Below are 57,671 nucleotides of genomic sequence, written 5' to 3' on the forward strand. Positions count from 1 at the left end.
AGATCATTAATGCGAGTGATGTCGAAATGATGAGCGAGTACTCGACGTTGGACGAGTATTGGCAGAACGTGAACTTTATGGAGATCGGTTCCAATCTGGTGCCCTATCTTGACCCGGAGACTTTCGAGAAGACGGTGACGGAGGCGGTGAAAACCGGGGAGCACGGGGAACATATCGCTTTCCGTAACAAGTTTCAATTCTCCGGTAAATACGGGGCGAACCTGATGGAGGAGGTAGCCCGCTACGCCATGGTGGCTGGGACGATAGCGGCGCAACAGGATTTTGATATTATACACGCCCACGACTGGCTGACGTATGCCGCCGGGATCGTGGCGAAGAAAGTTTCCGGCAAACCGTTGGTGATCCATGTACACGCCACGGAGTTCGACCGGAGCGGGGAACACGTGAACCAGCAAGTGTATGATATAGAGCGGCGAGGTATGGAAGCAGCCGATCGGGTGATTACCGTGAGTAATCTGACACGGAATATCGTGATTAATCGTTACGGTATTGATCCCGATAAGGTGGTGACCGTCCACAATGCCGTGGATTTTCAGACACGTGAGGATGTCGAAGTAGAACGGGGCGTGAAGGAGAAAGTAGTTACTTTTCTGGGGCGAATTACTTTCCAGAAAGGTCCCGAGTATTTTATCGAGGCAGCGAATAAAGTCTTGAAACGTTATCCTAACGTCCGCTTCGTGATGGCGGGAAGCGGCGATTTGTTCAACCGGTCGATCCGGCGGGTGGCTCAGTTGAAAATAGCGACGAAGTTTCATTTTACCGGTTTCTTGCGTGGTGACGATGTGCAGAAGATGTTCTCGTACAGCGACGTGTATGTGATGCCTTCTGTTTCCGAGCCGTTCGGGATATCCCCGTTGGAGGCGATGAGGGCGGGAGTGCCCACGATCATCTCCAAGCAATCCGGGGTGGCAGAAGTCTTGAAGCATTCTATCAAGGTGGACTACTGGGATGTAGACGCTTTGGCGGATGCCATATACGCCTTGTTGTCTTACCCCGCATTGGGTAAAATGGCAGGTGAACAGGGACTGGAAGAAGTCAACCAACTGAAGTGGGAGAATGCCGCTTTAAAGGTTGCGGAGGTTTACAAAAGTGCGTTAGAAATGATAAGGTCACGGGTGTCCTCCGGACAAGGCTTATAATAGTTGACAATAAAAAATAAATAAATTATTGGAAAGGGAGAAAGGGAAAGTCATTTTCAATTTTCAATTTTCAATTCTCAATTAAAAAATGTATGGTTATGAGAAAGACATTGTGTTTCTATTTTCAGATACATCAACCGGTGAGACTGAGGAGGTATCGTTTCTTCGATATAGGCAAGCGCCACGATTATTTTGACGAGTACGTGAACCGTTCAACGATCCGGCGGGTAGCGGAGAAATGTTATTTGCCGATGAACCGGCTGGTAATGGATATGATAAAACGTTACGGGGAGAACTTCAAGGTTAGTTTTTCCATTTCCGGGTCGGCATTGGAGCAGTTTGCCCTGCATACGCCGGAAGTGATCGAGAGTTTTCAGGAACTTGCCAAAACCGGGTGCGTGGAGTTCTTGGCGGAAACGTATCCCCATTCGCTGGCATCCCTCTCGTCGACGAACGAGTTTGAAATGCAGGTAAAACGCCACGTAGAGAGAATGCAGGAATTATTCGGGCAGAAACCGGTGACGTTGCGCAACTCGTCGTTGATTTATTCCGACCAGATCGGGGAACGGGTGGCGGCAATGGGATTTGAAGCCATGTTGACGGATGGAGCGAAACACGTGTTAGGTTGGAAGAGTCCGAATTTCCTGTACACGAATGCGGCGAACCCGAAACTGAAATTGTTGTTGAAGAATTCCCGGTTGAGCGATGACCTCTCGATGCGTTTTGGCGAACGGGAGTGGGGCGAGTGGCCGATTACTGCGGATAAGTATGTCCGCTGGCTGAATGATAGTGCAAAAGACAGCGAGATCGTGAACCTCTTTATGAACTACGAGACGTTCGGTGAAAACCAACCGGCGGAAACGGGTATCTTTGAATTCATGAGGTCGTTGCCCGAATATATATTCTCGATGACGGATTTTGAATTCCTGACCCCGAACGAGGCGGTGAAGAAACACCAGCCCGTGGCGCCGTTGCACGTGCCGTATCCGATCTCGTGGTCGGACGAGGAGAAAGATATTACCAGCTGGATGGGTAACGAGTTGCAGACGGAGGCTTTCGAGGAGTTGTTCAAGATACAGTCCCGCGTGAGGGCTTTGAATGATCCGGTTTTGGATAAAGATTACGCGCGGTTGCAGTCGAGTGACCATTTCTATTATATGAGGACAAAATTGTTCTCGGACAACGATTTCCATCGTTACATTTCTCCTTATGAAACCCCTTACGAGGCATTCATAAATTACATGAATGTGTTAAGTGATGTTATCTTGCGGGTGGAAGATATGGAAAAAAAGCGTATACTTGTAGATGAAAAGGACACCGATAACGAGGAAAACCCCGTGAAACCTAAGAAAACGACTCGGGCTCCTCGTGTGAAAAGTGCTGAAAGTGCCGCGAAGACATCAAAAAAGGTGGACGCTAAGGAGAAAAAAGTTAAGTCAAAACATTAAAAAGTATGAACAATTTGGAATTGAAAAATCCCGCCTATTTGTTCGAGGTAAGCTGGGAAGTGTGTAATAAGGTTGGAGGTATACACACGGTGATCTCAACGAAGGTGTTGAGTATGGCCGGGGAATTCAAGAACAACCATATACTGATCGGACCCGACGTGTGGCGGTATGACGTGCCGAACCCCGAGTTCACGGAAGACCCCCATCTGTTTAAATCATGGAGGTTGAAGGCTGCTCAGGAGGGACTGCGTATAAAAGTGGGACGTTGGAATATAGCGGGCAATCCCGTGGTGATCCTCGTGGATTTTACCTCGTTTATCCCACAGAAAGACCAGATACTGACTTCTTTTTGGGAGAAGTTTCAGATAGATTCAATCACGGGTCAATGGGATTACATAGAACCCGTGCTGTTCGGTTTCACGGCAGGCAAGGTGATCGAGAGTTTCGTGCGTTATCACGTGTCGGCTCGCCAGCAGGTGATCGCCCAGTTCCACGAGTGGATGACCGGAAGCGGTTTGCTCTACTTGCGGGACGTGATGCCGCAGATCGGCTGCGTGTTTACCACGCACGCCACGGTGTTGGGGCGTAGTATCGCCGGCAACGGATTGCCGCTGTATGATCCGATGAAGGAGTACGACCCGATGGAAACGGCTCGCCGTTTCGGAGTGGTAGCAAAACAGTCGCTGGAAAGTAAGTCGGCGCAATGGGCGGATGCCTTCACGACGGTGAGCGACATCACAGCATTGGAGTGCGACCATTTCCTTGGAAAGAAAGTGGATATAGTTACCCCGAACGGCTTCGAGAATAGTTTTGTCCCGGATGAGGCAAACTATCCGAAGAAACGCCAAGAAGGACGGGATCGGTTGTTGAAAGTAGCCCAAGCACAATTGGGCAAGGCGATGGCTGAAGATGCCTTGATCGTGGGTATCAGTGGGCGATACGAGTTTAAAAACAAGGGAATCGATGTGTTTATAGAGGCTCTCGGGCGTTTGAACCGGAACGGGGAGAACAAACGGAATGTGCTCGCTTTCATCCTGGTACCGGCGGGATACAAGGGGGTGAACCGGGAACTGGTGAACAATTTGGAACGTCCCTATCAAGCGGTGGAAACTGTGTTGCCATACGTGACGCATGAGCTGTCTGACCCGCAGAATGATCCCGTGTTACAGAAACTGGGCGAGGAACAGCTGTTGAACCGGACGGAAGACAAAGTGAAGGTATTTTTCTCCCCGAGTTACCTGAACGGGAACGACGGGGTATTCAATATGCCGTACTACGACCTGCTCGTGGGTATGGATTTGACGGTATTCCCCTCGTATTATGAGCCGTGGGGCTACACGCCGTTGGAAAGTCTGGCGTTCAAGGTGCCGACCATTACGACCACGTTGGCGGGGTTCGGCTTGTGGGTGGAATCCTATTACAAGAAGGCGCACCCGGGAATCGAGGTTATCTATCGGGACGACCGGAACAACGAGGAGGTGGTGCAGAAGATTGCCGACAAGATCAAAGAGGTGGCTGCCATGAATAAACGGGATTTTCAAGCGATCTGCAAGAATGCGAAGGAGGTTTCCAAGATTGCCTTGTGGGAGAATCTGGTTTCTTATTACAGGGATGCCTACCGTATGGCGACAAACAAGGTGAACGAGCGTATTGCCGAACTCCGGATCGTGGAGGAGGAGCAATGGTCGTTTATCGAGAAGAAGACAGTCTCGACCACGCCGAACTGGATATCGGTGATTATTCACCGTTCCATCCCGGAACGTCTGAGGGCGTTGGAAGAGCTGGCAAACAATCTTTGGTGGTGCTGGAACGAGGAAGCTGTCGAGTTGTTCAAAAGCATCGATTCGTTGCAGTGGATGCTAACCCGCCATAACCCGATAGCCTTGTTGGATAAGATTTCCTTGAACCGTTATAAAGAGTTGGAGAATGATGAGGAATTCGTGGCACGTCTGACATCTGTATATGCGAAGTTCTCGGAGTATATGGAGGAGAAGAAGCAGATGAGTGAACCTTCTATCGCTTATTTCAGCATGGAATACGGGTTACATTCATCGTTGAAGATATATTCCGGTGGTTTAGGAGTTCTTGCCGGGGATTACCTGAAAGAGGCAAGTGACAAGAAAACGAAGATCACGGGTGTCGGTTTGTTGTATCGTTACGGTTACTTTACGCAGAAGTTTTCGTCTGCCGGGAATCAGGAGGCGGAGTACGAGGCTCAGGATTTCACGAAAATACCGGTTACTCCGGCTCGCGATGCCAATGGCAATTGGTTGACGATCAGTCTTACTTTCCCGGGACGGGAGGTGTATGCCCGAATCTGGAAGGTGAACGTGGGACGGGTAGAGCTTTACCTGTTGGATACCGATTACGAGGACAATCAGGAGGCTGACCGCAGTATCACGCATTTCCTGTACGGGGGCGACTGGGAAAATCGGTTGAAACAGGAGATATTATTGGGTATCGGTGGTATCCGGGCTTTGCGCCGATTAGGTATTGATGCGGACGTTTATCATTGCAACGAGGGACACGCTGCGTTTATCGGTTTGGAGCGTTTGCGGGAATACGTTTCTGAAGGGCAACTTTCGTTTGCGGAGGCGATGGAGGTGGTTCGTGCTTCTTCGTTGTTCACGACCCATACGCCGGTGCCTGCCGGGCATGATTCATTCTCGGAAGGAATGTTGAAGACTTATTTTTGGTTCGTGCCCGATCGGTTGAAGATCACGTGGGAGCAGTTGTTGGCATTGGGACGGGTGAATGCGAACGACCCGAACGAGAAGTTTTCCATGAGTTTCCTTGCGGCAAACCTGTCGCAGGAAGTGAATGGCGTGAGCTGGTTGCACGGCAAGGTAAGCCGGGATATATTCAAGGGGCTATACCCCGGGTATATGCCGGAGGAATTGCACATCAGTTACGTGACAAACGGGGTGCATTACCCGACTTGGGCGGCTCCCGAGTGGAAAAAGATACAGATGAGCGTGTTCGGTGAGAAGTTTAAGACTCACCATTACGACAAGGCTTGCTTCGAGGGCATTTATCAAGTGCCCGATTCGATGATTAGCGAGGTGCGGAGCGTGTTGCGCCGTCGATTGATTCGTCATATCAAACATCGTTTGGCTGACGAACAAGTCACGGCATATTTTACCCCGAAGCAGATTGTTGATATACAGGACACCCTGCGGGATGATATTCTGACTATCGGTTTTGCCCGTCGTTTTGCGACATACAAGCGGGCGCACCTGTTGTTCCGTAATCTCGATCGTCTGAATGAGATAGTGAATGACCCGGATCGTCCCGTGCAGTTTATCTTCGCTGGGAAAGCGCATCCTGCCGACCAAGCGGGACAGGATCTGATTAAACGGATCGTGGAAGTATCGAAATATCCGCAGTTCTTGGGTAAGATACTATTCCTGCCGAATTACGATATGGATTTGGCACGCTTGATGGTGCAAGGGGTGGATGTGTGGATGAACACGCCTACCCGCCCGCAGGAGGCTTCCGGTACCAGTGGCGAGAAAGCCGCTATGAACGGGGTAATGCATTTCAGTGTACTCGACGGTTGGTGGGTAGAAGGTTACCAAAAGGATGCCGGTTGGGCATTGCCGATGGAAAGAGCCTACGAGAATCAAGAGTTCCAAAATGAACTGGATTCGGAGATGATATACAATATCATTGAATCGGAGATCGCTCCTGCTTTCTATGACCGGGCTGCCGACGGTATCTCCGCTTCGTGGTCGGGATACATCAAGAACACAATCGCTAAGGTGGCGGCTAACTTCACGTCCAACCGGATGTTGACGGACTACGAGGAGAAGTTCTACCTTCCCATGTCCCGCCGCTATCACCGTTTGCGCGAGAACAACTATGCCGTGGCGAACCAAATCGCGGAGTGGAAGAAGAAGGTCAGCCGTGAATGGGACTCCGTGCAAGTGGACGGTTTGATATTGCCGGATAAATCTAAACAGATCATTTCTCTCGGTAAATCCTATCAGGCGAAAGTCACCCTCGATTTGGGCGAGTTGTCTATTGATGATGTTGGTATCGAGTTGGTTGCTATGATGAAGAAAGACGAGAATCTTGAAGTTTGCTTTACGCAGGAGTTCGTTCCCGTGTCTTTCGAGAATGGCAAGGCGCTCTACTCAATAGAGGTAACTCCGGATGATCCCGGGCAGTTCATGCTAGGCTTACGGATATTCCCGAAGAATATATTGTTACCACACAGGCAGGACTTTGCCTTGGTGAAGTGGGTATAGAGGGAGTTGGTGGTGAGGCGGTTTTTTATTAGATTTGACGTGTTGGAAATCTTATATGTCTGTCCGGTAGAAAAAGGAGGGTGTGCCGAAACACACCTCTCCTTCAAGTTATTAAAGAAAAGTTTTAAAAGGTTTATCGTTTGCGGTTGTAGAACATGATGTCAAAGTCTTCTTCTCCCGGGTTGCGGTGTTTGAATTCGTTGATCTTGCTGCCGTAAGCATTCACTTTTACTTGGTAACGTTTTACTAGACCGAACAAGATGCTTTTCATTCTTGAATTGTAGCGCGGGCTTAGCACGACATCAGTAGTCTTTTCCCTCCAGCGCCTTGTATAAGGCTGCCGAACGAACTTTCAAGGTCCTTCCTTTAAACACGGAAGCGGCACCTTCTTGTGATGTTTCCGTGTACTTTTTGTCTCCCCATACCCTAAACGATAAGAAGTACCAGGCTTGTGCTTCGCCTGAAATTTTTTGAACGTTGTTCAAATCTAGAGACGCACCGATCGGGTTGATAAAACGTCTGTGTTCGTGTTTTTCGCCACGTTGGTTGTTTTACTAAGCGTGGAACAACTGCTCATGAAAAGAGCGAGACCAGCAATCAATAATAAAGTCAAGTTTTTTATACTGTATGTGTATTTATTTGTGAATTAATACGCGAATGTATGACAAAGGTGATGTATCGATCAAGTTCATAATGGTTCACGAGGATAAAAAATAGTATTATGGATAAAATTATTGAATTTTTATTATTATTTATTGGAATATTAAAAATAATGATGTATATTTGCAGTGTAAAATTAAAGATATAGTGATCACGAGTTATTGATTTTACTGTTGAGAGAATGGGTTCGTGCGGGAGATTAATTTTTTTTAGATAAAATTTTTACAAGCGTTTTGCACGGGAAGGGCACCTTTAAATTTTTGCTTGGTTGTTATTAAATTTGGAAATAGAATAAAATTTGTAGATGGTGCGGGGGCTCGACATGCGAGAAGAGGTTGAAGGATTGAGGGGGGTAATAATAATTTTGTCAAAATAATTTTAATATGGCAAAGATTTATCCTGACCTCGCTGGAGGTTACAAGGGGGCTGTTGGTGGAACCACGTATTATTTCTGGAAGGGTGATAATATCGCCCGTAAAAAAGGTGTTCCCGGTAAAAAATCAAAATCGGGAGAGGCTGTTGAACAGCGTATGAAGTTTGCTGAATTAGGTATTTTTTCTCGCAAACGGGGATGGAAGTGGACTCGAATTGTTACCCGGATGATCGGGTGTATGGTGTCCTGCTTGAAAAGGAGCAGAAATTGTGTCGCTTGGTTGCGCTTCGCGAGAGTGGCGAGAGTGGCTCCACGTCGGTGACGATCCCGGGGGCGTGGAAGGCGGAGAGTATTGAAGCGTACGCTTTTGCGGTGAGGGCGGACGGCAAGATGGCGTCCGATACTTTGCACGTGAATATCGAGAGCGGGAATTAAGAGGTGTGTTTTAACACACCTCTCTTTTTAATTTTTTACTTTATGAGAATAGAAGATTTTATAAATGACGTCTTGCGTGGCAAGAAGGGAAATTTGATTATTTACAAGAGAGGCGAAACGTGGTGTTTGCGGCGGGCGGACGGAACAGCGTTCTCGGGATGCAGGTATTATCGTTTCATGTAGCGATCCATTTCTCGTTTGGCATCTTTCTGCTTGAGGGTTTCACGTTTGTCGTACTCTTTTTTGCCTCGGGCAAGGGCTATGCGCAGTTTGGCGAATCCTTTCTCGTTGAGGAAGAGGCGGACGGGCACGATGGTGAGTCCGCTTTCCTTCGTCTTGCGTTCGAGTTTGACAAGTTCTTTGTGTTGCAACAAGAGCTTGCGGTCGCGGCGTTCAATATGGTTGTAGTAGGTGCCCAGTTTGTACTCGGCAACGTACATCCCTTTTACCCACAGTTCCCCGTTGTGGAAATAGCAGTAGGCGTCGACGAGGCTGGCTTTCCCGGCACGGATGGATTTGATTTCCGTCCCCGTTAATACGATGCCTGCGGTGTATTCCTCAAGAAACTCGTAGTCGAAGGAGGCTCTTTTGTTCTTTATGTTGATGTCGTTTTGCATACTTTTATATATTAAGCGTGATGGTAGGTACCCTGAACAGGAGCATGAGCAACCGCTGGATAATCATCGGCGATACGACGAGCAGTAGCCCCGCTATGATAAGGGTACTCTTGCGGAGTTGTACGTTCAGACGGCTCATTTGGTTTATCCCGATGTAGAGCGTGCGGAGGCAAAGCAGGCTGAGCAAGCCCAGCAACTGGCTGAAAAAGCCGTCGGGCATTCCTTCCGAGAGGCAATGGAACACGATGAATATTGCCGAACAGTAGACCGACAGCCGGAGTGCCACGTTGTTGGCTTCGGCGATCTTGTCGGTGAGGTATTCGCGGGTGATGCGGTACGTGAGGTATGCCCCGCCAACGGAGGTAGCGAAGGTGATGGCGGCTGTCAAGAGGGCGTAGAGGGGGGGCGTGTGCAATAGCTGTAAAACTAGGGTACAGGCGGAACTGGTTAGGGTTAGGGGTACGAGGTATCCCCGGAAGACTTCGGCTCCTGCGATGTCTTCCCGTTTCACGGCTTGCCACTCAGTGTCCGGGTGGAACAGCATTTCCCGTGTTCTGGCGTATATGCCCTTGAAATTCGCTCTTTTCATCATACCGCAAAAGTACGAATTAATTTTAGATTTAATAAATTCTGTGATTTATTGATTGCCGATTCTGTGATTCTAATATTGAATGAATAAATCGTGATAATATTGTAACATATTTTTCTTTAATTTCGTTAGTGTTAAACGTGAGAAAGTTTAGCGAAAAGCGATCGCTGCGGGGAATTGCCTGCTGCAACGGGTGGAAAGATCATATCGCCGCAGAGCATCGCCATTGCGACTTCCGCTTGCGACCAGCAAGGGCAGGAGGGTAGCATTGAAGGCGGCTATCCCTTACGTGCTGGTTTACGTGGTGATTACCGGGGTGGTGTATTTTTTTGCGTGATGGGAAAACCGGAAAATGAAACTTGTAACTAATTATTATATTATGAAGATAGGATTATTTATACCCTGTTATATTAATGCGATCTACCCGAACGTGGGAGTAGCGTCGTACAAGTTATTGAAGTCGCTGGGATTGGATGTCGATTACCCGCTGGATCAGACGTGCTGCGGGCAACCCATGGCGAACGGAGGTTTCCAGAAGGATTCCGCGAAGTTGGCGGAACGGATGGAGCGGTTGTTCGAGAAGTATGATTACGTGGTGGGGCCTTCGGCAAGTTGTGTGGTTTTCGTGAAAGAGCATTACCCGACGTTGCTGCACAAGGAGGAACACGCTTGTATCAGCAGCCGGATATTTGAGATTTGCGAGTTCCTGCACGACGTGGTGAAGGTCGAAAAGCTGAATGCCCGTTTCCCGCACAAGGTGAGCATTCATAACAGTTGCCACGGCGAGCGGTTGTTGCACTTGTCGTCGCCGAGCGAGCTGGTGATCCCTCGCTATTCGAAGTTGAAGGATCTGTTGTCGCTGGTGAAGGACGTGGAGGTGTTCGAGCCGAAACGGGTGGACGAGTGCTGTGGTTTCGGGGGAATGTTTGCAGTGGAGGAAGCGGCGACATCCGTGTGTATGGGGCAGGACAAGGTGCATGACCATATGTCTACCGGGGCGGAATACATCACGGGAGCCGACAGTTCGTGCCTGATGCACATGGAAGGTATCATTCGCCGGGAGAAGTTGCCGATCAAGACGATACACGTGGCGGAGATATTAAGTAATGGTTTGTAAATAATGTAAATCTATATATTATGAGTTCACACGCGAAAGCAGCCAAGAAGTTTATCGCGGATAGGGAGAGGACGGCGTGGCATGACCAGGCACTCTATTTCGTCCGGGAGAAAAGGGATAAGATGGCGCATGATGTGTCCGAGTGGGAGGAATTGCGGGAGATGGCTAGCCGGATGAAGCGGCACACGATCAGTAATCTGGCGTATTACCTCGATATGTTCGAGCGGAACGCCACGGCGAACGGGATACACGTGCATTGGGCGAAGGATGCCGAGGAGCATAACCGTATCGTGTACGAGATCATACAGAAACACGGGGGTAAAAACTTGGTGAAGAGTAAGTCAATGTTATCGGAAGAATGTGGATTGACGCCCTACCTGAAGGCTCGGGGAGTGGATGCCGTGGAGTCGGATTTGGGGGAACGGATCATGCAGTTGATGGGGATGCCGCCCAGCCATATAGTGCTTCCCGCTATTCATGTGAGGCGGGAGGAGGTGGGAAAGGTGTTCGAGAAGGAGTTGCACACGGAGCCGGGGAACAGTGACCCGACTTACCTGACGCATGCCGCTCGTGCTGCTTTGCGGGAAAAGTTTCTGCATGCGGATATTGCCATGACGGGGGTCAATTTTGCCGTGGCTTCGTCGGGGGCTTTCGTGGTCTGCACGAACGAGGGGAATGCCGATATGGGTACTTCTTTCCCGAAGGTGCATATCGCCATCATGGGATTGGAGAAAGTGATCCCGGATTACGGGGCGTTGTCGTTGTATATTCGTTTACTAGCTCGTTCGGCGACTGGGCAACCCTCGACGACTTATACCTCGCATTACAAGAAACCGGTGGAGGGGCAGGAGATGCACGTGGTGATCGTGGATAACGGGCGTTCTGATATCCTGGCTTGCACGGAACACGTGAATATGTTGAAGTGCATCCGCTGCGGGTCGTGTATCAACACGTGCCCGGTGTACCGCCGTACGGGCGGGTATTCTTACTCCTATTTTATCCCGGGACCGGTCGGGATAAACCTGGGGATGCTGAAGTCTCCGGAGAAATACTCGGGTAACGTGTCGGCTTGTTCGCTGTGTTATTCCTGCTCGAACGTGTGCCCGGTGAAGATCGACTTGGCGGAGCAAATCTACAAGTGGCGGCAGAATCTGGCACCGCTGCATCTTGCCGCCCCGTCGAAGAAGTTCATGGAAAAGGGCATGAAGTTCGTGATGGAGCATCCCGGTCTGTTCTACCCGGCAATAAAAGCCGGACGGATTGCGGAGAAAATGCCTCGCTTCGTGCTATATAACAGCCTCGACGCGTGGGGTATCGGGCGGGAATTACCACAATTTGCCGAAGAAACATTTAATGCAATGTGGAAGAAAGGAAAAATGAAATGATTTTAGATTTTAAATTGTAAATTTTAAATTGAATAATTGAAGTTTACGAGTATTCTTGTTATTGTCTGTCGAGAGTTTTTTAATCTAAGATCTAAAATTTAAAATCTAAAATTAGGTTATGGGTAGTAAAGAAGAAATATTTGCAAGGATAAAGGCGCATGGCGTCGATCAGGTGGAACGTCCGGAGATGACGTTTACACCGTTGACTTTTCCCGAACCGCTGGTGCAGTTCGAGAAGATTCTGAAAGCGGTGGGGGCGAATTACGTGTTGCTGGAAAAGGGGCAGGACGTGAACGAGGCTATCCGGAAGGCGTACCCGGAGGCGAAGACGATCGCTTCCAATTTGCCGGAGGTTACTTGTGCAACGGTGAATCCCGATAAACTGGATGATCCCCGGGAGTTGAACGGCACGGATGTGGGGGTGATTCGAGGAGAGTTCGGGGTGCTGGAAAACGGGATGGTGTGGATTAATCAACATACCCGTTATAAAGCGTTGTTTTTTATCGCCGAGGCGCTGGTGGTTTTGCTGGATCGTAATGAGTTGGTGAATAATATGCATGAGGCTTATGCCCGCCCCGATTTTGATGATTACGGTTACGGGTGCTTTATCGCCGGTCCCTCGAAGACTGCCGATATCGAGCAGGCTCTAGTCATCGGGGCTCACGGGGCAAGAGGGGTGACGGTGATTCTTCAGCACCCTCCTTTATAATTATTTATTCTTCTTCCTTCTTCCCCGCCTCTTTCAAGAAGAAGCGATAGGCGGCGAAGGACACGAGCAAGGGGAAAAGATAAACTATGCCGGGCGAGAACAGGGCAAAATACCATGGAGCTCCCCATTCCGGGTGGTCTGCAATTTGTATGATTTGGTAACCCACGTGGACGATGCCGACGCAGAGCAATAGGATAGCGGCAATGCCGAATAGTTTTCTGTTCTTGAGCGCTTTTGTCTTTTCCATAAATTTGTTATTTACTTTGGGCAAGTTGCAGGTTACAAGTTTCAAGTTCATTTTAAACTTGTAACCTGCAACTTGTAACTATTTATTTACTGTATAAATGTTTGATACCCACCCGGTGACCTGCCACGGCGAAATAAAGGATAAACAGGTAGCATGGCACTACCATCCAGTATGCGCCTTGGAAGCCCATGCAGGGGGTAAGCGAACCGTATAACATCGGAAGCAAGGCTCCCCCGGCGATAGCCATGATGAGCAGTGCCGATCCGGTTTTCGTGTGGCGTCCCAAGCCGAAGATGGCAAGCGGGAAGATAGCAGGCCACATCAGCGAGTTGGCAAGGCTTAACAAGGTTAAACACCAGATGGATGTGTTAGCCGGAAGAACGGCAGTACATATCCCGAGGATCACGCCTAGGATGGCGCAGTAAGCTAAAGCTCGTTCTTGGGTGATGTATTTCGGGATGGCGATGATACCGATAATGTAACCGACGATCATGGCGATCATACCGAAGGTCGGGAATACCCGTGCGGTTTCCATGTTCATATCTAATGATTTGGCGTACCCGATGACCGTGTCGATAGCGATCACCTCGACTCCCACGTAAAGGAACAGGGTGACAATGCCGATCCACAAGTGCGGAAAACTGAATATGCTTGATTTACCCCCGTGTTGGATGCTGCCTTCTTCTTCTTCCGGATCTTCGATCTGGGGAAGCGGTGAGAATCGCACGAATAATGCCAGCACGACGAGCGATACCATAATCACGACGTAAGGCACGATGGATTTCGATGCCAAGAGGTCGAGTTCTGCCGCTTTCTGGATAGGGTCCATTGTCTTTAGGCTTGCTTCCAGCGCATCGATGTTTTTCAACATGATTGACCCGAGGATAAGCGGGCTGATGGCGCCAGCCACCTTGTTGCAAATACCCATGATGCTCACCCGTTGGGCGGCACTTTCCGGGGCTCCCAGTTCAATCACGTAAGGGTTGGATGCGGTTTGCAGCACGGAAAGCCCGGTACCCATGATAAAAAGACCTAACAGAAATAAACCGTAGGTGCGGGTCATAGCCGCGGGGATAAACAACAATGCCCCGACTGCCATCACGAGCAACCCGAGCATCATTCCGTTTTTGTAGCCTGTCTTGCGCAATACCCATGACGAGGGCAGAGCCATGACAAAGTAGGCAATGTAAAAGGCGAAGGTCACGAGGTAGCTTTGCCACTCGTGTTGCAGCTCGCAAGCAATTTTAAGATAAGGGATTAGGGTAGCGTTCAACCACGTGACGAACCCGAAAATAAAGAAGAGGATACCGATAATGATAATCCCCATGCTGTAAGAGTTTTTCTTTTGTTCCATCATCAACTAATTAAAAAAATACATAAACACGTAAACACATAAGAATCCTACAAAGTTATTAATTTTTGATAATGCTGGATGAAATTGTAGGATTTTATTGTTCGAAGAGGGGAGAATAATAAAACGAGGCAGTCGAAACAGCCTCGTTTACAATTAATCTAATAAAGAAAAATAGAGATGTTAGTTAGTGTGTTTTCGCTAATTCTGATTCCAGTTCATCGCTATCATGTCCGGAGAAAATGATATTTCCCGCGGGATCGATGAACAAGAATGTCGGTATAGATAAGGAGTGCTTCCCTTGTAATTACGAAGTTTGGCGTACCTCTCTTTTTTTAGTGATTTGACAGAATTGACAGAAATACCCGGTGTGTTGGCTATTTCCTGGTTTCCCATTCTTTTATCACGTCTTTGAAATGGGGGGGGAGTGCGTTGGAAAATCACGAGGAGTGTAGTGTGTAATAATGTAAATAAAACATATGCATGACTGGTATTTGATTTATATCATCTCCCATTCAACTCCTATTTTAATAGGAAGTTAATAGCAAATAATTAGGATATGAAAACGTTATTCTACAAATAAGATATATATAAAATTTATTAGCTCTCTCTCTCTTTAGTAGGAATACATAAGGATTTCTTCTTTATTTCATGTGGAGGTCTATGGTGTCTCCTTTTTTTGTATCTTCGCCATTCGAATAGATTTGATAAAGATGAAAAAGAAAGGTTTGATAGTTGCCGTGGACGGGCATTCTTCGACAGGGAAGAGCACGGTGTCCAAGATTTTGGCGGCACGTTTAGGATATACTTATATTGATACGGGGGCGATGTACCGGATCGTGACGTTGAAGGCAATGCGGGACGGGTTAATCCGTGACGGCAAGGTGGACGACGAGGGGTTGAAACGGGTGCTCCCGACGATCGTTTTCGGTTTTAAATATGATGAAGGGAAGCGGCGTTACGAGTCGTACATGGATGGGGAGTACGTGGAAGCGGCGATCCGGGGAATGGATGTGTCCGGTAACGTGAGCGTGGTTGCCGCGTTGCCTTACGTGCGGGAGTTGTTGGTGGAGAAGCAGCGGGAGATGGCACGCGAGGGGGGAGTGATCATGGACGGACGGGACATCGGCAGCGTGGTATTCCCGAACGCTGAAGTGAAGTTTTTCATGACGGCGAGTCCCGAGGTGCGTGCCGAGCGGCGTTACAAAGAGTTGACGGAGAAGGGCGAGCGGGTGACTTACGAGGAGGTGGAGGCGAACGTGCGGAAGCGGGATTATATTGACGAACACCGGGAAACTGCCCCGCTGGTGCGGGTGCCGGATGCCGTGTTGATTGATAATAGCGATATGACGGTGGAGGAAGAAGTGGAGAAGATGATACAGATCATTCGTTCAAGATATGAGAGTAGAGATTGATGAAAATTCCGGTTTCTGTTTCGGTGTGGTGAACGCCATTGCCAAGGCGGAAGAAGAGTTGCAAAGGGGAGAGCTTTACTGCATCGGGGACATCGTGCATAACAGCCGTGAAGTTGACCGCTTGAAGGGGTTGGGATTGCGGACGATAGACCACGAGGCATTTGCCGGGTTGAAAGATTGCCGGGTGTTGTTCCGGGCGCATGGAGAACCGCCGAGTTCTTACGTGTTGGCGAAGGAGAACGGTATCGAAGTTATTGACGCTTCGTGTCCCGTGGTATTAAATTTGCAGCAGAAGATTCGGGCGGCATACGAACGGGTGAAAGTGAATGGCGGGCAGGTGGTGATCTACGGGAAGCGGGGGCATGCCGAGGTGAACGGGCTGGTGGCACAGACGAACGGGGAAGCGCTGGTCGTGGAGCGGGAGGAAGATTTGGGGGGAATTGATTTCTCGCAACCGGTGATCCTGTTCTCGCAGACGACGAAGAGCCTCGATGGGTTCAAGCGAATCGTGGAGCTGGTGCGGGAAAATGCCCGGGGTAGTGTGGAGGTGAACGACACGATTTGCCGCAAGGTGGCTAACCGGATACCACAGTTGAGGGAGTTCGCCGTGCAGCATGACGTGGTATTGTTCGTGAGCGGGGAAAAAAGTTCTAACGGCAAACAATTGTTCGCCGTGTGCCGGGAAGTGAACCCGAGAACCTATTTCGTGCAGGGAGTAGACGACTTGCGGGCTGACATGTTCGAGGGAGCGGAAAGCGTCGGAATCAGCGGGGCGACCTCTACACCGAGATGGGTGATGGAAGAGATACAATTTTCAATTAATACGAGTTATGGGAAAGATTAATAAAATAGGTGTTTTAACCTCGGGAGGGGATGCACCGGGAATGAATGCCGCGATTCGGGCGGTGGTGAGAGCGGCAATATTTAACGGCTGCGAGGCGTATGGGGTTTACGATGGCTATGAAGGGTTGATCGAAGGAAATGTGAGAAAATTAGAATCTCATGACGTGAGTAATATCATCCAACGGGGGGGGACGATTCTGAAAACGGCGCGGAGTGCCGAATTCCGTACCCCGGAGGGGCGAACGAAGGCTTACGAGCAAATGCAGAAGTTGGGGCTGGATGCGCTGGTGGTGATCGGCGGGGATGGAACTTTCTCGGGAGCCCGTTTGCTATGCCAAGAGCATAACGTGCCTGTCGTGGGGATTCCCGGTACGATAGATAACGATTTGTACGGTACGGATTACACGATCGGGTACGACACGGCGGTGAATACCGTGGTGGAGGCTGTCGACAAGATACGCGACACGGCGAGCGCTCACAACCGTTTGTTTTTTATCGAGGTGATGGGACGTGATGCCGGTTTTATTGCCTTGCGTTCGGCGGTTGCCACGGGTGCGGAAGCGGTGTTGGTGCCGGAGATCGAAACGGACGTGAACGATCTGGACAAGTTCTTGGAACATGATTATAAACCCCATAAATCGAGCGGTATCGTGATCGTGGCAGAAGGGGATAAGTCGGGAGGGGCTTACACGATCGCGGATAAGATCGCTAAAAAGCATCCCGAGTATGACGTGCGGGTGACCGTGTTGGGGCATATCCAACGGGGCGGATCGCCTTCGGCATTCGACCGCGTGACGGCAAGTACGCTGGGCGTGGCAGCCGTGGATGCTTTGCTGGACGACCAGACCAGTATTATGGTGGGTATCATGAACAAGGATATCGTGCATATTCCGTTCAATAAAGCGATCAAGAATACCAAACCGTTGAACAATAATTTGTTGGGGTTGACGGAAATTTTGTCCATTTAATAATTCTGTGATTGCCGATTGAGTGATTAGGCGATTCTTTAATCACTGAATCGGCAATCACTAAATCACTGAATAATTGTAATTCGTTTTGTTGTACGCTGACGTCATCATCCCCCTGGGTGTGGAGAGTTTTTTTACTTATTCGGTACCGGAAGAATATGAACGTTCGGTAACGGTGGGGGCACTTGTGGTTGTTTCGTTCGTGAGAAACAAACGCTACACGGGGGTCATTTACGCGTTACATTCTAATCCACCCGTGGGGTTCGAGGCTAAACCTATCGAACGGGTGATAGAGGAAGGGTTTGCCCTTTCCGAATCTCATTTGAAGTTTTTGCTGTGGTTGAGCGAGTACTATATGGCTCCCCCGGGAGAGGTGACCCGGGCGGCGTTGCCTGTCGCCATGCGTCTGGAAAGTTACACGAGCCTTTGCCTGTCGGGAGAATGGAAAGAGGGAGGGTTTGAGACGGGAGAGTGGAGTCCGGCAGAACGGGAGGTCCTCGGGGTGTTCCGGCAAAACGGGGAGATTTGCATGGCGGAGGTGGAGAAGCTGTTGCGGAAGAAAGACGTGTACGTGGCGGTGCGCTCTTTGTTGGAACGGGGTGTTATTCACGTGAAAGAGTCCGTGGATGATCTGTTTAAGCCCAAGTTGGAACGGTTGGTTCGTTGGGCGAGGGAGTTTTCTAACGAAGAGTTGGGGGAGATCATGGATGAGTTGAAGCGGGCGAAGGCGCAACAGAAGATGTTGTGCGACTGGATTATATATTGCGACGAGAATCACGCGGATTCGTTACCGAGGGCGGAGTTTGCACGGTTGATCGGCAATTCCGCTTCAGCGTTGAAGGGATTGTGTGAACGGGGGGTGTTGGAGATCGCGGCGGTTGAGGTAAGCCGTCTGGATAGCGCGGGGGAGGAAATGCGGGACATGCACGCTTTATCCGAGGCGCAGGAACAGGCGTTGGTGAAGATTCGGGAGGATTTCAAGGAGAAGGATTGCGTGTTGTTGCAGGGGGTGACTTCTTCCGGGAAAACGGAGGTATATATACATTTGATAGAAGAAACGATACGGCAGGGGAAACAGGTGTTGTATCTGTTGCCGGAGATCGCGTTGACGGTGCAGATCGTGAAGCGTTTGAGGCGGGTGTTCGGCGACCGGGTGGGGGTGTATCACTCGGGAATGACGGACAATGCCCGTGCCGAGATGTGGCGCAAACAGAACGGGACGGAGCCTTATCCCGTGGTGCTCGGTGTGCGTTCCTCTATTTTCTTGCCTTACCGGCGGCTGGGGTTGATTATTGTAGACGAGGAACACGAGGCTTCCTACAAGCAGAAAGAGCCCGCGCCCCGTTATCACGGGAGGGATGCTGCCATTATGCTTGGCAAGATGAACGGGGCGAAGATTTTGTTGGGGTCTGCCACTCCCTCGTTCGAGAGTTACCAGAACGCCATGAGCGGCAAGTACGGTTTCGTGGAGTTGGCTACCCGGTTCGGTGAGGTGATGATGCCGGAGTTGATATTCGTGGACGTGAAAGAGTATCGCCGGAAAAAGATGATGAAAGGGAGTTTTACACCCGTGTTGCACGAGGAGATGAAACAGGTGTTGGCGAAGGGAATGCAGGTGATCCTGTTCCAGAACAGGCGGGGGTATTCTACTTATCTGCAATGTGACCGTTGTGGTTCTGTTTTGAAATGCAAGCATTGCGACGTGAGCATGACTTATTATCGGTTCCGTAACACGTTGAATTGCCATTATTGCGGCAGTTTGCGGTCTGTGCCGGCGGTTTGCGAGGAATGCGGTCAGGGGCATTACGTGAATCGTACCCCGGGGACGGAACGGATAGAGGAAGAGGTGAAGCAGTATTTCCCGGATGCCCGGGTGGCTCGCATGGATTTGGAAGTGATGAGTAATAAAGTGAAATTCCGAGCTTTGATCGACGAGTTCGAGGCGGGGAATCTGGATATATTGATCGGCACGCAAATGGTGTCCAAGGGGCTGGATTTCGAACGGGTGAAATTGGTCGGGGTGATGGATGCCGATAGTCTGGTTAGTTTCCCTGATTTCCGGGCGGAAGAAAGGGCTTATGATATGCTGATGCAAGTGAGCGGGCGTAGCGGACGGAAAGGCGAACGGGGGAAAGTGGTTATCCAGGTTGCCGACCGGGAGAACCGGGTGTACCGATTGGTGAGGAAAGGGAGTTTTCACGGGTTCTACACGTTCTTGTCGCGCGAACGGGAGATGTTTAATTATCCTCCTTTTTCTCGATTGATCCAGATTGAGTTGAGGCACACGGACGAGTATTCATTGCGTAACGCTGCCAACGAGTTGGCGAGAAAGTTGCGGGAGCGGTTGGAACGTCGGGTGTGTGGTCCGGCGGAACCGGAAGTGGGGAGGATTCGGAAGATGTATCGTGTACAGGTGTTAATCAAAGCAGAACAAGGACTCTCTTTGTCGAAACTGAAGTCTTTTCTCCGGCAGAAATGCGACGAATTGTTAAAAGGAGAAACGGGCAAAGGGTTGAAAATTTATTTCGATATAGACCCGTTGTGAATGAAATTTTCAAGATTTCTACTTATTGTTAAGTGATAGTGGGGGAAAATAAGCAGTTTTCGAGAGGCTGATTGTTAATAAATGTGCGACAGGAAAGTGTTAAATGTTAAAATTGTAGTCTTATCTCGGTAATAATCCGTAATTTAAGACGAGATTAAAAATTATTTGGGAAAACCTTAAAGGTTGCATTAACATTATTTAGTAGCTTTGGTTTTAACATTTGACGGAATAATCTCTATTTTTGGAAAAACGGAAACGGAGATAGGGATTTGAAAAACTCTTTCCCGTAAGTTTGAAACCGATGTGGTATTTTTGACGTTTAAATATAGTATTATAAATCAATATAAAAATCAATGATATGAATACGGTTGATATCAAAGCATTGAACGAGCGCATACAACAAGAGAGTTCTTTTGTCGATATGATTAACATGGAGATGAACAAGGTGATTGTCGGACAAAAGCACCTGGTGGAAGGACTTATGATCGGTATGCTTTCTAATGGGCATATTTTATTAGAGGGAGTTCCCGGGTTGGCAAAAACTTTGGCGATCAATACCTTGGCACATATTATTAATGCTAAATTTAGTCGAATCCAGTTTACCCCGGACTTGTTGCCCGCCGACGTTGTGGGTACGATGATCTACTCCCAGAAGAAAGAGGAGTTTGTGGTAAAGAAAGGTCCTATTTTCGCTAATTTTATCCTGGCGGATGAAATTAACCGTGCCCCGGCAAAGGTGCAATCCGCTTTGCTTGAGGCTATGCAGGAACGCCAGGTGACGATCGGGGATATGACTTACAAGTTGGACGAGCCTTTCCTGGTAATGGCTACGCAAAACCCGATCGAGCAGGAAGGTACTTACCCGTTGCCGGAAGCGCAAGTCGACCGTTTCATGTTGAAGGTGGTGATCGATTACCCGAAGAAAGACGAGGAAAAATTGATTGTTCGCCAGAATTTGGAAAAGACTTTCCCGGTGTCCAATACGATTCTTCAACCGGAAGATATTTTGCGTGCCCGTGAAGTGGTGAAAGAAGTTTATTTGGACGAGAAAATTGAAAAATATATCGTGGATATCGTGTTCGCGACTCGTTACCCGCAGGAACACGGGTTGGAAAAATTTGTTTCCATGATCGCTTACGGTGCTTCACCCCGTGCTAGTATCAGTTTGGCGAAGGCGGCACAGGCTTACGCGTTCATCAAACGCCGCGGGTACGTGATCCCGGAGGATGTGCGTGCCGTTTGCCATGATGTGTTGCGCCACCGTATTGGTTTGAGCTATGAGGCTGAAGCTAATAACCTGACGAGTGAGGATATTATCAGCGAAATTTTGAACACGGTAGAGGTGCCTTAGTAATTTAAAATTGAAAGTTGAAAATTGAAAATGAAATGATTTTCAGTTTGAGATTTTCGATCGAAGGACGTGGCGGCTTTGTGCGGCTGGAATCTAAAATCTAAAATCGATAAATCTAAAATTAATAAGGTGGAGACTTCAGATTTATTAAAACGTGTTAGGCAGATCGAGATAAAGACGCGGGGATTGTCGAGCAATATTTTCGCGGGGGAATACCACACGGCTTTCAAGGGTCGGGGAATGACGTTCAGTGAGGTGCGGGCGTACCAGTACGGGGACGATATCCGTAGTATCGACTGGAACGTGACTGCCCGTTACAATCATCCCTACGTGAAGATATTCGAGGAGGAACGCGAACTGACGGTGATGTTGCTGATCGACGTGAGTGCCTCGCGTAATTTCGGAACTGTCTCGAAGCTGAAAAAGAACCAGATCACGGAGATCGCGGCTGTGCTGGCTTTCTCGGCGATCCAGAATAATGATAAGATCGGGGTGATTTTCTTCTCGGATCAAATCGAGAAGTTTATCCCGCCGAAGAAGGGACGTACGCATATCCTGCATATAATTCGGGAATTGGTAGATTTCTACCCGGAACGTAAGCAGACCAATATAGCGATGGCTTTGCAATACTTGACGAATGCCATCAAGAAGCGTTGCACTTGTTTTCTGATTTCAGATTTTATGGACGAACATGATTTCGAGCATCCTTTGATGATCGCGAACAAGAAGCACGATTTGGTGGCTTTGCAATTGTACGACCGCCGGGAGAAGGTGTTGCCGCCCGTGGGATTGATGTACTTGACGGATGCGGAAACGGGCGAAAGCGTGTGGGTGGATACAGCCGACAAAAAGGTTCGGGATCAGTTCGAGGCGTATGCCCTGGAACGGGACAAGGAATTGGATCGGATATTCAAGCATGCCGGGGTGGATATGGCATCCATCAGTGCCGATGAAGATTACGTGAGGTCGTTGATCGCGTTGTTCAAGAGAAGAGGGGCTGGCTATTAATTGAAAATTGAAAATGGAGAATTGAAAATGAAAAATAGAGTTGTTCTATTCGTAATATTGCTATTGTCCGGTATCGGGGGATTGAAGGCGCAGAGCAGGGAATACGCGGCAGAGCTCGACACCAATTATATCATGATTGGTGACCAGATCAATTTCAGAATGAAAGTAAAGGCGGAACCGGGATTGAAAATCGTGTTCCCTCAATTGAAAGACACGTTGACCAAGGGGGTGGAGATTATTTCCGGTCCTGTCCGGGATTCGATCAAGGAGAGTGACGGTCGGATGCTCGTGCAGGAAAGTTACGTGATTACCTCTTTTGATTCTGGGGTGTTCATGATTCCTCCCATGCCGATCGAGATACAGCAGGAAAGCTATAACAATACTCTGCGGACAGACCCGCTGGAGTTGATCGTGAATACTTTCGTGGTCGATCCGCAAAAGGGGAATTTCGATATCGTGATGCCTTTGGCTGCGCCTTGGACGTTTGCCGAGATATTGCCTTATTTGTTATGGACGTTGTTGGTCGTTGTGGTCATATTATTGGTTATCTGGATTATCAAGTTTAGAAAATCCCGTAAGACTTTGTTCGGTCACGAGAAACCGGCTATACCTCCGTACGTGCTTGCCATGAAGGCTTTGGAAGAAATTAAGAAAGAGAAATTGTGGCAAAGCGGCAAGACGAAAGAGTATTACACGCAGTTGACCGATATAATCCGGAATTATTTGGACGGGGAGTTAGGTATTTCGGCGATGGAACAAACTTCTTTCGAGACGTTGAAGGCGTTGGAGAAATGCGAGCAGGTGAATGCCAAGCAACGGGATAAATTGGCGGATATGTTCGAGACTGCCGATTTCGTGAAGTTTGCTAAGGCTGAGCCTTTGCAGGACGAGAATGTGCGCAATTTGGATATCGCTTATGATTTCGTGCAAGAGACGAATGACACGATCCGGGAGGCGAACGAGAAAGAGCGTCTGGAGCAGGAGTTGAGGGAACAGCAGGAACGAGAGGCCGCGGAGGCGACAAAGCAAGAAGGGGAGAAAAATCATGAAATCTAAAATCTAAAATTGAGAATATGTTTGGATATGAATTTGCAAACCCCGAATACTTTTGGTTATTGTTGGTACTGGTACCGATGATAGTCTGGTATATTTTCAAGGAGAAGCAATCGCACGCCGATATGAAGTTTTCTTCTATCCGGGTGTTTAAGCTGATGAAGCGGGGAAATCGGATCTGGTTGCGTCATTTGTTGTTCGCGGCAAGAGTGATCGCCATCGTGTTTCTGGTGTTTGCTTTGGCTAGACCGCAATCCAGTTCGAGTTGGCAAACGTATAATAGCGAAGGTATAGATATTATGTTGGCTTTGGATATTTCCGGTAGTATGTTGGCGCGGGATTTTACTCCCGACCGACTGGAAGCAGCCAAGGAAGTAGCCACGAATTTTATACAGGAACGTCCGCAGGACCGGATCGGGTTGGTCGTATTCAGCGGGGAGAGTTTCACGCAGAGTCCCTTGACGACGGATCAGGCGGTGCTGATCAACGTGATGAAAGATATTCGTAGCGGAATGATTGAGGATGGTACGGCTATCGGGTTGGGGTTGGCAAACGCGGTCAACCGTTTGAAAGACAGTAAGGCAAAGTCGAAGGTGGTCATTTTGTTGACTGACGGTATCAATAACCGGGGATCAATCGCTCCCATGACGGCTGCGGAGTTGGCGAAGACTTTCGGTATCCGGGTGTACACGATTGGCGTGGGATCGTTGGGGGAGGCTCCTTATCCCGTGCAAACACCTTTCGGCGTGCAATTGCAACGGATGCCGGTGGAGATAGATGAAGATGTCCTGACTCAAATCGCCGATATGACCGGGGGTAAATATTTCCGAGCCACGGATAACAAGAAGCTGGAACAGATATATCAAGAGATTGATAAATTGGAGAAAAGTAAGGTGGAAGTGAAACATTTCAGCCGGAAGAACGAGCAGTTTTTCTATTTTGCTTTGATCGGAGCTTTGTTGTTGATTCTGGAAGCGTTAGGCAGATACACGTTATTGAGGAAAATTCCATAGGATTGAGCGATTGGGAGATTTTATAAATTATTAAATCTAAAAATTGATAAGGTTATGTTTAGGTTTGCACATCCTGATTTATTATACTTGCTGATAGTAATTCCTTTACTAATCGTATTTTACGTGGTAGCTAGGATACGCAAGAAGAAGGCAATAGCAGAATTCGGGAATCCGGAATTGTTGGCAACGTTGATGCCATTGCAATCGCCGAAGCGGGCTACGTGGAAGTTCGTTATGGTATTGATCGCTTTGTTTTTTGTCATTCTTGGGGTGGCGGCACCGCAGTTCGGTTCCAAGTTACAGCAGGTGAAGAAGGAAGGCGTGGAGTTGATTATTGCGTTGGATGTGTCTAATTCCATGCTGGCGCAGGATATCAAGCCAAGCCGGTTGGATGCGGCGAAACAAGCTATTTCCCGGATGGTGGAAAAGTTGAGTGATGACAAGGTGGGGTTGATCGTGTTTGCCGGGGATGCGTACGTGCAGTTACCGATCACGACGGATTATTCTTCAGCTAAATTGTTCTTGTCGGGCATCAACACGGATATAGTTCCGATTCAGGGAACGGCGATCGGAACGGCGATTGATTTGGCTGCCAAGTCTTTTACGTCGAATACGGAAGCCTCGAAAGCGATCATTGTCATCACGGATGGCGAGAATCATGAGGATGACGCGATTGCCGCGGCAAAGGCTGCTCGAGAAAAAGGAATATACGTGCACACGATAGGAATGGGATTGGCACAGGGAGCTCCTATCCCGGAGAAAGGTAATCCCGGTCAGTATATGAGGGATGGAAGCGGTAATCCCGTTATTTCCAAACTGGACGAGCAGACATTGAAGGAGATTGCTAAAGCGGGTGAAGGTATTTTTGTTCGGGCAAGTAATTCCAACGTGGGGTTGAATACCTTGTTGGATGAAATCAACCGGATGGATAAGACCTTGCTGGAAGAACGGGTATTCGCGGATTACGCGGATAAATACCAGTATTTCTTGATAATGGCATTGATTTTTATTCTATTGGATTTCATGATATTGGGACGTAAGAATAAGAATTTCTTGAAGATTAATATCTTCGGTACGGAAGAAAAGCGTGTTGAAGGTAGTCGATAAACATTGAAATGGAGTGATATGGTGAAAGTTTTAATGACAATGATACTAGCGGTAATGGTGAGTAGCCCGTTATTCGCGCAGCAGGAACGGAAGTTTATCCGGGGTGGAAATGACTTGTTCAATAAGCAGGACTTCGAGAAAGCCGAGGTGGAATACCGCAAGGCGTTGGACACGGAAGTGAAGTCCTACGAGGGAGCTTTCAATCTCGGGGATGCTTTGTACAAGCAAAAGAAGTATGATGAGGCGTTGCAACAATTCCAATCTTTGGCTCAGAACGAGAAGGACAAGGAGAAATTGGGCGAGTTGTATCATAATATTGGGAATACTCTTTTGTCGATGAATAAATTGGACGAGAGTATTGAGGCTTACAAACAATCGTTGAGGAATCGCCCCAATTCGCAGGAAACGAAATATAATCTGGAATTTGCCCGTAAGATGAAGCAGGATCAGGAGAATAAAGATCAGAATAAAGATCAAAATCAGGATCAGAACAAAGACCAGAATAAGGATCAAAACAAAGACCAGAATAAAGATCAGCAAGACCAGAATAAGGATCAACAAAATAAAGATCAGCAAAACAAGGATCAACAGGATAAGAAAGACCAGCAGCAACAACAGCAGCAGCCTAAAATATCCAAAGAGGATGCCGAACGTTTGCTGGAAGCTTTAGAGGCTGATGAGCAAAAAACACAGGAAAAAGTACAAAAAGATAAAGCCCAGACGCAGAAAGCGAAAAAGATGAAGATTGAGAAAAATTGGTAATTTTGCAGAATGAGTCAAAGGGTATAACAGAATCAAAAGAATAAAACAGATGAGGTCATTAATTATAGCATTATTGTTATGTGTTATAGGGGGGACAAAGGTATTTGCCCAAAAGACGACGTTTGATGTTTCGGCTCCTTCCGTGGTGGAGGTCGGGGAGCAATTCCGGCTTTCTTACACGTTAAACAAGCAAGGCGAGAATTTGCAGGTGCCGACCTTGAAGGGGTTTGATTTATTGGCAGGACCGTCGTTAAGCACTTCAATGAGTTTTTCCAATATAAACGGTAAGATGGAACAAAGTTCGCAGTTTACTTACACGTATGTTTTGGAAGCGAGGGAAGAAGGCGAGTACACGATAGAACCGGCGACGGTCACGGTTGACGGAAAGGAGTATAAGTCCGAGGCAGTCAAGATCAAGGTGATTAAGGGTTCGGGTGAATCACGGGGGAATAATAGCGGTAACCGGAATAACAGTCAGCAGCGGGAAGAGCCGCGCGGTAGTACCTCGATAAAAAAAGATGATCTGTTTTTGAAATTGGAAGTAAGCCGGAAATCATTGTACGTGGGTGAAAGTCTTGTCGCCACGTTGAAAGTGTATTCCCGGGTAAATCTTGCCGATATACAATGGAAAAAGGTACCCGCTTTCGATGGCTTTTTGACGGAAGAAAAGAAGATCGGGCAAATCCGGTTGAACCGGGAGGAATATAACGGGAAAATCTACGACCAGGTGGGTGTGTTGCAGGAGAATATCTTATTCCCCCAGCACGCCGGAACATTGAAGATAGATCCCTATGAGATTGTATGTTTGGTTCGTCAGCGTACAACAGGACGTGCAGGTAGTATATTCGACGATTTCTTTGGGGAATACCGAGATGTTCGGGTACTTTGCGAGAGTGATCCGGTAAATATTACCGTGAAGAGTTTGCCGGAAACCGGAAAACCGTTAGGCTTTAGCGGTATGGTCGGAACGCTTTCTATGGCGACCTCCGTGTCTACCGATACGTTGAGGGCGAATGATGCGTTGACTTATAAAGTCGTGTTGCGGGGTAACGGGAATATGAAATTGTTGAACGCACCAAAGATCAATTTCCCACATGACTTTGACGTGTATGACCCGAAGGTTACGAAAGATATAAACGGTACTTCCGGGACAGTTACGTATGAATATATCGTTATTCCCCGTTACGCGGGAGAATACAAGATCCCGGCAATACAATATTCCTATTTCGACCCGAAATCCAATACTTATAAGATGTTGAAAGGGGATGAATACACGATTCGGGTGGCGAAAGGGAATGAAGCCAGTTCCAGTGCGGGAGAGGCTGCCTTGCAATCCTTCAAGAAAGAGGATGTGCGTGTGTTAGGGCAGGATATTCGTTTCATCAAATCCGGCAAGAGTGATTTGAGCCCGAAGGGGATTCAATATTTCGCGACGATGTCTTATTGGTTGAGTTTCATTATTCCTTTCGTGCTGTTCGTGATCGGGATGATTCTGAATCGCCGACGGATAAAAGCGAATGCCGACTTGGTACGCGTGAAGAGTAAAACGGCAAATAAGATGGCACAGAAACGCTTGAAAGCTGCCGCGGTAGCCATGAAGGCAAGTAATTCCGAGTTGTTCTACCAGGAGGTACTGAATGCCATGTGGGGATACGTGAGTTATAAATTGAATGTTTCCGCTTCTGAATTGAACCGGGATAATATCAGCGATATTTTAACCCGTCGGGGTACGGATGCAGCTTTAATACAAGGTTTTATAGATGTGCTTGACCATTGTGAGTATGCCCGTTATGCTCCCGGTGCGAACCAGAGTGAGGAGATGGATAAGGTGTACAAGGATAGTATATCTATTATCACGAAGTTGGATAAAGCGATTTAGGCAATTGAAAATGTACAATTGAAAATTGAAGATGATGAAGAAGGTATATATAATTTTGGTTTTGCTGTTATCCGGAATTGTCGCGTTTGCCACTGATGACAAGGCTTTGGAAGACGAGGCGACAAAGATGTATCAGGAAGGAAATTACCAGAAAGCGATAGATTTATATAACGAGATTCTGGCGGATGATATGGAATCGGCTTCTATCTATTATAATCTGGGCAATTGTTATTACAAGATCGGGGAGATTTCCCGTTCCATATTGAATTACGAGCGGGCTTTGTTGCTCAAGCCCGGGGATAAGGATGCCAAATATAACTTGAAACTGGCACAACAGGCTACAGTGGATAATATCAAGGTGTTACCGGAGTTGTTCCTCGTGCGTTGGTATAACGCGTTTGTCACCGCTCTCACGGCAGACCAGTGGGCTTATGTTTCAGTGGCTCTCTTTATAGCTTTTTTGGTAATGGCGGCGTTATTCTTCCATGCAACCACGATTTCTTTAAAGAAGAGTTGGTTTACTTTGGGTATTATCTTGTTGCTCGTGTCGATTATGACGATATTCTTTGCCACGAAGCAATATCATCGCGTGACGAATCGTGATAGTGGCATTATCATGACGCCGAGCGTGGTGGTACGCGGAGCGCCCGATAATAGCGGTACGGAACTTTTCATGGTACACGAGGGGTTGAAAGTGCAGGTAATCGGCTCTTTGGGTGATTGGTATAACGTGCGTTTGGCGGATGGAAACGAAGGATGGATCGCTAAAACCGATTTGGAGAAAATATGATAAAAAAATTAATTGATTTTGTAGAGAGATAATTCATTTTACTTTGTAATTTTGTAGACCGATGTTCAAAGAAAGTCAAAAGTAAATTGAAAGTTATTATTCATGGAGAATTATATTGTTTCGGCGCGTAAATACAGACCTGCAAGTTTCGATACCGTGATCGGGCAACACTCGATCACATCCACGTTGAGAAATGCGATCCTCAATAAACAACTGGCGCAAGCCTATTTGTTCTGTGGACCGCGTGGTGTCGGGAAAACGACGTGTGCCCGTATTTTTGCCAAGACAATTAATTGCATGAACTTGCAACCGAATGCCGAGCCGTGTAACGAGTGTGAATCTTGCAAGGCGTTTAATGACGGGCGTTCGCTGAATATCCATGAATTGGATGCCGCTTCCAACAATAGCGTGGATGACATCCGGGGATTGGTAGACCAAGTGCGCATTTTGCCGCAGGTAGGACGGTACAGCGTTTATATCATCGACGAGGTGCATATGTTGAGTGCTTCGGCTTTCAACGCTTTTTTGAAGACTTTGGAAGAACCGCCCGCCCACGCTATATTTATTCTCGCCACGACGGAGAAACACAAGATACTGCCGACGATATTGTCGCGTTGCCAGATATACGATTTCAACCGGATTAAAGTCCCCGATACGATAGACCATTTGAAACGTATCGCAGCGAAAGAGGGAATACTGGCAGAGGAAGAAGCCTTGAACGTGATTGCGCAAAAGGCTGACGGGGCAATGCGTGACGCTCTTTCGATCTTTGACCAAGTAGTGAGTTTCTGCGGAAAAAATCTGACTTATGACAAGGTGATCGAGAACCTGAACGTGTTGGATTACGATTACTATTTTCGGTTGACCGATCTGTTTTATGCCGGGAAAGTAGCGGAAACATTTCTGCTTTTCAATGAGATCATGGAGAAGGGATTCGATGCCGGTAACCTTATATCGGGACTCGGGCGGCATTTCAGGGATTTACTGGTGGCAAAGGAACCGATCACGGTGCAATTGCTGGAAGTGAGTGCTTCTATTAAAGATCGTTATTTGCAACAAGCACAGGCAGTGACTCCCGATTTCATTTTTGATGCGCTGAAAGTCGTAGAACAGTGCGAGATGCAATATAAAATCCGTATGGAGAAGCGCTTGTGCGTGGAACTTACACTGATTAAATTGTGTCAGATCAATGAATTAAAAAAAAAAGCCTTAGCATAGAAGAATTTGCCGGGTTGTTGAAGATTGAGGGATTCAACGGCAAATTTCAACAAGCGAACGGGGGTGTGGTTGCTGCACCACCCGTGGAAGCGCCGCATGCCGAAACGACAAAGAAACCAATCTACAAGCCCGAGAATATTCATTCTTTCAATTTGAAAAAGGCGTTGGAAGAAACGAAGGAGAAGGCTAACGACCAGCAAGACGGGCAAGGTTTGAGAACGGAAGACAACCGGGTGAAAGCTCAAAGCGAATTTACCGCCGCAGATGTCACAGCTGCGCTGGAATCATATATTACCACGTTGGGCGATGAAGATAAGGCAACTAAAATAGCCCTTTCTTCCCATGCCCCAAAAGTCGAAGGGTTTGTTATTACGCTTGAGGTCGACAATGACTTTCTGTTGACCCGGACGATGGATTTGCACCCGGTTTTGCTTTCTTTCCTGATGAAGAAATTGAATAATGGTTTTATTACACTGAACGTGCAAATCTACGTGGATAAGAACGACGGGGAGGAGAAGAAGCGTTTGTTTACCGCCAAAGATAAATTTGAGCATTTTGCGTCGATCAATCCTGCCGTGGGTGAATTGAAAGCCCTTTTCGGGTTGGAAATAGAATAGAGTTTAAAGGGAGGAACTTATTCATTTTAGATTTTAAATTTTAGATTGAATGATTCGGTTGTCGATTCCGTGATTGATAAAATGTTACTTGTGTGGCTGAAATCCTAGATTGTTTCTCCTGCTGCCAGATGGAGTAATTTATCTTTCTCGCCAACGATCCAAATGACGTCGCCAGCCTCGAACACGGTGTCCGGAGTGGGGTTCATGGTGGAGGTACCGTTACGTTCGATGCCGATAACCAGGCAGGCAGCTTTGTCACGTATGCCGGATTCCCGGATGGTGTGCCCCACGAGTGGTGTACCTTCTTCGATGATGAATTGCTCGAGGCTGACCTCGGGGGGACGTTGCCGTTCTAGTTCCTGTTTCCTTTTTTCTACCCGGTCTTCCACGAATTTACGGAATACTTCAATCTCGTTGTCCGTTGCTGCCACGATGATGTGGTCGAACGGGTACAGACGTTCCTCTCCGCCGGGAATATTGATGCGTTCCTCTCCGCGGGTAATGGTAACGACGCTTACTCCGCAAGTCTGACGGAAGTTCAATTCTTTCAGAGTTTTCCCGACGCTGGGAGAGGATTGCGATACCTCGAAATCAGCCAAGTGGAGATCCCGGTCGAGTAAATGTTTCACGAAACGTTGTTTGATCGGGGCTTTGCGTTCCTGTTCTTGTTGGCGTGCCGTGAAGTTTCGCAAGAAACGCCGTTCTAGTTGTATCGAGTATTTTTTCAGCCGTTTGGAATAGATGAAAAACAGAATAATGGCACTCGCGATCACCAGCAGTAGCCCGGCAGCCACGTTCACGAGGCTGGAAATGACAAACATCACGATGCCGATACACAGGGCTATACGCAGCACGATAAGTGACACTAGTGGTCCCCGGTTGTATTTACTGTCATTCCAGAGATATTGAAATTCTTCGGAGTGATTCTTCTTCATCATTATTGCACGCAGGAAGGGAGAAATCAGCAGCAATATCGCCACGGCACTGACAAGCCCGCCTTGTATGCCGGGCAATTCCCGCCGGATGAGCGGGGTGAGGTATTGCAGGAACAGGGCGATGGTGAAGATGGAGAGTATCGTATACGTGAGTACGATACGGAACAGTGCTTTGAGTAGCTGTGACCACATTCCCTTGTGGTGTATCGTGTTCGTTCCCGTGCTATACCTGTCTATGAAGCGTTTCCATGATTTTGGCATACGTCTGTCCACGAACTGGTAGGCGGGTTCGGATAGCCGGATCATGTAGGGCGTGAAGAAGGTCGTGAGTACCGAAACGGTAACGACGATCGGGTACAGAAATTTGTCCGTCACGTGTAGCGACATTCCCAATCCTGCGATGATGAAAGCAAATTCACCGATTTGGGCGAGAGAGAAACCGGACTGGATGGCTATCTTCAAGTTCTGTCCGGAGAGTAATACCCCGAAGGCGGCGAATGTCACCTGTCCCACGACAACGACGAGGGTAATGAGCAGGATGGGGAACCAGTACTCGACCAGCATGGCGGGATCGATCATCATGCCGACGGAAACGAAAAAGATAGCCCCGAAGAGATCCTTCACGGGCTTAACGAGATGTTCGATATTCTCCGCCTCGACGGTTTCCGCCAGAATAGAACCCATGACGAAAGCACCCAACGCCGCGGAGAATCCCGCTTTGACGGCGAGTAATACCATGCCGAGGCACAATCCCAGCGACACGACAAGCAAGGTTTCGGCATTCAGCCATTGTTTCGCTTTCTTCAGGAACGTGGGTATCAGGAAAATTCCGGTGATTGACCAGAAGACGAGAAAGGCAACAAGTTTGAGGATGCTGTTTGCCATTTCCATTCCCTCGAAATGCTTACTCACGGCGAGGGTGGACAACAATACCATCAGTACGACGGCGAAGAGGTCTTCGACCACGAGAATGCCGAACACGACCCCCGCGAAACGTTGTCCCCGCAATCCCATGTCATCGAAAGCCTTGAAGATGATAGTCGTGGAGGACATGGAAAGCATTCCCCCGAGGAAAAGGCTGTTCATGTGTCCCCAGCCCAGCGACAATCCTGCCGAGTAACCCAACATCATCATGGCTCCCACGATGGTGAGGGCGCTAATCATGGCGGTGCCGCCCACGTTCATTAATTTCTTGAAACTGAAATCAAGCCCCAGGGCGAATAACAGGAAAATAACCCCGATGTCAGCCCATATCTGAATATTTGCCGCATCCATGACCATGGGACCGCCGAACGTGTAAGGTCCTGCGATAATGCCTGCCATGATATAGCCCAGCACAACCGGTTGCTTTAGCCATTTAAAGATAATGGTTATTAGTCCCGCGGAAAAAAGAATGACCGCCAAATCCGAAATTAAAACAGGAATGTCCGACATATAGCTGTTTACTTGTTATCGACGACAAAGTTAATGGTTTTATGGATTGAATATATCGGGTGCGGCATTCTTTATTGCAGATTTTTGTCCTTGTCGGCAGGGTATATCTTTGGGTAGCACGGGGTATGCTAATCGATTATTGATTATCTTTGCGGTGTTATGGAAAAAGATAGTCATTTGGAAAAAGCAGCTATTCGGGGAGCAGTGTGGACGATGTTGTTCACCGGGGGATTGCTCTCGGTCGTGCAGGTTATGGTCGGTCCGCCCCTGTTGCTGGCGGAAAGGTTGTTGCCCGGCGGCGGTTGGGTACAGGTGGTGTTGGCTGCCTTGTTTAGCGGTTGGCTTTACACGCAGATGTTCGAGCGTGCCGGACGTGCCGTTTGGCGGCGGCGGATATGGCTGTTGTTCTCCGTGGTCTTTTTCCTTCAATTGTTATTGGGTATTTACGCGGATAGCGTGTTTCTGATGTCCGGGAAGCTGCACTTCCCGATACCGGGTTTGATCCCGGCGGGCGTGTTCTACCGGGGCGGGATGTCCTTTATGCCTTTTCTGTTTTTGATTACGATATTGCTTTCCGGGGGAGCCTGGTGCAGCCAGTTGTGTTATTTTGGAGTTTGGGACAATCTGGCGGCGGGGAAGAGCGGTAAACGGCAGGGAATCAAGCCTGCCGCGAGAGCCCGAATCCGTTGGACGGTACTCGTGTTGTTTATTTTCGTGGCTGCGGGATTGCGGCTGTTTGATATTCCGGCAATCTATGCCACGGTGATAGCGGCTTTTGCGGGAATTGCGGGCGTTGGAATCATCGTGTTTGTATCCCATCGGCGGAATATCGCAGTGCATTGTTCGTCGTATTGCCCGGCGGGGACGCTGGTGTCTTACTTGAAATACGTGTCCCCGTGGCGTTTTCGGATGAACGACCGTTGCGTGCGTTGCATGGCATGCGTGCGGGTGTGTCGGTATGATGCGTTGCCGAAGGAGAGTGTTCTGAAAGGGCGTCCGGCGGTGAATTGCACGCTGTGCGGGGATTGCTTGGCAGCGTGTAGGCACGGGGCTTTGGAGTATCGTTTCGGCAGGCTTTCGCCCCTCGCGGCAGAGCGTTTGTGGCTGGGGACGACGCTGGTACTTTTTACTTGTTTTCTTTCTATTGCCCGGGTGTAAACGATTGCGGAAAAAGATAAATATTTCAGGAAATTTAACACAGTAATATGCGGGAGGATTGTACATTTGCGTACTAATCAATAATGAAATGAAAATAGACCGATTTCTTCAATTATTTGTGGTAAAGGAAAAGAAGTTTTATCCTTTGTATATCGAGCAAGCTGCTAATATCGAGATGGCGGCGAAACTTTTGGTAGAGCTTTTGCAGGAACAGAGCCATGACAGGCAGAAAGCTTTGTACAAGGATGTCAAAGAGTACGAGCACCGTGGCGACATGATCACGGCGAAACTTTACGAGGAGTTGAACAAGACGTTTGTAACCCCTTTTGACCGGGAAGATATCAACCGTTTGGGCAGTAGCATGGATACTTTGTTGGATTTTATTCATGATGCGGCAAAACGGATGTTGATGTATCGCCCGAAGAGTGTTAACCAGCTTATGATTGCCATGGCACAATGTATTGTTGAGGATGCCAAGATACTGGGGCAGATTATGGATATTCTGGATCAGATACAGAAAAGACCTCAAGAGATAAACGAGAAATGTGTTCGAATCAAGCAGATCGAGCATGACGTGGATGACCTGTACGAGGAATTCATGAGTGACGTGTTTGCCAACGAGAAAGACGCGATAGAGTTGGTTAAATTGAAAAACATCGGGCAGGTACTCGAGGATGCTACCGACCGGGCAAAAGATGTAAGCGACATCTTAAAGGGGATCATCATCAAATTCGCCTGACCGATATGTTGACAATAGTTCTTTTAACCATTTTGATCGCTCTTCTTTTCGACTTTTTGAACGGAATGAACGATGCGGCAAATTCGATCGCTACAATCGTGGCTACCCGCGTATTTTCTCCTACCGTGGCAGTGCTTTGGGCTGCTTTCTGGAATTTTGCGGCTATCTTTATTTTCGGCGTCAGCGTGGCGCACACGATGGGCGAGGGGATTGTGGATGCCGCCAGGATTAACGAATACTTGATCTTTGCCGCCTTGATTGGTTCGGTGATCTGGGTATGGTTGTGTACCCATTTCGGGATGCCTATCAGCGTGTCACACGCTTTGATCGGTGGGCTGATCGGTCCGGTTTGGTTTACTTTCGGGAGCGACGCTTTGGTTGCCTCCGGGATTATCAAGATCGCCGTGTTTATCGTGCTTTCCCCGCTTATCGGTATGATACTGGGATTTTTCATGATGTGCCTGACGATGTTGATATTCAAACGTAAACATCCGATGAAGGTGGAAGGCTTGTTTAAGGGTTTACAGCTTTTTTCTTCCGCTATATTCAGTTTGGGACATGGTGCCAACGATGCTCAGAAAACAATGGGTATCATTGCCATATTGCTGTACAGTGTGGCGGGAAGCAATGCCTTCGTCAGCGAGTACCTGTACGAGAACACGGGTGAATTCCACGTGCCGGTTTGGTTGATCGTGACTTGTTATTCGGTGATTGCCTTGGGTACTATCGTTGGTGGCAAGAAGGTTATCAAGACATTGGGCGACGGGTTGGCTCGCTTGAAACCCGTTCAAGGGTTCTGCGCCGAAACTTCCGGTGCCTTGACGCTGATGGGAACGGCTGTGCTGGGTATTCCCGTGAGTACGACGCACACGATCACCGGTTCTATTATCGGGGTCGGCATCACGAAGGGAGTGGCTTTCGTGCGTTGGGCTACGGCTACGAACATCGTGGCGGCATGGGTACTGACGATTCCCGCAACAATCTTGATGTCCGGGCTCGTGTACTGGATCATGGGCTGGTTCATGACCTTGCCGGCGTAACAATCTAAAATTAATTCTGTCGATAATTAAAACCTTTCCCCGTCGAATTAAGTTTAAATATACAAATGAATCTAAATCTTATAAGTTATGATGTTTATTTGGTATATTTTAATCGGTATCGTGGCGGGATGGCTCGCCGGGAAGATTGTACGAGGGGGAGGTATGGGTTTGTTGGTGAACTTGATAGTGGGTATTATCGGCGGAGTGCTGGGTGGCTGGCTTTTCGGGGTGATGGGGATTTGGACGACGGGAATTATCGGGAGCCTAGTCACGGCGACGGTGGGAGCTATCGTGTTGTTAGCCATCGTGTCTTTGCTTAGCAAAAGAAGCTCGTAGGTTATGGGAACGAGGTGGCAAGTGGTAATCCCGGTCTTTCTGTTCTGCTTGTTTTGCCCGGTGCTTTTGCGGGCGCAGACGGACGAGGAAAAAAAGATACTTCGGGAACGGGAGGAACTCGGTAAAAGTAAGAACGGGGGATCTGTGGCTATCGACGAGAAAAGTGCTTTGGAATTGTTCGACAATACCCCGAGTTTCGGGATATTCCGGGATAATTACTTTGTCACGGGGATTCCCACGAACCACAAGATCGACAAGAACACAGCGGATGCGAAGTTTCAGATTAGCATACGCCAGCGCCTGACAAAAAGTATTCTTCCTTTTAAGACTTTCCTGTACTTGACCTACACGCAGAAATCGTTTTGGGACATATACGGGAAGTCCAGTCCCTTTTTGGATAATAACTTCAACCCCGGGGTAAGCCTGAGTAAGGTTGTGATATACCGCAACCACTTGATGGGGATGGCGGTTCTCTCGTTCGAGCACGAGTCGAACGGGCGGGATTCTCTGGCTTCCCGGAGTTGGAATTATATCTCCTTGTCCGGTTCGTGGTTTATTGACTACCGTTTTTCCGTGCAGTTGAAGGTATGGGGAGGCTGGGTGGACAAGGAGGGCAACCCCGACCTGTTGAAGTACAAGGGGTACGGGTTCGTCGCTTTCAATTACCAAAGCGCCAACGAGCGGTGGTGGTGCTCCGCCGTGATTAATCCCCGGCGGCAGTTTATCAATATGAATACCACCTTGGAAGTGAACTTCAAACCCAGCCGTGACGCCAACGAATACCTGTTCGTGCAGTTCTACAACGGTTACGCCGAGAATTTGTTGGAATACAACCGCTACGTGTCGATGGTGAGGTTTGGGATTTGCATTAAGCCCGTTTTACGCAATTATTATTAAACTTTAAGCCTTGTTTTCCCGTATAATACCTTGTATTTAAAAGCAATGTATTATGTATAAATTAATATTAGTCCGGCACGGGGAAAGTGTTTGGAACAAGGAAAACAGGTTCACCGGGTGGATGGATGTCGACTTGAGTGAGAAAGGGGAGCAGGAAGCACGCCGTGCTGGGGAGTTAATCCGGAAGCACGGCTTGTTGTTTGACGTGGCTTATTCTTCCGTGTTGAAACGTGCTATTCGCACGCTGCATTTGCTGGAAGAGACAGCCGACCGGGTGTGGGTCCCGGAGATTCATAACTGGCGTTTGAACGAGCGGCATTACGGGGCATTACAGGGATTAAACAAAGCGGAAACGGCAAAGAAGTACGGGGACGAGCAAGTGCATATATGGCGAAGGAGTTTTGATGTCACACCTCCTTTGCTGGCGCCGGACGATCCTCGGGGTGCCGTTTTCGAGGATAAGTACAAGAATATCGATCCTGCCGTCCTCCCGCTGGGCGAGTCGCTGGCGTTGACAATCACGAGGGTTATCCCGTTTTGGCAGGATTATATCGCCCCGTGCCTGATTGCTGGCAATACCGTTTTGGTCGTGGCGCACGGCAACAGCCTTCGGGCGTTAATCAAGTACTTGGACGGGATCAGCGACGAGGATATCGTTGGTCTGGAAATTCCGACGGGCGTGCCGCAAGTGTACGAGCTGGACGAGCGGTTGCGCCCGATACGACGGTATTATTTGGAAAGTTAGCATTAACTTTCCAAATAAGTCAAAGGTTCATAAAGTCCCGTGATTTTTATTAATTTTGTATTTTCAATCTTCAATTTTGAATTGCATGAAAATAATAACTTACAATGTCAACGGCTTACGGGCAGCCCTATCGAAAGAGTTCACGAAATGGTTGGAAGAGGAACAGCCTGATGTAGTGTGTTTGCAGGAAACGAAGGCGCAACCCGATCAGATTCCGACGCTTGAATTCGAGGCGTTGGGATATCGTTCTTATTTCTTTTCAGCCAAGAAGAAAGGGTATAGCGGGGTGGCAATCCTCACGAAGGTGGAACCCGACCACGTGGAGTATGGCATGGGAATACCGCTCTATGACGACGAGGGGCGTTTCATTCGTGCCGATTATGGCGACCTGTCTGTTGTCAGTGTGTACCATCCCTCGGGAACGACCGGGGACGAGCGTCAGGCATTCAAGATGAAATGGCTGGAAGATTTTCAACAGTACGTGAAAGAATTGCATAAAACCCGCCCGAACCTGATTCTTTGCGGGGATTATAATATCTGCCACCGCCCGATAGATATTCACGACCCGGTGCGTAATGCCACGAACAGCGGTTTCTTGCCGGAAGAACGCGAATGGATAGGCGGTTTCATTGATTCCGGCTTTATCGATACTTTCCGTTATTTCCACCCGGAAGAAGCCGGGAAATACACGTGGTGGAGTTACCGTTTCAACGCCCGTGCCAACAATAAGGGCTGGCGTATCGATTACTGCATGGCAAGCGAAAGCCTCAAGCCCCGCTTAAAAGATGCCTATATCGAACCGGAAGCTCGCCACTCCGACCATTGCCCTAACGTGCTGGTGATAGCATAGAAAGAACATTATTTTACAAGAATTTCCGTCATCTTTGTAATTGGCAGGGGTGTGTTATTCCGCTTTTTGGGAAAAAGAAAAGAGCCGATTAGAAATCGGCTCTTGGAAAAGAATGCCCCCGGTCAAGAAGGTGTATGTGAGGATCGGCGTTTGTTACAACCGGGGGGCATTCGAGGATAGATTGTTAGTGTTTTTAAAGAATGCCCCCGGTAAGAGGTGTATGTGGGGATCGGCGTTTGTTATACCGGGGGGCATTCAGGAATATCTTCATCTATTCTTTTATTTGATTAGTTTATATGTTATCTTGTAATCAACTCGTCGTAGTTTCGGAAAAAATTCTTTCATCATGTACCTGTAAGGTGTTCCGTTGTTCAAGTCCATGAGTTGTTTCTCTCTTCCCTCGAAAATTCCGACTGTATTAATAATGTAAAGAACTCTATCTTTATCGGGCATCCCGAATTGTGTAATCATTTTCTTCAAGCCTGTCCAGTCCTCGGCTACCCAATCCATGTGGTAGAGGTCTTTCCGGAGAGGATACCTGTCGAGCAGGTAGTTGCGCAGTTCCAGCGTGCGTCCGCGTGACAGCTTCTCGTTCTGCTCGTACGTTCCCTCGGGGGAAGCGTACCCGGTGAGGTAAATGCCCGTTATCTCGTAAGCGGGGTTATTCCTTATCTCGTCGAGCGTGGCTCTGATCTTGGCAAGTTCCTTGCGGTTGTCCCGGTAGTCCGGTATGATCTGAGTCCGGTTCTGCGGGTAATCCAAGTAGGCGGAACCTTCCTTGGCGTAGGTTTCTTTTACCTTCTCCCGCACGACGGGGCGTTGCTCTTCTGCTTTACTCGTGTTCGCCACGATTTTCACTTTTGCTCCCGTGTTCTCCTTCACGATGACCGGGGTAGCCTCTGCTACCGGCACGGGCGTGAATTTGGGTGTCGGGGCAACGATCTGTACCTTTCCTTTTTGTGCGGCATCCCATTTGAGGTTCTTTGCCAGCATATTTACTGAGATCAAGCGTTGCTCGATGCCGTCGTAGAAGCTTTCGCGAAGGTTCAACACGGCGTCCTGCATCCATGCCTCGTAGGGTACGACCACTTTATAGTTCACTTTTTCCCGCGTGCGCTTATTGACCACGAGGGTCGTGTAAGCCGGGAAGGGATCTACCCCGTTGTTGAAGTAAAGTGACCGTAGATACGCCTTAGACCGTCTTTTGCCGTTCACGATTACCGATGGTAATTCTTTTACTTCTTTTCCTGCCTCGATCACCGGGGTCAGCGTGAAAGCCTGATTGCTGCCAACTGTCAACCCGTTCAGATCGAAGTTCATCTCGATGTAAAGACTGTCGCCCTGCTGTTCAAAACGGTTTTGGGTAATTCGTATCTCACCCGCATGAACGGTAGTTTGCGCCTTCGCTTCCGTCACGAACAGACCTGCGGTCAATAAAATTATACTGCATATAATTGCCTTTTTCATCTCTCTTATTTTATAATGTACACCAGACTAAGCCCTACCTTTGTCGGTCCGATATAGTTTTTCGTGCCTTCTTTTATATGTTTTCCCTTCACTTGGTATTCATATTTGTCGTACTCGAACCGGACGTACCCGACGCCGATCGTTGCTTCCAGGTTGAGGCGTTTCCCGATGATCCATTGATAACCGTATGAAATGCCGCCCCCGTAAAACGAACCCTCGTAGCGATATTTGTCCAACCCTAACATTTTAATTCCCCCTGCGTTGAACTTGCCACCGAGTCCGTGTATCCCGAAGAAATGCCCGTTGAAGCGTTCACTTCCCCAGTACCGGAATTCCGGTTGAACCAGCCAGTGTTTTATCTTTTTATTATCACCAAAGCTCCATGCGTTATACGTACCGGACAGGTCGAAAGTTATCTTTTTCCCTAAAGCGACTTCCACGTCCGCATTGGGGGTGGTGGTCAACCAGTACAAGGTGTTGGTCTTCAAGCTGAAAACCGGTGCGGCGTAGAATTTCTTCTCCTGTCCGCTGACGTTACCTGTCGAAACAAGCACAATCATTCCCAGCATGAATATCCATTTCCTCATCATAACCCTTTCACTTTGTTTTTTGATATTACAAAAGTATTCGAAGGGAAGCAAGAAATGGTGACTTTTAGAGTGTATTTACACTTTGAAACGTTTCTATTGAAGTACTCCGTGTATTTTTTTGATTTGTATTCCGATATTTTTATTAAACGATGAATTGAATTATTTCACTTTTCGCAACTATTTTTCGTGTAGGTTCGTATAACGAGTAATTTAGTTGTATTATTTAAATACTCAAATCATGACAACTTTCGATTACAATGAAGAATTAATTAAAGCCATGAAAGGTAAACTTCCCGGGGGAGTGAATCTGGCGAATACATTAATAGATATGTTATATCTCGGTAAAGAAGCCGTTTACCGCAGATTGCGGGGTGAAGTTCCCTTTACCCTCGCCGAGGCTGCCACGATATCCCAAAAGATGGGGGTGTCGCTCGACAAATTGGTCGGTTCTAATAAAGGTATGAACGCGATATTCGATTTGAATATCATTCATTATAGCGAACCACTGGAAACTTATTATTCAATTGTCGATAATTACGTGAAAATTTTTCAAGAGATAAAGGGCGACCCGACGTCGGTATTATGCACGGCGTCGAATATTATCCCGCAGACTTTCTACTTGAAATACGAGTTGTTGTCGAAGTTCCGAATGTTCAAATGGTTGTACCAGTTCGAGAAAATCGATATCGAGCATCACTTCGAGGAACTTCAGATGGTGGATAAATTGCTCGACCGGCAACGGGATTTCGTGAGGGAGTCGCAGGAGTTTAACCGTACCGTATATATATGGGATAGCAAGATCTTTGTCTATTTGGTAAATGATATTAAATATTTTGCCCGGACGAACTTAATTTCACAAGAGTATGTTCAGAAATTGAAAAAAGAGTTGATACAGTTGTTGGATGAGCTGGAAGAAATAGCGGTGCAAGGTGTTTTCAAGACCGGGAAGGAGGTATCCATATATATAGCGAACGTGAATTTCGAGGCTACGTATAGTTATATCGCTACTTCCGCCTATCGTTTGAGTTTGATTCGCCTGTTTGCGATCAACTCGATCACGTCGCATGACGAGAATGTTTTCCGTAACGTGAAAGAGTGGGTGGACTCGTTGAGAAAATATTCCGTATTGATCTCTCAAAGCGGAGAAATTCAACGGATCAAATTCTTCAACGAACAGCGCGAAATCATCAACGGGCTGTGCGAGTAGGTAGATTCAGCAATCAAAAAATGCGAACAACGTTTGTTGCAAATAATGAAATAGTTAACAATAAATAGAAAAGATGTTTCATAAATCAAATCTGTTTTGACTTATATTACAAAAATAGAAAAAACGTATTTGGTTGATACACTGTAATGAGCACTGATTATTGAAGATTATCTTTCATCTTTGTACTGCCGAGAGGGAAGAACGTCATCCCGGTAGCATTTATTAAAAACAGTGTGCATTGATGAAACAAAATTACAAATAGTATCCAGACCGCATTTGATGTTTCGAACATCGGATGCGGTTTTGTGATACGAGTCAAATAAATTCTATTTATAAATTTAAAAACTATTGACAATGAACAAACGAGAATTAATTGAAAAGGTAGCAGAGAAAAACGGAACAAGTAAAGTAGAAGCTGCTAAGGCTGTAAACGCTGTAATCGGAACTATGGCTGAAACATTGAAGGAAGGCGAGAAAATTTCTTTATTGGAATTGGGTTCTTTCTCTATCAGAGAACGTAAAGCTCGCAACGGTTACAACCCGAACAGCAAGCAAAACATGACCATTCCGGCGAAGAAGGTTGTGAAATTCTCTATCGGCAAATACTTTTTTGATTAAGGAACGGTACCCCGATGAAAAATGCCGTGGTAAATGAACTAATCAGCACGATGCGCGAGATTACTCCCAAAGAGGGGAATCTCGCGAATATCCTCATGGAGGTATTGTGCATGAGTAAGGAGGCGATTTACCGGAGATTAAGGGGGGAGGTTGCTTTTACGTTCAGTGAAGTAGCGATCATCGCCAGCCAGATGGGCATATCGTTAGACAAGATTGTCGGTAACAGTATGTCCAGCGGGGCGATGTTCGACCTGAACGTGTTGCACTTTTTGGAGCCGATGGATAATTATTACGAGATATTAGTTCGTTACCATAAACTATTCAGATACGTTAAGGCGGATCCAACGACGGAGGTCATTACCTCGTCGAATACCATTCCTTATACATTTTACGCCCCTTACGAGAATTTATCTAAATTCCGGATTAGCAGGTGGCTATACCAGAACGAGAAGTTGAGAACACCAACCTCGCTGGCTAACATCGTTATCCCGGAAAAACTGGCGAAGGTGCAGAAAGAGCTGCAGGAAGACCTGCGGCTGGTACACAAAACCTGTTTCATTTTGGATCAGGGGGTGTTCGCTTCCTTTGTCAGAGAAATAAAATATTTTGCAGAATTAGGTCTGGTGACCGCGACCGATGTCGCGAATATGAAAAAAGAGTTGCATCAACTTCTCCGCGAGTTGGAATTGGTGTCGGAGAAAGGTTCTTTCCATAACGGGAACCTGTTGTCAGTTTATCTTTCTAACGTCGATTTTGAGGCAACTTACAGTTACGTGGAGAAAAATGGATATCAGATATGCTTTTTACGTATCTATTCGATCAATTCGATGGATTCGCGTGATGGCAAGGTGTGCAATTACCAGAAAAAATGGATTCATTCGTTGAAAAGACATTCTACCCTTATATCACAAAGTGGTGAGATACAGCGAATGAATTTCTTTAACGAACAAAAGAAAATTGTGGATACGTTATAAGTGCGCGTGTGATTTCTTAAAGGTCGAGGTTGTCCGGTGGAGGTCGGACAACCTCTTTTTTTATTCGTCTTCCAGCTTACCGAACTTACCCGAATTCAAGTCATGGAATGCGTCCATTATTTCTTCTTTCGTGTTCATGAGGAACGGACCGTATGCCACGATGGGCTCCTTGATCGGTTGCCCGCTCAGCACGAGCGCTGTGGTGGACTCCTCAGTTTCCAGCGTGATTTTTTCCCCGTCGTTGCGGAATAGGATGAAGTTGTCGGCGGGTGCCATTTCGTTGCCGTTTACCCGCAGGTTGCCTTCAACCACGAGAATACCCGTGTTGTAGTCCCGCGGCAGGGTGAACGCGAGGGCGGTTTTCCCTTTCAGGCGTAAATTATACATCTCGATAGGCGTGAAGGTGCGGGCGATGCCCTGTACTCCCTTGAATGTCCCGGCGATGACGTCTGCCGTGCCGCCTTCTTCCGGGAGGATGTATTTTGGGATCATCTCGTTCGTGATGGGTTGGTAGCCCGGCTCGCTCATCTTGTAACTGGCGGGCAGGTTGACCCATAACTGCACCACGTGGAACGGACCACCTTTTCGGCTGTACTCCGCCTCGTGGTATTCCTTGTGCAGGACTCCCGCTCCTGCGGTCATCCATTGTATGTCGCCGGGACCTACCACGCCGCGGTTGCCCCTGCTGTCGTGGTGTGCCACTTTCCCGCTGTAAACAATGGTTACCGTTTCAAATCCCCGGTGCGGGTGAACCCCGACGCCTCTTGGCGTTTCCCTTGGGCAGAAGTCTATTTTGGCGTTATAGTCCAGTAAATAGAACGGGCTCATCCGGTGCGGCTGGATGTCGTACCCGTGTGGGAAAAAGTTGTGAACCCGAAACCCGTCACCCACCATGTGGGACGGGGGAGGGGGTAATATCTGTTGCACGTGTTTTGTTTTCATCATATCATTTTTTATACTTAAACGTTTGTTTTGAAATAAGGTTGTAAACACTTGAAAATTGAGAATTGAAAATGAAAAGATTACCGAAGACGAAAGAGTATTCCAGCTCCTCCTCCCCCAAAGGAGTTTAGGGTGAAAAAAGAAGCGGAAGATTGTGTGGTTGAAATCATTCAATCTAAAATCTAAAATTAATATTATCTTTGTAGAAGTATTTAATCGATCAGACTATGAAAAGTAAGAAACTCGGTATTATTATCGGATTGTGTATGGCGCTGGCAGCGTGTTCTTCCTCACCCAAGGGGAAGGGAAAGGCGAAAGGGCAGGCTTTCCGGTTGCCGGAAGTGCCCGTGATTTACACGGGGGAAAGGGAGCAGGCGAAGTTTCTGGTTGCTCATTACTGGGATCATTTTAATTTTGCCGATACCTCGCTGATAAGCCAGCCGGAGGTCACGGAACAGGCATTCGGGGGATTCCTGCAATTGTTTCCTCTTGTGCCTTATGCGGATGTGGAAAGTGGTATTGCCGGAATGCTTGATAAGGCGCTGGCTGCCGATTCGGTGATGTTCGCTCATTTTACCTCGTTGTACGAGAATTACTTGTATGACCCTAATTCTCCCATGTTGAGCGAGGAATATTATATTCCCGTGCTACAATATATTGTGTGTTCGCCCCGGATCGGGGAAATCGATAAGGTTCGACCGGAATACCGCCTTATGATGGCGTTGAAAAACCGACCGGGAAGCAAGGCTGCCGATTTCGTCTACACCTTGCCGTCGGGAGAGAAAGGGAAGTTGTCGGACATTCGTTCTAATTACATCATTCTTTTCTTTAATAATCCCGATTGTGATGCCTGCCGGACGATACGGGCGGAAATAGCGGGTACGGGACTGAATCCTTTTTTGGAGAAGGAACAGAAAGAGAAACAGCGTCGGCTGGTATTCCTTTCGGTGTATCCCGACCCCGACTTGGACGTGTGGCGGAAATCGCTGAAAGAGCAGCCTTCGTCGTGGATAAACGCGTACGACGACGGGGAGATTATTCGGAAAGAACGCTTGTACGATTTGCGGGCTATCCCGACGTTCTACCTGCTGGACAAGAATAAAAAAGTGATATTCAAGGATGTTCCTTTTCGGGTAATCCTGTCGTATTTGGATCAGAACCTTTAACCGGATGGATGGCTTATGAATAAATTACCACCAATACAGAAAATTCACGAGGCATACAGTGCTATTGCCGACGGGCGGGTGAAGTTCGACAGCGAGCGGGCTGAAGTGGTTTCTTCCGATCGGAAAAAACGTTACACCGTGACGTGGGAGGGCGACCAGTACACCTCGAACGACAACGCTTCCTATTGGCAGGGATACGCGGGTTATCCGATGATCGCCGTGTTGATGTTGCAGGGACGCTTGCCGCTGGACAGACAGATTGCGGGGTATTTTAAAGGGATTAACTGGACGGAACTGAACGCCCGCTACAAGGCGAAGTACGACCGAGCCGTGGCAGAAGTCATGGGGCGTCTCCGGGAGGAAGGTGTGGATACGGAACGGGTGGACGAGGAGGTCAACCGGGTATATAGCGCTTTGAAAGAGTTGGATATTTCCACGAAACGGAGTAGAATAGAGATTGTCATGCTTTAATCGACAATTCGGCGGTCGCCAAATCGCTAAATTATAAACTTACCGGCATTGTTTTTTTAAAGGGGTTCGTTATCTTTGCGGCTTGAAGTCGAAAATGATAGCGGGGTAGAAATCAGTTCAATGGAATAACAGATTGATTATGAACAAAATTGTAAGTAAAACTTATTTTTCAGAGAAGGTTGTAAAACTAGAGGTAGAGGCTCCTTTGATCGCTAAATCCCGCAAGCCGGGTAATTTCGTGATCGTGCGTGTCGGAGAGAAAGGCGAGCGTATGCCGCTGACGATAGCCGATGCGGACGTGGCGAAAGGGACGATTACGCTGGTGGTGCAGGTGATGGGTGTTTCATCCCGGAAATTATGTGCGCTGGAAGTAGGGGAGTACGTGACGGATTTAGTGGGTCCTCTCGGCAAACCGACTCATATCGAAAAAGTGGGTACGGTGTTGGCTTGTGGCGGAGGTGTCGGGGTTGCTCCCTTGTTACCGATCGTGAAGGCATTCAAGGAAGCGGGTAACCGGGTGATCTCGGTGATTGCCGGACGTACGAAGGATTTGGTGATTCTGGAAGACGAGATACGGGCTTCTTCCGACGAGGTGATTGTCATGACGGATGACGGCAGCTACGGGAAGAAGGGTTTGATTACCGAGGGTATGGAAGAGGTGATCGCCCGTGAGAAAGTTGATTTCGCCGTGACGATCGGTCCGGCTATCATGATGAAATTTTGCGAGAAAGTGACCCGGAAGCACGATATTCCCACGGTGGCAAGTTTGAACGCAATCATGGTGGATGGCACCGGGATGTGTGGGGCGTGTCGCGTGACAGTAGGTGGAAAGACCCGCTTTACTTGCGTGGACGGACCGGAATTTGATGCACACCAGATTGATTTTGATGAGATCCTTTCTCGTTTGGGAGGTTTCAAAGATGACGAGACTGTTAAAGCACAACATGAAGCAGAAGTAAAACACGAGAATATAGAGGTGAAGAATGGCGTGAGCGACCGTAACGAGGCGTGGCGCCAGGAACTTCGCCAAAAGGTGGCGGGAAAAGAACGTACTGCTATCGAAAGGGTATCTATGCCTGAAACGCCTGCTGCGGAGCGTGTCAAAAGCCAGCGTATCGAGGTGAACTTGGGGTTGACTGCCGAAATGGCTATGCGGGAAGCTACACGTTGCATGGATTGCGTGACGCCGACGTGTATGGAAGGTTGTCCCGTGAGTATCGATATTCCCGGTTTTATCAAGAATATCGAACGGGGTGAATTTTTGCAGGCGGCAGCCGTGTTGAAACGTACGAGTGCTCTCCCGGCTGTTTGCGGACGGGTATGCCCGCAGGAAAAGCAGTGTGAGTCGAAGTGTTTTTATTTGCAGAAACTCAAGAAGCCGTCAGTGGCTATTGGCTATCTGGAACGTTTCGCTTCCGATTACGAGCGGGTGTCCGGACATATCTCCGTGCCCGAAGTAGCCCCGGCTAACGGTATAAAAGTAGCGGTGATCGGTTCCGGTCCCTCGGGATTGTCCTGCGCGGGCGATCTGGCAAAGCGGGGATACGATGTGACTGTGTTTGAGGCGTTGCACGAGATCGGCGGCGTGTTGAAATACGGTATCCCGGAATTCCGTCTGCCGAATAGCGTGGTGGACGTGGAGATCGAGAACTTGAAGAAAATGGGCGTGAAGTTCGTGACGAATTTTATCGTGGGAATGACGGATAGCGTGGCAGACTTGAAAGCGGATGGCTTCAAGGCGTTCTACGTGGCTTCCGGCGCGGGGCTTCCCCGTTTCATGAATATTCCCGGCGAGAATTGTAATGGAATCCTTTCTTCTAACGAGTATTTGACGCGGGTAAATCTGATGGGTGCTGACAGCGAGGATTCCGATACCCCGATATATCACGGGAAGAACGTGGTTGTCGTGGGTGGTGGCAACACGGCGATGGACTCCGTGCGTACGGCAAAGCGTTTGGGTGCGGAGCGTGCGATGATCGTGTACCGCCGTAGCGAGGAAGAGATGCCCGCCCGTTTGGAAGAGGTGAAACACGCCAAGGAAGAGGGATGTGAGTTTATCACGTTGACGAATCCCGTGGAGTATATCGCTGACGAACGGGGACGAGTGAAACAAGTGCGGGTGCAGAAAATGGAATTGGGTGAGCCCGATGCCAGCGGACGCCGTAGCCCGGTGCCAATGGAAGGTTCCGAGTACACGATCGATGCCGACGTGGTAGTGGTTGCCGTGGGTGTATCGCCTAACCCGATTATCCCGAATTCGGTTGTCGGATTGGAAGTATCCCGCAAGGGTACTATCGTGGTGAACGAGGAAACAATGCAGTCTAATTTGTCCGACTTGTTTGCCGGGGGTGACATCGTGCGAGGCGGTGCTACCGTGATTCTCGCCATGGGCGACGGTCGCCGTGCGGCAAAGCATATCGATGAAATGTTCAAAGCCTGACAGGTTTTAAAATATTGTTATGTGTTGGGGCTGTTCCGAAAGGGCAGCCCTTTTTTAATTGAAAATTGAAAATGCAAAATTGAAAATGGGCTTTTCATTTTCGAACTACCGCTTTCAGCTATATTTTATTCTTTTTTTGACCGCTTTCTTGCATGAAAAAGATGTGTAAACGGTTCAGCGCGGAGGTGATAGAGCGATTGCAAGCGTTGGTATGGTGGGATTGGTCTGCCGGCAAGATACGGCAATACCTACCTTGTCTGATGTATGGGAACCTGGATGAATTGCCGACGAATAGACGAGGAGATCCCGGTGAGAACGGGAAGAGAATAGGGTGAGAATAGGGATCACCTTCGGTGCAAAGTCGTTTCACCTTCGGTGCAAAGACCTTCGTGAGCGAAATTGTATTGACTTTGTACCGGGAGTGATTCGAAGTTGTTCCCTCTCTTCAGCCTGGTCTCTCCCTTATTTCTGTTTCATTTCTCACTGTCAGGTTACCTACTCTTTATACACATCTTTTTCATTATATTTGAATGTGAAAAGCTTGTACGTTTGGTATGGTATTACTTAATCACTGAATTTATAGACTTTTTCCTATATTTGAAAAAATATTGTAATTCACGATAGGGGTTTTGTGTGAAAAAGGGTCTTAGGGATAGACCAAATAATTATGGGATGATGATAAAGGTGTTAATTTTGATTTGCGTGCTGTTTATCGGGGATAGGATAATGGCACAAGAGAAAGAGAGATTGTATGATTTTTCTTTTTCACAGACCCCTATTGAAGAAGTTATCGCGGAGGTCGAGCGGCAAAGCGGGCACGTGTTTTCTTACGAGTCATCGTTGTTGCGGGGATTCCCGGCGATCACGTTGCGGATGAAGAGTTTCTCGCTGGTGAACGTGTTGGAGCGGGTGTTCGCGGCGAACGGGGTACACTACAAGGTGGTGAGGAATTACGTGGTGTTGAAAAAGCGGAAGCCCTTCTTCGTGATTAGCGGTACGGTGCGGGATTTCGCCTCGCTGGAAACCTTGATACAGGCTTCCGTGTATGACGGCAAGCGAGGGATGGGGACGATGACGAACAATCACGGTTTTTACAGTTTGGCGTTGCCGGGTGGTAAAGTGCAGTTGACGATTTCGTTCGTGGGGTATAAATCGTATCAAACGGCATTCACGCTCTCTCGGGACACAGTGATCTCCGTGGATTTGGTGCAGGACAACCGTTTGGACGAGGTGCTGGTGGAGGGAGGCATCACGCGGGGAGGTATCCGTAAGGTACAACCGGGGCAAGTGCGGTTCCCGGTGAAGATGGTAAACGTGTTGCCGAGCCTGTTGAGCGAGAGTGACTTGCTGAAGACGTTGCAATTAATGCCCGGCGTGAAGACAGGAAGCGAGGGGTTGGCAGGACTGTACGTGCGGGGCGGGAACATGGACGAGAACCTGTACTTGATGGACGGGGTGCCTCTCTATAACCCGAGCCATTTGCTGGGGTTCTTTTCTACCTTTAATTCCGATGCGGTGAAGAACGTGGATTTTTACAAGAGCAGTTTTCCCGCCCGTTACGGGGGACGGCTTTCCTCGGTGGTGGACGTGCGGATAAAGGAGGGGGATATGGAGGCTTATCACGGGAGTATATCGGTGGGATTGATTGCGTCGAAACTGCAACTGGAAGGACCTATAAAAAAGGGCAAGACTTCCTTTAACGTGTCGGCTCGGCGGACGTATCTCGATCTGATCGCCTCCCCGTTGATAAAGTCACTGACACGTTCTTCTTCACGGGACAACTTGTCTTACGAGAAAGGGGGATATTATTTCATGGACGTGAACGCTAAGGTGACGCATAAATTCTCGGAACGCAACCAGTTGGCTCTGAATTGCTATTGGGGACACGATAAAGCATGGTACGGGATGTACGACAAGGATAAGAACCTCTCGGGAACAGACCCCCGGGATTATGTAAGTGATGACAATTGGAGTTGGAGCTGGGGAAATTTTATTGTTGCCTTGGAGTGGGGGGCACGGCTTAATTCAAGGTTGTACAGTAATACTTCCGTGTCATACAGTCGCTATCTTTCCCGGATAAATATCTCGATGTTCGAGAAGATGCAAACGAATAAGGATTCCGGTAGCTGGAAACCGGAGGTGCTGAATGATTCATATAGTCATTTTAACTCGGGAATATACGATTGGATCGTGAAAAGTGATTTCGAGTATAACTTGAACGAGCGGCACACGGGGCGTTTCGGGGGAAGTTACGCGTATCACACGTTCGTGCCCGAGATGAGCCGTCTCAAGATCGCCTCGGATGACTTCGGGGCGGGGATTCCCGGCAATTGGCAATCCCGCACGGAAAGCTGGGTGTACGGCAACGAGATCGCCTTGTACGCGGAGGATGAGATCCGGTTGACGGAGCGATTGCGGGTACATCCGGGTGTACGCCTTGCGCTGTTCCGGGTGGAGAGGAAGAATTATTTCTCGGTGGAGCCTCGTTTTTCCCTGCAATACCAGACGACGAAACGATTGTCCATGAACGTATCGTATGCCGAGATGAGCCAGTACGTGCATTTATTGGCTTTCGGGGGCGTTAGCTTGCCGAGCGACTTGTGGGTGCCCGTGAGCAAGGAGATTAAACCCATGCTGTCGAGGCAGGTGTCGGGAGGAATTTATTATCAGTTCAACCGGGGATGGGACGTATCGCTGGAAGGATATTACAAGACCATGAAGAATCAGATAGATTACTTGGACGGGGCATCGATATTGCCGGAGTATAAGAATTGGAAAGAGCACGTGGCTGTGGGGAAAGGCGAAGCATACGGGTTGGAGGTGCAAGTGCAGAAAAGTGCGGGGAAGACCACGGGGTGGGTGAATTACACGCTGGCGTGGGCGAACCGTCGATTCCCGGGCGGGGAAATCAATTACGGGAGGAAGTACCCGGCGAAGTACGATAGCCGCCACGGGGTGAATATTGCCCTGGTACATCGTTTCAACAAGCGGTTCGATATTAGTGCGGCGTGGGTGTTTCATTCCGGGGCTAGAGCCACGATCGCATTGGAGAAGTATGCGGGAGCGACGGTCGAGGGTGTGGTGGAAACACCCCCGACGGTAGATCACGTGGAATACAGGAATAATTTCAGAATGAAGGCGTACCACCGTTTGGATCTCGGTTTTAATTTCCATCGTTACCGGAAACGGGGTGTTTCGACATGGAGTATCGGGTTGTATAACGCTTATTCCCGGTTGAATCCCTTTTTCATGTATTCCGACACGGAAAGGATTGCCGGGAGCAATGCCCGGAAACCGGTGCTAAGACAGGCTTCGATATTCCCGGTGATACCTTCGTTCTCGTACACGTTTAGGTTTTAAAACAATTGAAAATGGAGAATTGAAAATGAAAAATGAAAAATGAACTCCTCCGGCGCTTTGCGCCACCTCCTCTATAAACAGAGGAGGAGCTGGTGATCTTAACCGAAGACGGTGGGTAATTCAGCTCTCCCTCTGTTTATAGAGGGAGTACCCCGAAGGGGGGGAGGGAGTTTAAAGATAAAAACTAAAAGATGAACATACACACGGACATATCTACTGTTAGCAATAACCTGCAACTCGCCGAAGGCGAATGTAACCAGCAACCTGTAACTTGCCGAAGGCAAACCCTATGGCTATTTTTTATTTGTTTGCTCGTGGGTTGTGAGCAGACGTATGATTATGATGGGGAGTATCCCGACCCGAAGTTGGTGATGTACGCTTTCGTGAAGCCGGATTCGGTGATTTCGGTGCAGGTTACCCGGACGTTTTTCTTTGGTGATTCGGTGGTGAATAATCCGATGGAGGTAGAGGGGGAGGTATATGTGAATGGTGACTTGGCGGGTGATTTGAAGTGGAATGGGGAGGAAGGATACTCCGTCGTGTATCCGAAGCGGGGAGATCATGTGAGAATAGTCGCCCGGTCGGCAGGATTCCCGGAAGTGGAGGGAGAAGTCGTATTGCCGGAACAAGCCCTTGTGATAGAGGTCGATACGTTCTCTAGCAATGACGGGAGAGATGACCGGATGAATTACCGGATTACCATAAAAGACGAGAGACTAGGGCGGCTTTACTATCGTCTGATCGTGGAAAGTTACTCGTACACCCGTATCGGGGACGAAATAATCGACCCTTCGACTTCTTACGCTTTTTTCACGGACAAAGATCCCCTGCTGGAAGGTTCGTCCAGCGTGTGGTTTGACGAGGACGAACGCAATAAGTATCATCTTTTCACGAATGAAGTGTTCGAGGGAACGTCTTACGTGATGAAGGTAAGCAATCGGCGGATGTATTCTTACGTGTACGAGGAAGAAAAAGAGGGACAGCAGGTGATGCAGTATAACGTGAAGGGATGTCGGGTGAAGGTTGTCAACATAGATAAGGCGACTTACCAATACCTGAAATCGGTGGAGATGTCAGACCGGGGCGAGGGAATCATGGAGCCGATACAAGTGTACGGTAACGTGAAGAACGGCGTGGGAGTCGTTGGATATGCCAACGAGGCGGTCGTGGATTTCGTGATGCCGGAGAAAGGAAATGTTTTATACACTAATTGATAATGTTATGAAAAAGAGTTTTAGTCTGTTATTGATTTTGTTTTTCTGGGCTGGTTGCGCAGATAACGATGACGTGATCGGTTGGGATCATGTCGAGAATTACGGTGACGAGCGGTACAAGGATTACGGGGAGAACCCTTTCCTTGCCGTGGCGGATTACCCAGTTTCCACGTTCTCCGTGGATGCCGATGCCGCTTCCTACACGAATGCCCGCAGGTACTTGAGTTTGGCTCAATTGCCCCCGAAGGAGTCGGTGCGAATCGAGGAATACGTGAATTTCTTCACTTATGATTACCCCGAACCCGCAGAGGGAGAGAGCGTATCGATAAACACGGAAGTTTCCGGCTGCCCGTGGAATGGCGAACACCACTTGATACGGGTTGGCTTGAAAGGAAAACACGTGCCGGAGGCGGAGTTGGCGGCTTCTAATTACGTGTTACTCATCGATGTGTCCGGCTCGATGGATGCGAGGGACAAGCTGCCTCTTTTGCGGGAAGGGTTCAAGATGATGGTCGACGAATTGAATGATGATGACCGGGTGGCGATCGTGACCTATGCCGGGAAGTCTAGCGTGGCAATGAAATCTACACCTTGTAGCCGTCGGGACGAGATCAAGCGGACAATCGACAAGCTGAGAGCCTCGGGAAGCACGGCTGGTGCCGATGGGATATTGACGGCATACGAGATTGCGCAAGAGAATTTCGTGCAGGAGGGGAACAACCGGGTGATACTCGGTACGGACGGGGATTTCAACGTGGGTCTTTCTTCTTACGAGGAATTGGTGGAGTTGATCGAGGAAAAACGCAAGAGTGGAGTGTATCTCACGGTGTTGGGCGTGGGTTCGGATAACTTGAACGACCATATGCTGGAACAAATCGCCGATAAGGGGAATGGAAATTACGAGTATATCGATAACTCGGATCAGCTGGAAAAGGTGTTTGTGCACGAGAAAGCAAGATTCCATGCCGTGGTGAAGGATTGCAAGGTGCAATTGACTTTTAACTCGAACCGGGTGGAGAGTTACCGTCTGATAGGGTACGAGAACCGGTTGATGGATAAAGAGGACTTTGACGACGACCGGAAGGATGCCGGGGAAATCGGGGTAGACCAAACCGTGACGGCACTTTATGAGGTAAAATTGAAGAATGGTGGTGATGGGTACTTCGCCGCGTTGGATGTCCGCTACAAACAACCGCCTATCGAGCAAAGCCGCCTGTTGCAGCATAAGATTGACGGTATGCCTGTATCTGTAAGTCAAGCAACGGAAAATACTCGTTTTGCTGCGGCAGTGGTCGCTTTCGGGTTGATGATGAAACAGTCAGAGTACCGGGGTACGGCATCCAAATCTATGATTCTTGACCTTGCGGGCAGTGCGAAAAGTTTTGATCCTCACGGGTATCGGGATGAATTTTATCGTTTGGTGCAGAAAGTGAAGTTTTAAGTCACTGATGAAACAGTATTGTGAATATATTTGTGGAGAGCTGAGTTACTCACCATCTTCGGGAAGAGTCACCAGCTCTTCCTCTATTTATAGAGGAGGTGGTACGAAATGACGGAGGAGTTTTAAGATAAAAATGGGCTTTTGGCATCTCCTTCCTTTTTTACTTGCTAAAAATTTATTTGCCTATATGCTTGTATGTTTCCGATGGGTAACATATGTTTGTTTCCGAATAGTAACATAAGGAAATATGAAAGAGAAAATAGGTGAGAGGGATCGGGAGGCAACGGAGAAACGGTTACTCGATACGATCGAGAACATGATTATCGAGAACGGGTTCGAGAAAATAGGAATCAATGCCGTGGCGACTCAATCCGGGGTGTCGAAAATATTGATATACCGTTATTTTGGTTCAGTGGAGGGGCTTATGGCTGCTTACATTCGGCAGCATGATTTTTGGATAAATCTTCCCGTTGAAGAACCTTCTAGGGAGCAATTGCCCGATTTTCTGAAAAAGATGTTTCGAGGACAGATCGAGCATTTGCGGGTTAATCCTACTTTGAAAAGGCTGTATCGTTGGGAACTTTCCTGCAACAATGATATGATCGTGAATTTGAGGGTGCAACGAGAGGCGATGGGTGTTAGCCGGATAGAGCGAGTATGCGAGCTATCGGGTTATCCGAGGGAGGAAATCGCGGTGATGGCGTCGATGCTGACGGCTTCTATTACGTATCTGGTGATGCTGGAAGAATATTGTCCCGTGTATAACGGAATAGCGATCAATCAGAATTCGGGTTGGGAACAGATAAGCCGCGGGATAGATGCTTTGATAGATAAGTTTTTTAAAACCAATGGTAATGAACACTGATTTTCTGAAAATAGCGGGGTATGCTTCCAAAGCTCCGTCGGGGCATAACACGCAGCCTTGGAGGTTTGGAAGCACGGACGACGGTATCGTTATCTTGCCGGACTTTAGTGTCCGTTTGCCCGTGGTGGACGGGGACGATCGGGAGTTGTTTATTAGTTTGGGGTGCGCGTTGGAGAATCTCGTTATTTCTGCCCGCCATTTCGGTTACTCGGCTGACGTGACGGGGTACGGAACAGAAAGGATTGGCGTCCGCTTGATGCAGGATGGTAGCGTGGGTGACGATCCTTTATTCGGGCTGATAGAAAGAAGGCAGACGAATCGCGGTATGTACAACGGGGACAAGCTTGCCGATAGGGTGCTCGGGGTATTTGAGTCCCTTTGCCGGGAAGACCGTGTCAAGATGTATTTCACCCCGGTAGGTTCCGCTTTAGCCGATACGTTGACGGAATATATCGTTAAAGGGAATCGTGTTCAAATGAACGACAAGGCTTTTAAGGCGGAGTTGCTTTCTTGGATGCGTTTCACGGCGGGACAAGTAAAGAAGACCAATGATGGGTTGAGTTACAAGGTATTCGGTAATCCGCCGCTTCCCCCGGCGATTGCTAAACCTATTGTCCGTTGTTTTTTGAAGCCCGATAAACAGAATAAGTCAGACCGGGAGAAAATAAGGTCGTCCTCTCATTTGGTGTTGTTTACAACCCAAGATAATACGCCGGGAGTGTGGATTGGGGTGGGACGGACGTTGCAACGTTTTTTGCTGATGGCGACCGGGGAGGGTGTGTCTTGTGCATTTTTGAACCAACCTTGTGAAGTACGCTCCTTGGCTGTTGAAATGCAGGATTTGCTCCCGATAAACAAGGAATACCCGACGTTGATATTGAGGTTGGGATATGCTGACGCTATGCCTTATTCGCCCCGTAAGCAGTTGGAGGAGTTATTGGTATGATATACAAAAAAAATAATATTCGGTGTGTTCCCGCACGAATCCCAAAGAAATAATTCTTTTTTCAAGCATTAAAGCCGAGATATAGCCGATAGGAGTCGGCTTTATTTCTCGGACAATTGGTGGGTCGCCCTACATTGAGTGAGAAATACGGAATTATATCTGCGGGAACACGGGAGGTTCTCGGCGGGTATGAAGGATGAGGTGGAATTTAACCGGAATGTAATCAAGATACCCGGAATAAATGTTATTTTTGTGTAGGCATAATTAGAACACGGTCATATGAATAAGACGGTTTATTTTTTAGGTTCGGGTTTTTCAAAAGAGGCGGGTGGTTTGGTTCAGAATGAGATCATCGAGATGATTCTGGACGAGAATTTCACGCGGGATGACGAACGGTTGATCCGGGCAAGAGATAATTTTATCGGCTTCCTGAAAGAAGAATTGCATATTTACGAGGATCACTATTGCAAAGTGCAGTTGGAGGACGTGTTCACGCCTATTGACCGTTGTATTTGGGACGGGCTTTCTATCGGGCGTTACAGTTCGCGGGCGCTGGTGGAGTTGCGGGAGGAGTTTAACGCGCTGATGGGTGCGGCGGTGAATTACAGTTTCAAGAAAAACGAGGCTTGCGGCGATTATATTGACGAGTTCGCTGAATATATCAACGGGATTGCCCGACGGCGCATGGAGGACGGGGAGGATCGGGTGTCGGTGATTACCACGAACTGGGATGTGTTGTTCGATCATGCTTTGAAACGGGCAATAGAGAGCGGTCACCCGGAGAAGTTGAGCGTGGTGGATTACTGCTGTTACGTGAGTTCGTGGGAGGCAAACGACAATACAATCAAGCCGGGATTGCTTGCTGTGGGATACGGTGGGTATAATATCAAGCTGTTGAAGCTGCACGGTTCGATGAACTGGTTTCA

General features: G+C 48.2%; 51 protein-coding genes and 2 pseudogenes (2 of these 53 only partly in view). 44 read left to right on the forward strand and 9 right to left on the reverse strand.

The genetic code is table 11. From position 1 onward, the window contains the following. The 3 genes from A3CY_RS19970 to glgP form a co-directional block, all read left to right on the forward strand. A protein-coding gene (locus tag A3CY_RS19970) for a glycosyltransferase family 4 protein (RefSeq protein WP_051082660.1) crosses the window boundary here: on the forward strand, nucleotides 1–1,160 show its 3' portion. It extends 157 nt beyond the left edge of the window; the window shows 1,160 of its 1,317 coding nt (coding positions 158–1,317); the start codon falls outside the window, past its left edge; its stop codon occupies nucleotides 1,158–1,160. A 98-nt stretch (nucleotides 1,161–1,258) separates the two neighbouring features. Next, the gene (locus tag A3CY_RS19975) at nucleotides 1,259–2,608 is read left to right on the forward strand and encodes a glycoside hydrolase family 57 protein (RefSeq protein WP_018336017.1); all 1,350 of its coding nucleotides are present in this window, start codon (nucleotides 1,259–1,261) and stop codon (nucleotides 2,606–2,608) included. Nucleotides 2,609–2,613: 5 nt separating this feature from the next. Then, the gene (gene glgP, locus A3CY_RS0101010; RefSeq protein ID WP_018336018.1) at nucleotides 2,614–6,858 is read left to right on the forward strand and encodes an alpha-glucan family phosphorylase; all 4,245 of its coding nucleotides are present in this window, start codon (nucleotides 2,614–2,616) and stop codon (nucleotides 6,856–6,858) included. Nucleotides 6,859–6,991: 133 nt separating this feature from the next. Here glgP and A3CY_RS22790 read toward each other — a convergent pair whose 3' ends face one another. Then, a complete protein-coding gene (locus A3CY_RS22790) occupies nucleotides 6,992–7,129 on the reverse strand; it encodes a hypothetical protein (protein ID WP_155828145.1) in 138 nt (45 codons plus the stop codon). 772 nt (nucleotides 7,130–7,901) lie between these two features. Between A3CY_RS22790 and A3CY_RS22795 the strand changes: the two genes are divergently transcribed. The 3 genes from A3CY_RS22795 to A3CY_RS22800 are packed head-to-tail and all read left to right on the forward strand — an operon-like array spanning nucleotide 7,902 to nucleotide 8,509. Beyond that, on the forward strand, nucleotides 7,902–8,213 hold the full coding sequence (locus A3CY_RS22795; RefSeq protein WP_155828146.1) for a hypothetical protein: 312 nt from the start codon (nucleotides 7,902–7,904) through the stop codon (nucleotides 8,211–8,213). Beyond that, nucleotides 8,168–8,326: a hypothetical protein gene (locus A3CY_RS0101025; protein ID WP_155828147.1), complete on the forward strand. Its 159-nt coding sequence runs from the start codon at nucleotides 8,168–8,170 to the stop codon at nucleotides 8,324–8,326. The genes A3CY_RS22795 and A3CY_RS0101025 overlap by 46 nt, the downstream gene beginning before the upstream one ends. Nucleotides 8,327–8,368: 42 nt before the next feature. Then, nucleotides 8,369–8,509 (forward strand): hypothetical protein, encoded by a 141-nt coding sequence (locus tag A3CY_RS22800; protein ID WP_155828148.1) that lies wholly within the window; start codon nucleotides 8,369–8,371, stop codon nucleotides 8,507–8,509. On the opposite strand, the gene smpB is transcribed toward A3CY_RS22800, so the two are convergent. Both smpB and A3CY_RS0101035 read right to left on the reverse strand, forming a co-directional pair. Beyond that, nucleotides 8,494–8,943: an SsrA-binding protein SmpB gene (gene smpB, locus A3CY_RS0101030; protein WP_018336022.1), complete on the reverse strand. Its 450-nt coding sequence runs from the start codon at nucleotides 8,941–8,943 to the stop codon at nucleotides 8,494–8,496. The genes A3CY_RS22800 and smpB overlap by 16 nt on opposite strands. Nucleotides 8,944–8,947: 4 nt before the next feature. Next, nucleotides 8,948–9,535 (reverse strand): YIP1 family protein, encoded by a 588-nt coding sequence (locus tag A3CY_RS0101035; protein WP_018336023.1) that lies wholly within the window; start codon nucleotides 9,533–9,535, stop codon nucleotides 8,948–8,950. Nucleotides 9,536–9,718: 183 nt separating this feature from the next. Between A3CY_RS0101035 and A3CY_RS0101040 the strand changes: the two are divergent. From A3CY_RS0101040 to A3CY_RS0101055, 4 genes and pseudogenes are all read left to right on the forward strand, one after another. Next, nucleotides 9,719–9,869 (forward strand): annotated as a pseudogene (locus A3CY_RS0101040) (L-lactate permease); the annotation flags it as partial. 42 nt (nucleotides 9,870–9,911) lie between these two features. Beyond that, nucleotides 9,912–10,649, forward strand: coding sequence for a (Fe-S)-binding protein (locus tag A3CY_RS0101045; RefSeq protein WP_018336024.1), 738 nt, complete (start codon nucleotides 9,912–9,914; stop codon nucleotides 10,647–10,649). 17 nt (nucleotides 10,650–10,666) lie between these two features. Further along, nucleotides 10,667–12,034: a lactate utilization protein B gene (locus A3CY_RS0101050; RefSeq protein WP_026207172.1), complete on the forward strand. Its 1,368-nt coding sequence runs from the start codon at nucleotides 10,667–10,669 to the stop codon at nucleotides 12,032–12,034. A 118-nt stretch (nucleotides 12,035–12,152) separates the two neighbouring features. Continuing rightward, the gene (locus A3CY_RS0101055; RefSeq protein WP_018336026.1) at nucleotides 12,153–12,743 is read left to right on the forward strand and encodes a LutC/YkgG family protein; all 591 of its coding nucleotides are present in this window, start codon (nucleotides 12,153–12,155) and stop codon (nucleotides 12,741–12,743) included. Between the two features lie 4 nt (nucleotides 12,744–12,747). Here A3CY_RS0101055 and A3CY_RS0101060 read toward each other — a convergent pair whose 3' ends face one another. Together A3CY_RS0101060 and A3CY_RS0101065 are read right to left on the reverse strand one after the other, a co-directional pair. Beyond that, on the reverse strand, nucleotides 12,748–12,990 hold the full coding sequence (locus A3CY_RS0101060; protein ID WP_148375528.1) for a hypothetical protein: 243 nt from the start codon (nucleotides 12,988–12,990) through the stop codon (nucleotides 12,748–12,750). An 82-nt stretch (nucleotides 12,991–13,072) separates the two neighbouring features. Further along, nucleotides 13,073–14,344 (reverse strand): sugar MFS transporter, encoded by a 1,272-nt coding sequence (locus tag A3CY_RS0101065; RefSeq protein WP_040371227.1) that lies wholly within the window; start codon nucleotides 14,342–14,344, stop codon nucleotides 13,073–13,075. Between the two features lie 710 nt (nucleotides 14,345–15,054). On the opposite strand from A3CY_RS0101065, the gene cmk reads away from it, so the two are divergent. From cmk to A3CY_RS22625, 14 genes and pseudogenes are all read left to right on the forward strand, one after another. After that, nucleotides 15,055–15,756, forward strand: a complete 702-nt coding sequence (cmk, locus tag A3CY_RS0101070) for a (d)CMP kinase (protein ID WP_018336029.1) — start codon at nucleotides 15,055–15,057, stop codon at nucleotides 15,754–15,756. Then, the gene (locus A3CY_RS0101075; protein ID WP_018336030.1) at nucleotides 15,740–16,600 is read left to right on the forward strand and encodes a 4-hydroxy-3-methylbut-2-enyl diphosphate reductase; all 861 of its coding nucleotides are present in this window, start codon (nucleotides 15,740–15,742) and stop codon (nucleotides 16,598–16,600) included. The genes cmk and A3CY_RS0101075 overlap by 17 nt, the downstream gene beginning before the upstream one ends. Beyond that, on the forward strand, nucleotides 16,587–17,567 hold the full coding sequence (pfkA, locus tag A3CY_RS0101080; protein WP_018336031.1) for a 6-phosphofructokinase: 981 nt from the start codon (nucleotides 16,587–16,589) through the stop codon (nucleotides 17,565–17,567). Before A3CY_RS0101075 ends, pfkA begins: the two co-directional genes overlap by 14 nt. 88 nt (nucleotides 17,568–17,655) lie before the next feature. Further along, the gene (priA, locus tag A3CY_RS0101085; protein WP_018336032.1) at nucleotides 17,656–20,112 is read left to right on the forward strand and encodes a replication restart helicase PriA; all 2,457 of its coding nucleotides are present in this window, start codon (nucleotides 17,656–17,658) and stop codon (nucleotides 20,110–20,112) included. 358 nt (nucleotides 20,113–20,470) lie between these two features. Next, nucleotides 20,471–21,463 carry an AAA family ATPase gene (locus tag A3CY_RS0101090; protein ID WP_018336033.1) on the forward strand — a complete coding sequence of 331 codons (993 nt, stop codon included), beginning with the start codon at nucleotides 20,471–20,473 and terminating at the stop codon, nucleotides 21,461–21,463. Nucleotides 21,464–21,592: 129 nt separating this feature from the next. After that, on the forward strand, nucleotides 21,593–22,471 hold the full coding sequence (locus A3CY_RS0101095; protein WP_026207173.1) for a DUF58 domain-containing protein: 879 nt from the start codon (nucleotides 21,593–21,595) through the stop codon (nucleotides 22,469–22,471). 27 nt (nucleotides 22,472–22,498) lie between these two features. Then, nucleotides 22,499–23,527 carry a BatD family protein gene (locus A3CY_RS19980; protein WP_051082698.1) on the forward strand — a complete coding sequence of 343 codons (1,029 nt, stop codon included), beginning with the start codon at nucleotides 22,499–22,501 and terminating at the stop codon, nucleotides 23,525–23,527. Between the two features lie 17 nt (nucleotides 23,528–23,544). After that, on the forward strand, nucleotides 23,545–24,537 hold the full coding sequence (locus tag A3CY_RS0101105; RefSeq protein ID WP_018336036.1) for a vWA domain-containing protein: 993 nt from the start codon (nucleotides 23,545–23,547) through the stop codon (nucleotides 24,535–24,537). Nucleotides 24,538–24,591: 54 nt separating this feature from the next. Then, complete coding sequence (locus A3CY_RS0101110; RefSeq protein ID WP_018336037.1) at nucleotides 24,592–25,644, forward strand: VWA domain-containing protein; 1,053 nt, start codon at nucleotides 24,592–24,594, stop codon at nucleotides 25,642–25,644. An 18-nt stretch (nucleotides 25,645–25,662) separates the two neighbouring features. After that, nucleotides 25,663–26,406, forward strand: coding sequence for a tetratricopeptide repeat protein (locus tag A3CY_RS0101115; RefSeq protein WP_018336038.1), 744 nt, complete (start codon nucleotides 25,663–25,665; stop codon nucleotides 26,404–26,406). Between the two features lie 49 nt (nucleotides 26,407–26,455). Then, nucleotides 26,456–28,285, forward strand: coding sequence for a BatD family protein (locus A3CY_RS0101120; protein WP_026207174.1), 1,830 nt, complete (start codon nucleotides 26,456–26,458; stop codon nucleotides 28,283–28,285). A 31-nt stretch (nucleotides 28,286–28,316) separates the two neighbouring features. Next, nucleotides 28,317–29,075, forward strand: a complete 759-nt coding sequence (locus A3CY_RS0101125; RefSeq protein WP_018336040.1) for a tetratricopeptide repeat protein — start codon at nucleotides 28,317–28,319, stop codon at nucleotides 29,073–29,075. A 102-nt stretch (nucleotides 29,076–29,177) separates the two neighbouring features. Next, nucleotides 29,178–30,263: pseudogene (locus A3CY_RS22620) on the forward strand (DNA polymerase III subunit gamma/tau); the annotation flags it as partial. A 44-nt stretch (nucleotides 30,264–30,307) separates the two neighbouring features. Continuing rightward, on the forward strand, nucleotides 30,308–30,910 hold the full coding sequence (locus A3CY_RS22625; protein WP_018336042.1) for a hypothetical protein: 603 nt from the start codon (nucleotides 30,308–30,310) through the stop codon (nucleotides 30,908–30,910). 104 nt (nucleotides 30,911–31,014) lie between these two features. On the opposite strand, the gene A3CY_RS0101140 is transcribed toward A3CY_RS22625, so the two are convergent. Beyond that, nucleotides 31,015–33,279, reverse strand: a complete 2,265-nt coding sequence (locus A3CY_RS0101140) for a cation:proton antiporter domain-containing protein (protein ID WP_018336043.1) — start codon at nucleotides 33,277–33,279, stop codon at nucleotides 31,015–31,017. Between the two features lie 159 nt (nucleotides 33,280–33,438). Between A3CY_RS0101140 and A3CY_RS0101145 the strand changes: the two genes are divergently transcribed. The 7 genes from A3CY_RS0101145 to A3CY_RS0101175 all read left to right on the forward strand — a co-directional run bounded on the left by A3CY_RS0101145 (nucleotide 33,439) and on the right by A3CY_RS0101175 (nucleotide 39,044). After that, nucleotides 33,439–34,437: a 4Fe-4S binding protein gene (locus A3CY_RS0101145; RefSeq protein ID WP_051082661.1), complete on the forward strand. Its 999-nt coding sequence runs from the start codon at nucleotides 33,439–33,441 to the stop codon at nucleotides 34,435–34,437. Nucleotides 34,438–34,525: 88 nt separating this feature from the next. Continuing rightward, the gene (locus tag A3CY_RS0101150; RefSeq protein WP_026207175.1) at nucleotides 34,526–35,176 is read left to right on the forward strand and encodes a DUF47 domain-containing protein; all 651 of its coding nucleotides are present in this window, start codon (nucleotides 34,526–34,528) and stop codon (nucleotides 35,174–35,176) included. A gap of 5 nt (nucleotides 35,177–35,181) precedes the next feature. Beyond that, complete coding sequence (locus tag A3CY_RS0101155; RefSeq protein ID WP_018336046.1) at nucleotides 35,182–36,216, forward strand: inorganic phosphate transporter; 1,035 nt, start codon at nucleotides 35,182–35,184, stop codon at nucleotides 36,214–36,216. Between the two features lie 87 nt (nucleotides 36,217–36,303). Next, complete coding sequence (locus tag A3CY_RS0101160) at nucleotides 36,304–36,552, forward strand: GlsB/YeaQ/YmgE family stress response membrane protein (RefSeq protein WP_018336047.1); 249 nt, start codon at nucleotides 36,304–36,306, stop codon at nucleotides 36,550–36,552. Nucleotides 36,553–36,555: 3 nt separating this feature from the next. After that, entirely contained in the window at nucleotides 36,556–37,449 is an 894-nt protein-coding gene (locus A3CY_RS0101165; RefSeq protein WP_018336048.1) for a phospholipase A, read from the forward strand. 52 nt (nucleotides 37,450–37,501) lie between these two features. Beyond that, nucleotides 37,502–38,194, forward strand: coding sequence for a 2,3-diphosphoglycerate-dependent phosphoglycerate mutase (gene gpmA, locus A3CY_RS19985; RefSeq protein ID WP_018336049.1), 693 nt, complete (start codon nucleotides 37,502–37,504; stop codon nucleotides 38,192–38,194). An 85-nt stretch (nucleotides 38,195–38,279) separates the two neighbouring features. Beyond that, on the forward strand, nucleotides 38,280–39,044 hold the full coding sequence (locus tag A3CY_RS0101175; protein ID WP_026207176.1) for an exodeoxyribonuclease III: 765 nt from the start codon (nucleotides 38,280–38,282) through the stop codon (nucleotides 39,042–39,044). Nucleotides 39,045–39,323: 279 nt separating this feature from the next. Here A3CY_RS0101175 and A3CY_RS0101185 read toward each other — a convergent pair whose 3' ends face one another. Further along, on the reverse strand, nucleotides 39,324–40,511 hold the full coding sequence (locus tag A3CY_RS0101185; protein WP_018336052.1) for a DUF3868 domain-containing protein: 1,188 nt from the start codon (nucleotides 40,509–40,511) through the stop codon (nucleotides 39,324–39,326). 5 nt (nucleotides 40,512–40,516) lie between these two features. Beyond that, nucleotides 40,517–41,101, reverse strand: coding sequence for a DUF3575 domain-containing protein (locus A3CY_RS0101190; protein ID WP_018336053.1), 585 nt, complete (start codon nucleotides 41,099–41,101; stop codon nucleotides 40,517–40,519). 238 nt (nucleotides 41,102–41,339) lie between these two features. On the opposite strand from A3CY_RS0101190, the gene A3CY_RS0101200 reads away from it, so the two are divergent. The 3 genes from A3CY_RS0101200 (at nucleotide 41,340) to A3CY_RS0101210 (ending at nucleotide 43,900) form a co-directional block, all read left to right on the forward strand. Further along, on the forward strand, nucleotides 41,340–42,308 hold the full coding sequence (locus tag A3CY_RS0101200) for a helix-turn-helix domain-containing protein (RefSeq protein WP_018336055.1): 969 nt from the start codon (nucleotides 41,340–41,342) through the stop codon (nucleotides 42,306–42,308). A gap of 354 nt (nucleotides 42,309–42,662) precedes the next feature. Next, entirely contained in the window at nucleotides 42,663–42,926 is a 264-nt protein-coding gene (locus A3CY_RS0101205) for an HU family DNA-binding protein (RefSeq protein ID WP_018336056.1), read from the forward strand. 14 nt (nucleotides 42,927–42,940) lie between these two features. Further along, a complete protein-coding gene (locus A3CY_RS0101210; RefSeq protein WP_026207178.1) occupies nucleotides 42,941–43,900 on the forward strand; it encodes a hypothetical protein in 960 nt (319 codons plus the stop codon). 60 nt (nucleotides 43,901–43,960) lie between these two features. On the opposite strand, the gene A3CY_RS0101215 is transcribed toward A3CY_RS0101210, so the two are convergent. Further along, nucleotides 43,961–44,845 carry a pirin family protein gene (locus A3CY_RS0101215; RefSeq protein ID WP_240388107.1) on the reverse strand — a complete coding sequence of 295 codons (885 nt, stop codon included), beginning with the start codon at nucleotides 44,843–44,845 and terminating at the stop codon, nucleotides 43,961–43,963. Between the two features lie 224 nt (nucleotides 44,846–45,069). Here A3CY_RS0101215 and A3CY_RS0101220 point away from each other — a divergent pair, with 224 nt between their 5' ends. The 10 genes from A3CY_RS0101220 to A3CY_RS0101270 all read left to right on the forward strand — a co-directional run. Beyond that, nucleotides 45,070–46,008, forward strand: coding sequence for a DUF5106 domain-containing protein (locus A3CY_RS0101220; RefSeq protein ID WP_026207179.1), 939 nt, complete (start codon nucleotides 45,070–45,072; stop codon nucleotides 46,006–46,008). 15 nt (nucleotides 46,009–46,023) lie between these two features. Then, nucleotides 46,024–46,479 carry a hypothetical protein gene (locus A3CY_RS0101225; RefSeq protein ID WP_018336060.1) on the forward strand — a complete coding sequence of 152 codons (456 nt, stop codon included), beginning with the start codon at nucleotides 46,024–46,026 and terminating at the stop codon, nucleotides 46,477–46,479. Nucleotides 46,480–46,618: 139 nt separating this feature from the next. Further along, complete coding sequence (locus tag A3CY_RS0101230; protein ID WP_018336061.1) at nucleotides 46,619–48,919, forward strand: bifunctional dihydroorotate dehydrogenase B NAD binding subunit/NADPH-dependent glutamate synthase; 2,301 nt, start codon at nucleotides 46,619–46,621, stop codon at nucleotides 48,917–48,919. 152 nt (nucleotides 48,920–49,071) lie between these two features. Continuing rightward, on the forward strand, nucleotides 49,072–49,254 hold the full coding sequence (locus A3CY_RS22370; RefSeq protein WP_205619906.1) for a hypothetical protein: 183 nt from the start codon (nucleotides 49,072–49,074) through the stop codon (nucleotides 49,252–49,254). Nucleotides 49,255–49,591: 337 nt separating this feature from the next. Beyond that, complete coding sequence (locus tag A3CY_RS0101240) at nucleotides 49,592–52,279, forward strand: TonB-dependent receptor (protein ID WP_018336063.1); 2,688 nt, start codon at nucleotides 49,592–49,594, stop codon at nucleotides 52,277–52,279. 191 nt (nucleotides 52,280–52,470) lie between these two features. Next, the gene (locus A3CY_RS0101245; RefSeq protein WP_018336064.1) at nucleotides 52,471–53,493 is read left to right on the forward strand and encodes a DUF4249 domain-containing protein; all 1,023 of its coding nucleotides are present in this window, start codon (nucleotides 52,471–52,473) and stop codon (nucleotides 53,491–53,493) included. Between the two features lie 7 nt (nucleotides 53,494–53,500). Continuing rightward, entirely contained in the window at nucleotides 53,501–54,934 is a 1,434-nt protein-coding gene (locus A3CY_RS0101250; protein WP_155828151.1) for a vWA domain-containing protein, read from the forward strand. 247 nt (nucleotides 54,935–55,181) lie between these two features. Further along, nucleotides 55,182–55,799, forward strand: a complete 618-nt coding sequence (locus A3CY_RS0101255; protein WP_018336066.1) for a TetR/AcrR family transcriptional regulator — start codon at nucleotides 55,182–55,184, stop codon at nucleotides 55,797–55,799. After that, nucleotides 55,789–56,745 carry an Acg family FMN-binding oxidoreductase gene (locus A3CY_RS0101260; RefSeq protein ID WP_018336067.1) on the forward strand — a complete coding sequence of 319 codons (957 nt, stop codon included), beginning with the start codon at nucleotides 55,789–55,791 and terminating at the stop codon, nucleotides 56,743–56,745. The genes A3CY_RS0101255 and A3CY_RS0101260 overlap by 11 nt, the downstream gene beginning before the upstream one ends. A 279-nt stretch (nucleotides 56,746–57,024) precedes the next feature. Beyond that, on the forward strand, nucleotides 57,025–57,671 hold the 5' portion of the coding sequence (locus A3CY_RS0101270) for an SIR2 family protein (protein WP_018336068.1). It continues 454 nt past the right edge of the window; 647 of the gene's 1,101 nt are visible here — the first part of the coding sequence; it begins with the start codon at nucleotides 57,025–57,027; its stop codon lies beyond the right edge, outside the window.

Source organism: Butyricimonas synergistica DSM 23225 (genome assembly GCF_000379665.1).
Taxonomy (GTDB): domain Bacteria; phylum Bacteroidota; class Bacteroidia; order Bacteroidales; family Marinifilaceae; genus Butyricimonas; species Butyricimonas synergistica.

Coding starts and splice junctions, on each gene's coding strand:
- A3CY_RS19975 (WP_018336017.1), top strand. CDS start 1,259: ATGAGAAAGACATTGTGTTTCTATTTTCAGATACATCAACCGGTGAGA.
- glgP (WP_018336018.1), top strand. CDS start 2,614: ATGAACAATTTGGAATTGAAAAATCCCGCCTATTTGTTCGAGGTAAGC.
- A3CY_RS22790 (WP_155828145.1), bottom strand. CDS start 7,129: ATGAAAAGCATCTTGTTCGGTCTAGTAAAACGTTACCAAGTAAAAGTG.
- A3CY_RS22795 (WP_155828146.1), top strand. CDS start 7,902: ATGGCAAAGATTTATCCTGACCTCGCTGGAGGTTACAAGGGGGCTGTT.
- A3CY_RS22800 (WP_155828148.1), top strand. CDS start 8,369: ATGAGAATAGAAGATTTTATAAATGACGTCTTGCGTGGCAAGAAGGGA.
- smpB (WP_018336022.1), bottom strand. CDS start 8,943: ATGCAAAACGACATCAACATAAAGAACAAAAGAGCCTCCTTCGACTAC.
- A3CY_RS0101035 (WP_018336023.1), bottom strand. CDS start 9,535: ATGATGAAAAGAGCGAATTTCAAGGGCATATACGCCAGAACACGGGAA.
- A3CY_RS0101045 (WP_018336024.1), top strand. CDS start 9,912: ATGAAGATAGGATTATTTATACCCTGTTATATTAATGCGATCTACCCG.
- A3CY_RS0101055 (WP_018336026.1), top strand. CDS start 12,153: ATGGGTAGTAAAGAAGAAATATTTGCAAGGATAAAGGCGCATGGCGTC.
- A3CY_RS0101060 (WP_148375528.1), bottom strand. CDS start 12,990: ATGGAAAAGACAAAAGCGCTCAAGAACAGAAAACTATTCGGCATTGCC.
- A3CY_RS0101065 (WP_040371227.1), bottom strand. CDS start 14,344: ATGGAACAAAAGAAAAACTCTTACAGCATGGGGATTATCATTATCGGT.
- cmk (WP_018336029.1), top strand. CDS start 15,055: ATGAAAAAGAAAGGTTTGATAGTTGCCGTGGACGGGCATTCTTCGACA.
- A3CY_RS0101075 (WP_018336030.1), top strand. CDS start 15,740: ATGAGAGTAGAGATTGATGAAAATTCCGGTTTCTGTTTCGGTGTGGTG.
- pfkA (WP_018336031.1), top strand. CDS start 16,587: ATGGGAAAGATTAATAAAATAGGTGTTTTAACCTCGGGAGGGGATGCA.
- A3CY_RS0101090 (WP_018336033.1), top strand. CDS start 20,471: ATGAATACGGTTGATATCAAAGCATTGAACGAGCGCATACAACAAGAG.
- A3CY_RS19980 (WP_051082698.1), top strand. CDS start 22,499: ATGAAAAATAGAGTTGTTCTATTCGTAATATTGCTATTGTCCGGTATC.
- A3CY_RS0101105 (WP_018336036.1), top strand. CDS start 23,545: ATGTTTGGATATGAATTTGCAAACCCCGAATACTTTTGGTTATTGTTG.
- A3CY_RS0101110 (WP_018336037.1), top strand. CDS start 24,592: ATGTTTAGGTTTGCACATCCTGATTTATTATACTTGCTGATAGTAATT.
- A3CY_RS0101115 (WP_018336038.1), top strand. CDS start 25,663: ATGGTGAAAGTTTTAATGACAATGATACTAGCGGTAATGGTGAGTAGC.
- A3CY_RS0101120 (WP_026207174.1), top strand. CDS start 26,456: ATGAGGTCATTAATTATAGCATTATTGTTATGTGTTATAGGGGGGACA.
- A3CY_RS0101125 (WP_018336040.1), top strand. CDS start 28,317: ATGATGAAGAAGGTATATATAATTTTGGTTTTGCTGTTATCCGGAATT.
- A3CY_RS0101140 (WP_018336043.1), bottom strand. CDS start 33,279: ATGTCGGACATTCCTGTTTTAATTTCGGATTTGGCGGTCATTCTTTTT.
- A3CY_RS0101145 (WP_051082661.1), top strand. CDS start 33,439: ATGGAAAAAGATAGTCATTTGGAAAAAGCAGCTATTCGGGGAGCAGTG.
- A3CY_RS0101150 (WP_026207175.1), top strand. CDS start 34,526: ATGAAAATAGACCGATTTCTTCAATTATTTGTGGTAAAGGAAAAGAAG.
- A3CY_RS0101155 (WP_018336046.1), top strand. CDS start 35,182: ATGTTGACAATAGTTCTTTTAACCATTTTGATCGCTCTTCTTTTCGAC.
- A3CY_RS0101160 (WP_018336047.1), top strand. CDS start 36,304: ATGATGTTTATTTGGTATATTTTAATCGGTATCGTGGCGGGATGGCTC.
- A3CY_RS0101165 (WP_018336048.1), top strand. CDS start 36,556: ATGGGAACGAGGTGGCAAGTGGTAATCCCGGTCTTTCTGTTCTGCTTG.
- gpmA (WP_018336049.1), top strand. CDS start 37,502: ATGTATAAATTAATATTAGTCCGGCACGGGGAAAGTGTTTGGAACAAG.
- A3CY_RS0101175 (WP_026207176.1), top strand. CDS start 38,280: ATGAAAATAATAACTTACAATGTCAACGGCTTACGGGCAGCCCTATCG.
- A3CY_RS0101185 (WP_018336052.1), bottom strand. CDS start 40,511: ATGAAAAAGGCAATTATATGCAGTATAATTTTATTGACCGCAGGTCTG.
- A3CY_RS0101190 (WP_018336053.1), bottom strand. CDS start 41,101: ATGATGAGGAAATGGATATTCATGCTGGGAATGATTGTGCTTGTTTCG.
- A3CY_RS0101200 (WP_018336055.1), top strand. CDS start 41,340: ATGACAACTTTCGATTACAATGAAGAATTAATTAAAGCCATGAAAGGT.
- A3CY_RS0101205 (WP_018336056.1), top strand. CDS start 42,663: ATGAACAAACGAGAATTAATTGAAAAGGTAGCAGAGAAAAACGGAACA.
- A3CY_RS0101210 (WP_026207178.1), top strand. CDS start 42,941: ATGAAAAATGCCGTGGTAAATGAACTAATCAGCACGATGCGCGAGATT.
- A3CY_RS0101215 (WP_240388107.1), bottom strand. CDS start 44,845: ATGATGAAAACAAAACACGTGCAACAGATATTACCCCCTCCCCCGTCC.
- A3CY_RS0101220 (WP_026207179.1), top strand. CDS start 45,070: ATGAAAAGTAAGAAACTCGGTATTATTATCGGATTGTGTATGGCGCTG.
- A3CY_RS0101225 (WP_018336060.1), top strand. CDS start 46,024: ATGAATAAATTACCACCAATACAGAAAATTCACGAGGCATACAGTGCT.
- A3CY_RS0101230 (WP_018336061.1), top strand. CDS start 46,619: ATGAACAAAATTGTAAGTAAAACTTATTTTTCAGAGAAGGTTGTAAAA.
- A3CY_RS22370 (WP_205619906.1), top strand. CDS start 49,072: ATGAAAAAGATGTGTAAACGGTTCAGCGCGGAGGTGATAGAGCGATTG.
- A3CY_RS0101240 (WP_018336063.1), top strand. CDS start 49,592: ATGATGATAAAGGTGTTAATTTTGATTTGCGTGCTGTTTATCGGGGAT.
- A3CY_RS0101245 (WP_018336064.1), top strand. CDS start 52,471: ATGAACATACACACGGACATATCTACTGTTAGCAATAACCTGCAACTC.
- A3CY_RS0101250 (WP_155828151.1), top strand. CDS start 53,501: ATGAAAAAGAGTTTTAGTCTGTTATTGATTTTGTTTTTCTGGGCTGGT.
- A3CY_RS0101255 (WP_018336066.1), top strand. CDS start 55,182: ATGAAAGAGAAAATAGGTGAGAGGGATCGGGAGGCAACGGAGAAACGG.
- A3CY_RS0101260 (WP_018336067.1), top strand. CDS start 55,789: ATGAACACTGATTTTCTGAAAATAGCGGGGTATGCTTCCAAAGCTCCG.